Origin of the sequence: Mesorhizobium sp. L2C066B000, from assembly GCF_000502335.1 — a bacterium.
Lineage (GTDB): Bacteria > Pseudomonadota > Alphaproteobacteria > Rhizobiales > Rhizobiaceae > Mesorhizobium.
On sequence record NZ_AYWZ01000004.1, the window covers coordinates 400,558 to 458,228 of the forward strand.

At 60.6% G+C, this 57,671-nt stretch carries 42 protein-coding genes and 3 pseudogenes (1 of these 45 running past the window's edge); 13 read left to right on the forward strand and 32 right to left on the reverse strand.

The genetic code is table 11. From position 1 onward, the window contains the following. From X733_RS152050 to X733_RS01000000166200, 9 genes and pseudogenes are all read right to left on the reverse strand, one after another. A protein-coding gene (locus tag X733_RS152050) for a type II toxin-antitoxin system HipA family toxin (RefSeq protein WP_050588651.1) crosses the window boundary here: on the reverse strand, positions 1-676 show its 5' portion. Its footprint begins 647 nt before the window's first position; the window shows 676 of its 1,323 coding nt (coding positions 1-676); it begins with the start codon at positions 674-676; its stop codon lies off the left edge, out of view. Next, entirely contained in the window at positions 677-970 is a 294-nt protein-coding gene (locus X733_RS0134650; protein ID WP_023818694.1) for a helix-turn-helix domain-containing protein, read from the reverse strand. Between the two features lie 804 nt (positions 971-1,774). After that, positions 1,775-3,307 (reverse strand): phosphotransferase, encoded by a 1,533-nt coding sequence (locus X733_RS152045; RefSeq protein WP_023818696.1) that lies wholly within the window; start codon positions 3,305-3,307, stop codon positions 1,775-1,777. After that, a complete protein-coding gene (locus X733_RS152040) occupies positions 3,280-4,620 on the reverse strand; it encodes a ThiF family adenylyltransferase (protein WP_023818697.1) in 1,341 nt (446 codons plus the stop codon). Before X733_RS152040 ends, X733_RS152045 begins: the two co-directional genes overlap by 28 nt. A gap of 373 nt (positions 4,621-4,993) precedes the next feature. Continuing rightward, positions 4,994-5,230, reverse strand: a complete 237-nt coding sequence (locus tag X733_RS152035) for a multiubiquitin domain-containing protein (protein WP_023818698.1) — start codon at positions 5,228-5,230, stop codon at positions 4,994-4,996. 371 nt (positions 5,231-5,601) lie between these two features. Continuing rightward, positions 5,602-5,997, reverse strand: coding sequence for a hypothetical protein (locus X733_RS1000000170765; protein WP_023818699.1), 396 nt, complete (start codon positions 5,995-5,997; stop codon positions 5,602-5,604). Beyond that, positions 5,994-8,861, reverse strand: a complete 2,868-nt coding sequence (locus X733_RS01000000166195) for an AAA family ATPase (RefSeq protein WP_023818700.1) — start codon at positions 8,859-8,861, stop codon at positions 5,994-5,996. Before X733_RS01000000166195 ends, X733_RS1000000170765 begins: the two co-directional genes overlap by 4 nt. Before the next feature lie 101 nt (positions 8,862-8,962). Continuing rightward, positions 8,963-9,070, reverse strand: a pseudogene (locus X733_RS1000000170770) (AAA family ATPase); the annotation flags it as partial. Beyond that, positions 9,067-10,286, reverse strand: a pseudogene (locus X733_RS01000000166200) (exonuclease SbcCD subunit D). The pseudogenes X733_RS01000000166200 and X733_RS1000000170770, both read right to left, overlap by 4 nt. Positions 10,287-10,735: 449 nt before the next feature. Between X733_RS01000000166200 and X733_RS152030 the strand changes: the two are divergent. Then, entirely contained in the window at positions 10,736-13,345 is a 2,610-nt protein-coding gene (locus X733_RS152030) for an AAA family ATPase (RefSeq protein ID WP_031193258.1), read from the forward strand. A 273-nt stretch (positions 13,346-13,618) separates the two neighbouring features. Here X733_RS152030 and X733_RS0134675 read toward each other — a convergent pair whose 3' ends face one another. The 17 genes from X733_RS0134675 to X733_RS15640 form a co-directional block, all read right to left on the reverse strand. Further along, positions 13,619-13,831, reverse strand: a complete 213-nt coding sequence (locus X733_RS0134675; RefSeq protein WP_023818703.1) for a hypothetical protein — start codon at positions 13,829-13,831, stop codon at positions 13,619-13,621. Positions 13,832-14,241: 410 nt separating this feature from the next. Next, positions 14,242-14,520, reverse strand: coding sequence for a DUF2274 domain-containing protein (locus tag X733_RS152025; RefSeq protein ID WP_023708012.1), 279 nt, complete (start codon positions 14,518-14,520; stop codon positions 14,242-14,244). A 13-nt stretch (positions 14,521-14,533) separates the two neighbouring features. Continuing rightward, on the reverse strand, positions 14,534-15,751 hold the full coding sequence (locus X733_RS152020) for a TrbI/VirB10 family protein (protein ID WP_023818704.1): 1,218 nt from the start codon (positions 15,749-15,751) through the stop codon (positions 14,534-14,536). Positions 15,752-15,761: 10 nt separating this feature from the next. Beyond that, entirely contained in the window at positions 15,762-16,790 is a 1,029-nt protein-coding gene (gene trbG / locus X733_RS152015; RefSeq protein ID WP_031193260.1) for a P-type conjugative transfer protein TrbG, read from the reverse strand. Beyond that, positions 16,780-17,511 (reverse strand): conjugal transfer protein TrbF, encoded by a 732-nt coding sequence (gene trbF, locus X733_RS152010; protein WP_023818706.1) that lies wholly within the window; start codon positions 17,509-17,511, stop codon positions 16,780-16,782. The genes trbG and trbF overlap by 11 nt, the downstream gene beginning before the upstream one ends. Beyond that, entirely contained in the window at positions 17,512-18,834 is a 1,323-nt protein-coding gene (trbL, locus tag X733_RS152005) for a P-type conjugative transfer protein TrbL (RefSeq protein WP_023818707.1), read from the reverse strand. A 36-nt stretch (positions 18,835-18,870) separates the two neighbouring features. Beyond that, entirely contained in the window at positions 18,871-19,596 is a 726-nt protein-coding gene (trbJ, locus tag X733_RS152000; protein ID WP_023818708.1) for a P-type conjugative transfer protein TrbJ, read from the reverse strand. Continuing rightward, entirely contained in the window at positions 19,593-22,043 is a 2,451-nt protein-coding gene (gene trbE / locus X733_RS151995; RefSeq protein ID WP_023669262.1) for a conjugal transfer protein TrbE, read from the reverse strand. Before trbE ends, trbJ begins: the two co-directional genes overlap by 4 nt. Continuing rightward, positions 22,037-22,309, reverse strand: coding sequence for a VirB3 family type IV secretion system protein (locus X733_RS151990; protein ID WP_023689361.1), 273 nt, complete (start codon positions 22,307-22,309; stop codon positions 22,037-22,039). Before X733_RS151990 ends, trbE begins: the two co-directional genes overlap by 7 nt. Further along, positions 22,309-22,617 (reverse strand): TrbC/VirB2 family protein, encoded by a 309-nt coding sequence (locus tag X733_RS151985; RefSeq protein WP_023818709.1) that lies wholly within the window; start codon positions 22,615-22,617, stop codon positions 22,309-22,311. Before X733_RS151985 ends, X733_RS151990 begins: the two co-directional genes overlap by 1 nt. Positions 22,618-22,628: 11 nt before the next feature. Next, on the reverse strand, positions 22,629-23,597 hold the full coding sequence (gene trbB, locus X733_RS151980; RefSeq protein ID WP_023669259.1) for a P-type conjugative transfer ATPase TrbB: 969 nt from the start codon (positions 23,595-23,597) through the stop codon (positions 22,629-22,631). Then, a complete protein-coding gene (locus X733_RS151975) occupies positions 23,594-24,007 on the reverse strand; it encodes a CopG family transcriptional regulator (RefSeq protein ID WP_023669258.1) in 414 nt (137 codons plus the stop codon). The genes trbB and X733_RS151975 overlap by 4 nt, the downstream gene beginning before the upstream one ends. 117 nt (positions 24,008-24,124) lie before the next feature. Then, positions 24,125-26,155 (reverse strand): conjugal transfer protein TraG, encoded by a 2,031-nt coding sequence (locus tag X733_RS151970; RefSeq protein WP_023818710.1) that lies wholly within the window; start codon positions 26,153-26,155, stop codon positions 24,125-24,127. Between the two features lie 756 nt (positions 26,156-26,911). Continuing rightward, complete coding sequence (locus X733_RS151965) at positions 26,912-27,280, reverse strand: DUF6527 family protein (RefSeq protein WP_023818711.1); 369 nt, start codon at positions 27,278-27,280, stop codon at positions 26,912-26,914. Beyond that, positions 27,277-28,671, reverse strand: coding sequence for a ThiF family adenylyltransferase (locus X733_RS151960; protein ID WP_023818712.1), 1,395 nt, complete (start codon positions 28,669-28,671; stop codon positions 27,277-27,279). Before X733_RS151960 ends, X733_RS151965 begins: the two co-directional genes overlap by 4 nt. After that, positions 28,668-29,063, reverse strand: a complete 396-nt coding sequence (locus X733_RS15645; RefSeq protein WP_023818713.1) for an E2/UBC family protein — start codon at positions 29,061-29,063, stop codon at positions 28,668-28,670. Before X733_RS15645 ends, X733_RS151960 begins: the two co-directional genes overlap by 4 nt. Position 29,064: 1 nt before the next feature. After that, positions 29,065-29,433 carry a multiubiquitin domain-containing protein gene (locus tag X733_RS15640; protein ID WP_023818714.1) on the reverse strand — a complete coding sequence of 123 codons (369 nt, stop codon included), beginning with the start codon at positions 29,431-29,433 and terminating at the stop codon, positions 29,065-29,067. 163 nt (positions 29,434-29,596) lie between these two features. Here X733_RS15640 and X733_RS151955 point away from each other — a divergent pair, with 163 nt between their 5' ends. Continuing rightward, positions 29,597-30,730 (forward strand): AAA family ATPase, encoded by a 1,134-nt coding sequence (locus tag X733_RS151955; RefSeq protein ID WP_023818715.1) that lies wholly within the window; start codon positions 29,597-29,599, stop codon positions 30,728-30,730. A 1,035-nt stretch (positions 30,731-31,765) separates the two neighbouring features. After that, entirely contained in the window at positions 31,766-33,037 is a 1,272-nt protein-coding gene (locus X733_RS15625; RefSeq protein WP_155924194.1) for a S8 family serine peptidase, read from the forward strand. A 452-nt stretch (positions 33,038-33,489) separates the two neighbouring features. Here the strand turns inward: X733_RS15625 and X733_RS1000000168020 are convergent. From X733_RS1000000168020 to X733_RS151935, 6 genes and pseudogenes are all read right to left on the reverse strand, one after another. After that, a pseudogene (locus tag X733_RS1000000168020) lies at positions 33,490-33,793 on the reverse strand (ATP-binding protein); the annotation flags it as partial. A gap of 195 nt (positions 33,794-33,988) precedes the next feature. Beyond that, the gene (locus tag X733_RS151945) at positions 33,989-34,618 is read right to left on the reverse strand and encodes a hypothetical protein (RefSeq protein ID WP_155922515.1); all 630 of its coding nucleotides are present in this window, start codon (positions 34,616-34,618) and stop codon (positions 33,989-33,991) included. Between the two features lie 100 nt (positions 34,619-34,718). After that, positions 34,719-35,750, reverse strand: coding sequence for a hypothetical protein (locus X733_RS0134695; protein ID WP_023818718.1), 1,032 nt, complete (start codon positions 35,748-35,750; stop codon positions 34,719-34,721). A gap of 178 nt (positions 35,751-35,928) precedes the next feature. Further along, a complete protein-coding gene (locus X733_RS151940) occupies positions 35,929-37,278 on the reverse strand; it encodes a hypothetical protein (protein ID WP_023818719.1) in 1,350 nt (449 codons plus the stop codon). A 241-nt stretch (positions 37,279-37,519) separates the two neighbouring features. Further along, complete coding sequence (locus X733_RS1000000167130; protein WP_023827285.1) at positions 37,520-38,842, reverse strand: DegT/DnrJ/EryC1/StrS family aminotransferase; 1,323 nt, start codon at positions 38,840-38,842, stop codon at positions 37,520-37,522. A gap of 230 nt (positions 38,843-39,072) precedes the next feature. Next, the gene (locus X733_RS151935) at positions 39,073-40,701 is read right to left on the reverse strand and encodes a hypothetical protein (protein WP_155924195.1); all 1,629 of its coding nucleotides are present in this window, start codon (positions 40,699-40,701) and stop codon (positions 39,073-39,075) included. Between X733_RS151935 and X733_RS1000000169540 the strand changes: the two genes are divergently transcribed. The 10 genes from X733_RS1000000169540 (at position 40,700) to X733_RS151910 (ending at position 57,516) form a co-directional block, all read left to right on the forward strand. Further along, a complete protein-coding gene (locus X733_RS1000000169540) occupies positions 40,700-40,897 on the forward strand; it encodes a hypothetical protein (protein WP_155924196.1) in 198 nt (65 codons plus the stop codon). The genes X733_RS151935 and X733_RS1000000169540 overlap by 2 nt on opposite strands. Positions 40,898-41,062: 165 nt before the next feature. Beyond that, a complete protein-coding gene (locus X733_RS1000000170205; RefSeq protein ID WP_050588652.1) occupies positions 41,063-43,135 on the forward strand; it encodes an N-acetylmuramoyl-L-alanine amidase in 2,073 nt (690 codons plus the stop codon). A gap of 36 nt (positions 43,136-43,171) precedes the next feature. Continuing rightward, complete coding sequence (locus tag X733_RS1000000167140; protein WP_023818722.1) at positions 43,172-44,089, forward strand: DUF3616 domain-containing protein; 918 nt, start codon at positions 43,172-43,174, stop codon at positions 44,087-44,089. 179 nt (positions 44,090-44,268) lie between these two features. Further along, the gene (locus tag X733_RS151930) at positions 44,269-45,204 is read left to right on the forward strand and encodes a hypothetical protein (RefSeq protein WP_196813724.1); all 936 of its coding nucleotides are present in this window, start codon (positions 44,269-44,271) and stop codon (positions 45,202-45,204) included. Between the two features lie 268 nt (positions 45,205-45,472). Beyond that, entirely contained in the window at positions 45,473-46,315 is an 843-nt protein-coding gene (locus tag X733_RS0134710) for a matrixin family metalloprotease (protein WP_031214812.1), read from the forward strand. 118 nt (positions 46,316-46,433) lie between these two features. After that, positions 46,434-50,276: a DNA/RNA non-specific endonuclease gene (locus X733_RS1000000167145; protein WP_050588653.1), complete on the forward strand. Its 3,843-nt coding sequence runs from the start codon at positions 46,434-46,436 to the stop codon at positions 50,274-50,276. Beyond that, positions 50,273-51,451, forward strand: a complete 1,179-nt coding sequence (locus X733_RS151925; protein ID WP_023672411.1) for a serine protease — start codon at positions 50,273-50,275, stop codon at positions 51,449-51,451. Before X733_RS1000000167145 ends, X733_RS151925 begins: the two co-directional genes overlap by 4 nt. A gap of 31 nt (positions 51,452-51,482) precedes the next feature. Further along, positions 51,483-53,642 carry a serine protease gene (locus X733_RS151920; protein WP_023672410.1) on the forward strand — a complete coding sequence of 720 codons (2,160 nt, stop codon included), beginning with the start codon at positions 51,483-51,485 and terminating at the stop codon, positions 53,640-53,642. Beyond that, positions 53,639-57,013: an ATP-binding protein gene (locus tag X733_RS151915; RefSeq protein WP_023818724.1), complete on the forward strand. Its 3,375-nt coding sequence runs from the start codon at positions 53,639-53,641 to the stop codon at positions 57,011-57,013. Before X733_RS151920 ends, X733_RS151915 begins: the two co-directional genes overlap by 4 nt. A gap of 311 nt (positions 57,014-57,324) precedes the next feature. Beyond that, positions 57,325-57,516: a hypothetical protein gene (locus X733_RS151910; RefSeq protein WP_023672407.1), complete on the forward strand. Its 192-nt coding sequence runs from the start codon at positions 57,325-57,327 to the stop codon at positions 57,514-57,516. Positions 57,517-57,671 lie beyond the last annotated feature (155 nt).

Below are 57,671 nucleotides of genomic sequence, written 5' to 3' on the forward strand. Positions count from 1 at the left end.
CTGCGAAGTCGAGAACCTGGCTATGTGCAGCGTCCATGCCGAGCTTGGATGCAAGCTGCAGGCAGAAATGCTCGTTCTCGGTATGCCCGTGCAAGTGCGGCAAAGGCGGCTTGAAGATGTGTGTCGTGGGCGTGTCGCCTAGAGGGATCCCCCAGCGATTGCTGCCCTTATCGAAATGGAACGCCGTCTTTGCCTGCGCACCAGCGAGACTGAACTGACCAGGATCGCCGATGCGCCGGGTCGCTGCACCATCCTTGCGCAGATCGCGCAGGCGGTCGCCGATCTGCGCCTCGGTGAGCAACTCCACGTTCTCGCCGCGGGAAATCTGGTCGCCACGCGAAAGGAACTGGACGGCGCCGGCGCAGTCGCGGCCGACATTCTTGAGCAGGGCAAACGGGTTTCGGGCGGAGACCTGGAACCTCTGCGCCCATCTGGCGAGGGTCTGCTCATTATCCGGCAGTAGGCCCCAGAGGAATGCCTCGACGACCTTGCCCTCGTAGGTCCTGGTGATCGTCGGCATGGACAGGGAGAGCGGGATCGCCACCCGGCCTTTCATCCATGCCTCGTGATAGGAGAACGAAAGCTTGCCGCCCTGCAGGTGGTGGAGCCCCCCAACCGGTCTGCCAGCGATATAGACGTCGAGGGTGTCGATCGGGTTCATCATGATCATCGTCATCTAGAGCTTGTAGGGAATCTCGTCGTCGTCATCGTCGACATGCCGTTCATCGGCATTATCATGATGATCAGCCGACGTCGGCGCCGGCGGGATCTGAAAGTCCATCTCCACACCAAGCGTGGTCAGCGCCAGCAGCACGTTGCCGATCTCGGCGCTGGGCTTGCCGTTCTCGATCCACGACACCCACGTCTGCGTCGTGGTGATCATTTTGGCCAAGGCAGCCTGTGACAGGCCGCGCCGGGTGCGGGCCTCCTTGATCAGGATTCCAATGTCGCGAGCTGTTCTGATCTTCATGGCGTATACGGTTTCTGTATGATCTAGCTTGATATAGACTCGTATATTACAGGTGTCAATATGCGCTCCTATATCGATGTTCGCTATATATGTTCCCATATGGGCGATCTCCATATACTAACTTATATAACTCATTGCGCCACGCAAACATTATCGGCATGTGCGATCAAACCTTCGACAGGGTAGCTATTACCAGCCGCACTACGCTCGGCCTACTGCGAGCCGAACAACCTCGGCCCTTCTGAAGCAGAGAGCCGCCCGAGCGCTGCCAACTTAGAAGGGGAATGTCTGATGTGCAGACCGGAAGAGCCCTTGCTGGTCATCTCGTCCTTCGAGTGCTCGCCCCTCTAGTACGAGGCGGCGGCACTCCACGAGGACGGACCAAGGTATCTCATTGAGCTCGTCGGCGATCTCCGCAAAGCTGCGGAAATGATCGGATAGACGCTCGGCAACGCGCGCTCGAAGCTCCACACGTTCGTGCGAATGCCATGGCTCGCCAATCCAAAAGACCACATCATCCCACAAAATGAAGTGCGCCCTACACCCTGTATCGCGCCAAACCGAGGGAAATAGGGTGATCGCCCCGTCCTTCTGATAAAGGCGCCACGCGGGGCCGGCGCGCGGGTCGAGGTTAACTGTGAGAATGTCGCCGCAGCCGTCTGGGCAGCGCATCACGAGGGAGCGAGGCACCCCCCGCGCTACCACAACAACGTCACCCGCATCCCTTGCGAGCGCAAGTGCATCGGCTTGATGCGCGACCGTTCCTCGGAGCTGCGCCTTTCGGCGCAAACTGCGTGCCATCGGCTACATTTCTTCAACAAGCGCCGAGACGCAGCGATAGGCGCACTTGCCGAGATCGTCGGGCATCCTTGCATAGAACAGAATGGAGGCGCAGACAGCGAGGTTGTACTCCGCGCGAATGTCGACATTATGGAGCTTTGCTGAGGCGAGAGCCTGCATTCTCACCGCTTCGAGCGCTGCCACGCGATGCCGCGCGCTCTCGGAAAGCCCAAGCCGATTTCCTAGGTTCATCGAAAACAGGTCTCCACTATACAAAGACAGCAAGAGTTCGGCGGGGAGAAAGTTCGGGCCAGCATAGCTTTCGTCGAATCCAAACCCCACGTCGAGCCGCGCGCAGTCGTATGAAAGTGGGAAGTGCACGTCGGATGTGAAGTCAATGAGCACCGGCATTGAGGTCCCATCATACACGAACACGTTTCGGATGTTGAGATCACCATGAGCTCGAACTACGGGCCAAGATTGCGGCGGCAGCCCGTACAGCTTCGCTCTGAGTTCCTCAGGCTGCAGGACCCTATGACCATCTGCAGTAACGGCCCCATAGGTGATTGGCAGCTGTTTTGCAAAGTCACGCGGTTCCCACCCGGCCTCTGGCAGGAAGGTCTCGAAACTCCCCGAAGAGGTCACGGCATGGCTCCGCAGGTGCGCAAGCAGATCCGTATAGATCGAGGTGACCGCGCCAGTCGCATCTCGCCCAAGAAGGGCGGTATCAAGACGTGTTGCGCTTTCAATGAAACGGAAGACCGCGAAGCGGCGCGTGCTGCCGCGCACGCAACGCTCGGGGCATAGTGGAGCGCATCCGCGAAAGGGTACGTGGTCGGCGACCTCCGCGTGGGTGTTAATTGCGATGCCGATGCTTGCTGCTGGCCCACACTTAACGGCGAACGGGCGTCGGATGGTTCCATCGTACAAGGTGGGAAGCACGCTCCACACACCGTCGATCCGGGAGCGGCCACCGTCTTCTCTCTTGATCTCAATCTTCGCGAAATCAGCGAAGGCGCGCCGAAAGAGCAACTCGATCTCAGGATCCAGATCGGGAACGCCGCCACCCTGAATCGTGATCGCTAAGGCGCTGTTCTGAGCAGGGCCGCAGTCGCATCGTGCTATCTCCTCTGCCACCATGGGCAGGGCCAACCGTGTGCGTACGACCACTTGTGTAATCACGGATGACGGAGGCTCCGTTTCGCGCGTTGGACGTGCGAACTGCGCTAGCGAAGACGCAACTGAACTCAGGGTGTGTTGAACGAGGGCCTCTTCGCCTGGATTGCATAGCACGACGACAAGGGTCTGGGATTGCGCCGCCGTAATCAGGTTACGGGCCAGGCGCTTCGCGAGCTTCTGTTCCTCTTGTGGTGTCCTCAGGTTACCGGCCTGGATCAGCAGGGCCCGCGGACCCGGGCCAGCCAGCTCGTCTACGGTCTTGTAAGGTTCAAGCGCTAAGCGCCGGTTGACGAACTCCGCTGCATCTGGAAGATCACCAATCACATAGACCTTGGTTCGACCTCCCGCCGTCATGACTGTCGCCAGATCATCGGCCATGTGTCACCCTTTGCGAGCGCGTACAGCGTTCCGCACACGACGCATGAAGGATTAGGGCTCGACTTCACCGGACGTACGATCCCTTCGATCGGCCTGCCTACCACGTGTCGGGCATCGCCTGGGAAGCCGACCATGGCAGAGAGAAACATGGAAACGGCCATTGACGATGTGGCCGCATTGATCGAGATGACAGCAGGTTGTGGTTCGAACGTGCCAACGATGTACGGATCGGTCGATGGGTCAACCATCAGGTCCCGTCGAATGGCATTCGGATCGAGCAGTGGATAGCAATTGAGGCACGCAAGGCGCTCCGCGAGCATCTGCACCCGCGTAGACATCGCTGCCACCACGCCACTCTTGGCGTCGATCCGGACCCCTACATCAATCATGGGCAGGCGGTATTGGTAGGAAAGCTGGTTGAGAACCGCGCGGCTGCCGTGGGAGTCGGTGCAGCAAAACACAAATGCGCAATCGAGAAGAGAGCGCCCAACATCCTCTTCGAGTATAGACCCGCAAATACCCTTTGCCACTATAGTGCTTCGCGCACGCGACGCGGCTCTGGCCGCGACGGTGACCTTTGGTTGACCGACGTCCTCCCCGGTGGCACCGATCAGTCGATTCAGGTTGGTCTCCTCAACGATCTCTGGATCGATCAAGAGTATTCGTCCAACGCCAAGGCGCGACAATTCCTCAACGACGATGGAGCCGGTCCCGCCGACTCCGACCACACCGATCCGCAGCTGCGACAGCAGCAGCTGCCCGTCACGCCCGAATGCCCGAACGTTTCGGTCAAAAAACGGCTCCAGTGGCTCCGCGTCAGGCAGGCGGCGGCCGATGTAGTTCACAACGCGGCCGATTTCTTGGATAGCGTCGACTTCGAAGAGGGTCTTCCCCTCTTCATCGAACAGTCGGGCTTCAAAACCGCCGGGGCCCACGACCAGAAAGCCGTGGGGCCCCGGTGTGCGGGCGAAAAGCGAAGGGGCAAGCGTCTTCTGCGCCAGGTCATCGACCGATGAAAAATGAACGTCCTGCTGGGCTGGATGGCTGTGCGCGAGAACGAGACCGCCTCCGAGCAGACGCGCGCGTTTCAACGCCCGGGCTACGAAACTCGGACTCAGCGATGCGATGCTGCCACTTCTCTCAAGGTAATCGTCAGCCTCCGCCACCTCGATGTCGCGCACAACAACACGGACGCCCCCATCATAGTTGCCGCCAACGACTACGAGGGCGGCCGCCGTCTCCCTATTCGCATCCGCCAATAGAGCGGTGCGCAGATTGCTCCACTGTTCTGGGGCGAAAACGAAGGACGTCATCGAACCTCTCTGAGGCGCTGCCTGACAACGTTCACGTATGTTCCAAGATTGTCGCTATTGGGATCCCACCTGACCGGATGCCAAGAAAACCAAACGGACCCAGGCGCGATACCGGGTACGTCCTGGATACCGGTGTTTTGCGGGGGCGTGCCGTTCTCCAAACGAAGGTCAGGAGACGTCCAAAAGCAATCTGGCGCCGCCTGAGGATAGCCTGCGGGCACTACGAGGGAGAGGTCGACCTCGGCGACATTCCAACCGGCCGGCACGGGCACCGCCGGAATAGTAACGACCTGCGTTCCATTAGCTTGTTTCGCGATTGTCGCATTCGGAAAACGCGCCCTCAATGCCGCGAATTGTTCTTCGATAATCGACATCAGCCAAACGTCGCCGGAGGGACAGTGTAAAAGTGCATCCCATTTTTGATAGATACAGCAGAGGTATCCCCGACAACTTCATCCGGATCGTTGCCATGCCCCTCTAGGAAGAGCTGGTACTGCTGGTCCTTCTGAGCGAGCTCTTTGAGCTGGGCGCCGGTCATGGTTGTCTGCTCAACCTCGAAGTGCTGGCCATCAATGTGGATCGAGAAACGCGGGTGATCTTCCTTGGCCATCTCAGCTCTCCGTCCAGTTCATGCTCTGGTCCGCTAGCAGAATTTTGTCTAACCGTGAAGTGGCGCGTTCCGAGAGATCGGCGGCGGCGCTCCTCTTCTTGACAAGCGTACCGTGCGGCCAGCCCGGGCATTTCCGAGCCCTTGTTGGGGCTAACAACTCCCCGGGCCTCAGTCACGGATGTCCACTTTTGGCGGACAGATGCCCTCACGCAGAAAGCAATGTGGTGTCTGCTTTCGGGCAGCGGCAACGGCTGACTCTAAGAACGACATTGGGCGCAAAGCGGACCGGCGCTTGGAATGTCGATTAGACTAGCTAAGGCCAAACATCGAACGGCACGGTATGTCAGCAACGCATCAAGTAAAGTCCAATCTCATCCGAGATTATGAATCGCTACGCCCGGCACAACAGTCTTGGCGATCTCGCACAGGTGCTGATGATGCGTGAGGTAGATTACCTGACCGGCACTCGCCATCTCTCCAAACAACCGGAAAACCTCCTCTGACCGGAAATGGTCGAAGGTTTCCATGATGTCGTCGGCAATGAAGGGCACGGATGGCCGACACTGTGCGAACTCGTAATATCCTGCAAGCCGCAGGGCTAGATAAAGCTGAAAACGCGCGCCCTTCGACAGAGCGTCCGCGACCTTGGACTGCCCGTCCCGCTGTAATGCGATCAGCACTTCGCCACCCTTGACCGGTTGGGTTGTCAGGCCTGAGTACTGGCCACGCGTCATAAGCGCGAAAGCGTCGGATGCCCGCGCCATCATTCCGGATCGATGGCGCTCCCGATAGACGCGCAGAGCGTTCCCGGCGAACATGAACCCAATTTCAGCTCGATGTAGCGGATCGCCTTTTCTTCGATCTCCAGAAGGACCGTGCGCCGCTCGGCATCTATGCGGGCAACAGCGCTGTCGCCGCCGATATCGTCCAGCTTGTCGGCCGCTCGCGTCTGCCGAATGAGTTGTTGCTGTATCGCCTCGTCAGAAGCGCGAAGCCGTTGCTCGGCCTCAGCCTTCTCGATTGCGAGACTGTCGAGATCGACAGCATCCAATATCGAACGCGCCTGCTCGAACCCTTCCACTGCGAGTTCGGACGATACCTGCTCCTCAAGTTCGGCGACGGCTGTGCGCAGGCGATCCCTGTTGCGCAGGAGTTCGTCGCGTTGCACGACGTCCGCCAGCGTGGCCACGCCAAAGACGCTTAGAACCTCGCTCTTGCGGCGCTCATGTGCCGAAATCTCGCCATCGAGGATCTCACGCGCTTCCTGCAGGCGCTGCAGGTCATTGACGAGATTTGCCTTCGCCTCGCGCGTGCGTTCGGCGCGCTCCAGGCGCTCGGCAAGTCGGATCGCTAGCTGTTCCGGTTCTTCGTTGTCCGCCACCTCGCCCGCCTCGGCTGCAACGGCGGTAACCTCAACCAGGAAACTGTCCCTGTCCGCCTCCATCTTTTCGATGCGGAGCTGCATGGCGTCCCGGTCTTGAAGACTCTTGGACAGTTCAGCCAATTGATCGAGGACGCTGCCGACGCCGGCCGCCGATATGCCGCTCTCGAGCCAGGTGCCCTTGAGCGCTTCGGCAACGCCGGCCAGCCATTCGCCCTCACGTCGCTCTGCCACGTCGACGGCTCGCCGCCTAGCTGCCAGATCCTCTTGCCGTGTACCAACGGTGTTGAGCGTCTCGGTACGCTCGGCGTCCACCTTGAATTGCCTGTCAAGGAACAACTCTGCCACGGCGATGACCGTCTCAAGGCTGTCGGCGGGATCTGACCCGACGCCGACACTCGCCAGGGCCCCGCTCAGCTCCAGGCGTATTTGGTCTCTCTCATTAGCCGCCCGCTCGGTTCTCTTGCGGGCAAGTTCGATTTCATCCCAGGCCGCGAGCGCTTCGGTCCGGGCAGCAATGCGATTCTCGATCAGCTCAATCAGCCGTTCGGAGGAAATTTCCAGGCACTCTCCGAATAGCTCTCTTGCCGCTGCGCGAATTTCCGAGAGTACGGCCTCCCGGTCCGAGCTGTTGCGCGCAAGTTGGTCCCGCGCATGCGCGATGGTGGCAGCAGTTTCGGCGAGGCTGCGGCTTGCCGTCCGAATCTCAACGAGCTCCCGTGCGTTGGCCAGACGGCCTGCTCCGACACTGTCATCTCGAGCCAGTGCTGCGGCGAACTCGTCCGCCGTGTCCCCAGTGAGGTCATCGCGATGCCGTGCCCAGGCCTCATGCCGGGCGCGACGAATGACGGCGGCGGATTCATCATCGCTGACATTGACCGAGGGGCGAAGGGCATCCAGCCGCACCGAAAGCAAATCGTGATTGCCCTGGTGCTCGGCAAGACGTTCGGAAAGTACGCCCCTGCTCTTACCGAGCTCTGAGGCCAGCGCCTTCCATGCGCCAAGCCGCCCAGCATTCGGAATAGCGATCCTGGCCAATGCCTGCGCATCTCCCGACCAGGGATGCAAGGGCGCGCTCGCGGCCTCCCATCGAATTGCACCTGCATCTGCGGCCTGACGTGCCGCCTTGGTCTCCCTCATGTGCCCGCTGGCCCTTGCCGTAGACAAAGCCGAAACCAGCCTCGCCCTGGCAGGCTCGGGCACGGCCCGTTCTTCGCCGACCCGCTCGCGTGCCGCCTGATGCGCATCAGCAGCTGCCGCGGCCTCCTCGCGCGCAACGGGCACGCTGGTAACGATCCCGGATCGCTGCTCGACCATGGTGCGCACAGCGCCAATGGTTGCAGCAGGCAAAAGCAGTTTGGCAGGGTCTGGCTCGGAGGATTTCCCCAAGGCGGCGAGGCAGGTCGTCACGGCATTGTTGAGGATCTGCAACTCCGTCCTGCGACTTGGCAGGTCCAGGCCGGCCGACACGTGGCGCACCTTGCGGTCCGCCAAGCCGCGGACCCATTCGGAAATCGCAAGGATCGTGGCGTCCACATCGATCGAGGCGATTTTCGTCGTCACCCGCTCGAGCTCGCCCGCACTCGCGGATAGCCGCGTTCTCAGGCTGGCGTCGATCTCGATCATGTCGGCGACGCTGCCCGTCCAGGTCCGTGACGGTGAAGCGATCTCAGGCAACTCGGCTAGCTGGGCTTCCTTACGTCGGATATCGGCAAGGATCGGGGTCGCGCGAAGATACTTCGCGATCGCATCGAGCCGAGCCGACAACACCGACCGTTCGGCGATGCTGCGGTCGTATTTTTCTGTCGCGTCCAGGCGCTCTGTCTCGAGAGTTTCGATCGTCGACGCCAAGGTGTCGATCGACTCCCTCCCAGACTTCAGTTCCGTAAGCCGCTTCTTGAGCAGCGCAAGCTCGGTTCCGTGTGCCTGCTTGCGATAGAGCCTGTCCGCTTCGGCCTCCAGCACGCTCAATGTATCGCTTGCGTGCCCAAGGCCGGCGCTGGCCGTGAATAGCAGCTTGCCCAGGTCGCCGCGCGATTCCAGGATTGATTTTCCACCTGCTTCCAGCGTTTCGTCGTCCAACGAGAACATGGTCTCGTATGCGTCGCGAGACAGCCCGACGAGATGTGCTGAAATCGCCATTTCGCTGACCGGTTGGCCAGTCTCGTTAAGCAATGAGTTGTTGCGCTGTTTCGTGCGTGTGAACGAGTGCTCCGCACCGCCAAGTTCGAGCACACCGCCGATGCGCATCGCGCTGTACTCGTGCAGGAAATTGTAGCGGCTGCGTTCCTCGATGCGAACAGCAGATCGAGATAGCCGGAAAGCGCGGTCGACTTGCCGGCTTCGTTCAGGCCGAAGACGATATGCAGGTCGGGACCGGATTTCGGTTTTGGCCCGAAGTCGATCGTCCTGTCGGTGAACTTGCCATAACGGATGAGATCAAGTCGCCTGAGCCTCATTGTGACCCACTGGCCTTGAGGCGGGCGGTGACCAGGTCGGCGCCGTTGGCAAGCACCCTGTCGAGGAATAACTCCAGCCCAGCCTCGTCCTTGCCGGCGAAATCGCGCCCGTCAGGCGGAAGGTCCGAGATCATCTTCTGGACCAACGCCCTCGCCTCGGCACGGAAAGCTTCCGAGCTGGCATCAGCGCGCATAGATTGAGCGAGTTCGAAAATCGGATCAGCGACGCCCTCGGATGTTTCGGCTGCGGATGGAGAAACGTTAAGCTCGAGCTTCTCCACCCAGGTGTCTCCCGTCTGTTCAGCGACCTGCTCAGCTTCTGCGAGCAGCAGGTCGCGGTCACGGATCAGCGCCCAGGACAAAGGTGACGCCCCGGTCAGGCCGAGACGGACGACAACATGACGGGATCTGACGAAGGCGCGAATATCCTCGAGCGCGGAGCGGACTCGCCCGACGACTTCGGACCATTCCACCGTTTCGGTCAAGTCGACGTTCACACGCTCGAATTGGGCGATACCGGTTAGCCTTTCCTCGATCTCAATGGTGCGGTCGTCTCGTATGGTCACCAGGGTCACGGACTTCTCTCCGGCCTCGTTGATGTCCCTGCCCTGCGGAATTCCTGGCATCACCACGGTGCTCGCCCCAGGATGGACTTGGCGGACGTGGATGTGCCCAAGCGCCCAGTAGTCGAAGCCATGGCTATGCAGGTCAGCCACGCTGCAGGGAGCGTAGACGTCGTGGCCGGGCGATCCGGCCAGACTGGTGTGCATGATGCCGACATTGACCGCGCCTTCACTCGGAGCTGAATACTTGGGAAGCAGACTGTCCGGCGCTTTGGGGCTCGCGAAGCTCAAGCCATGGAACATGACGTCCAGCCCGCCGGCTGTTTGCAGCACCGATTGGGAACGGCCGCTGAAGATCGTTACCGCGTCCGGGAATACCAGCTGTTTCGATATCCGCGACATTGCGTCATGATTGCCACGGATCTTGAAAACTTTGATGCCGGCCTGGTGAAGTCGTGTCATTTGCGATGCCAGAAACCGCGCCGTTTTCATGGATGTTTGGTCGCCATCATAGAGATCGCCGGCAATGACCAGTGCATCGACACGTTCCGTAAGGCAGAGGTCAACTGTGGAAATGAATGCCTGGCGGCTGGCGTCTCCGACAAGTTCGAGTCGAGATGGATGTCGGCCGTGTGTACGAATCGAAATGCCATTGAGCGGTCTCCGGCTGCGAACATACCGGTGTTCGATCGTGGTCCGATAGAAGAATTTCAAGCCGCTGTATTGGCTTTCTATCGCGCTGGATGGAGTTGAAACTGGCCGAGCTTGGCGTCCGGCCACAACGGGTGACGGTATCGTTGCCAGCTCCACCACATCATTGCGGAGCATGGGTTCACGCCGCTCGGCTTTCGTTGATCGTCAGTCATGCTTTCGACCGCTCGACCGAAGCCGTTCTTGCATGCCTGCGAGCGACGCCAATTCGAGCACGATGTGCCAAGGGAGAAACCTGAGGCTTAGGTTCATGGCGTCACAAAAACCACAGTCGGCATGTACTGGACCTTCAAGTGTTGGATACAAGAAAAATAGTATCGCCTGATCCGGTTGGAGATTGACTTTATGTCCCGATTACTTATCGGAGTGACGGCTGATCGGGGGAGACAAATTGACAGTTCAGGACGTGCAGGCGGCCCCGCCCTCTCAGGTGACGGTTTGGGATGAGCTGGAGATTTGGGCGAAGGATTTCTCGCCCTGGCAAAAGCTGACACTTGCTTGGGCGGTGCGCTATGGCGTTCTTGCTGCTGAGCAGATCGGGCAGGTCTATAGTGTCTTCCTGCATGGATTCGGACTGGCGGACGAACCAAGTCCAAAGCTCGAGATTCCGGCAACAATAACCGGCAAAGCGAGCGGGCTCGCCTCCCAAAAACCCCGGCTCTTGCGAATTCATGACGTCAGCGGCGTAAATGCGCTGACCCCATCTGCCGAGCTGGCTTTTTCGCCCCAACTGACGCTCATCTATGGTGGAAATGGTGCTGGAAAAAGCGGCTTTGCGCGCATCCTGACGAATGTGTGTTTCAGCAGAACTCGGCACGCGATCATTCCCGACATTTATGATGATACCGCTCCAAGAAAAGCCTCGGCCACCATTGTCTTGGTCGATCACGCTGGCAACGAAATCCCACTCGTCTTCGATGGAACGACGGAGCATGCCGAGCTGAAGAGGTCTTTTGCAGTTTTCGACAGTTCGGTGGCGGGAAAGCATTTGTCCGACTCGGGACCTCTTGGCTTCAAGCCGGCAGGTTTTGACGTATTTCCCGAGATGGCGAGGGTGTATGGTCTGTTGGCTCAGAAGCTGGCCGCCGCCATCGATGTGCGACCAAAGCAAAATCGCTTCGTAAACGCTTTCATCGGAAACGTAACGGCCGCTTCGGCGGCGGTTGCTGCACTGGGGCCAAAGACCGACCTGGTGGCTCTACGGAAGCTAGCCGAGTACGGTAAGGACGAAGATGCCCGACTTGAGGAAATCCAGCGTTTGACGTTGGAATTGCAGTCCACCTCGCCGGAGGAGAGCATTCGACGGCTCACGGAAGCGCGTATGCCGGTCGAGGTTCTGCGTGACACGTTAAAGCAGGTACGCGCAGGTCTTTCGAAGACTGAGCGGGATGGGGCAAAAAGCCTACTTAGGGAATTCAACGACACTGCCAAGAAAGTAGCGGCAACCGGTACGGCATCGTTCAAATCGGAAAAGCTGAAGGGTGCCGGTGGGCCGGAATGGGAAAAACTCATTACAGCCGCTTACAAGTCGGCTGCCGTTGAACACGATCATTATCCAAACGACGGTGACAGTTGTTTGCTTTGCCAGCAACCGTTAGGCGACCAGGCCATTGAACTCTTCGGGCGATACTGGGAATTCCTCACCAGTACGGACCGAACGGCGCTGATGGCCTTGGACACCAAGATCAAGGCCAAGATCAAAGGTTTCGAGAGCCTAACCCTCGATATTTTCGGCGAAGACACGGTTGCGCGAACATATCTCAAGGCTGCGCATCCCTCACTCGATGAGCAGATTATTCAGCTCCTTGCCATCCTGAAGCTTGACCGAGATGCCATCGTTGTAGCCTTGCAAAAGGCAGGAGAGACATTTCCAGGCGACGGCACCATGGATTTGACGCCAGCATTTGAGGCTGTGATTACAAAGATTGACGCGGATATAGCAGATTTGAAGCTTCTCAGTGTCGCGGATGCCATCGCCAAGCTCGACGCAGAGAGGGTGGAGCTTCGTCATCGCGAAGTTCTAAGCAAGAATCTCGATGACATCGAAAAATACGTATCGGATCTCAAATGGTGTGAGGTCGCTGACTCTAAGGCCAAGCCGGCTTTGAGCCCCCGCCGCCTCACCGAGAAAGAGGGGGAACTGTTTTCAAGGGTCATTGCAGAAACCTACAGATCGCGACTCGGACAAGAGTGCTCCGGACTCGAATGTGCCATCCCGGTTGAGTTTCGCACCAAGGGCCAAAAGGGGCAAACGATCCGCTCGCTTGCCATCAAGGAATTCGCTTTGGATCAAATCCTGAGTGAGGGTGAGCAAAGGGCCGTTGCCTTGGCGGACTTTCTGACTGAGGCCGCTCTCAATGAGCTCAATGCCGGGCTGATTTTTGATGATCCGGTAAATTCCCAGGACCATCAGCGCAAGGAACGTATCGCTAGCCGGCTGGTTGAGGAGGCAAAGAGCCGGCAGGTCATAATATTCACACACGATCTCTTATTTTTCACCAAGGTTTGCGGCGCAGCGGAAAGAGCCCAGATCGAACCAATGATGCACTGGGTTCAAAGAGGCGCCAACGATAAACCTGGATTCGTCAGCCTTAACGACGCCCCAATTTCCACGCCCCAGTATCTCAAAACCAAGCTGGCGGAAGAAACGTTGGCCCAAGCGCAACAGCTCCTCGGCTCGGCTCGGGTAGATCTGGTGCGCAAGGGCGCCGGGCAGCTACGGCGCACAATCGAGGAAGTGGTGCCGCACCTGTTGCTCAAGCAAGTTGTGAGACGTTGGGACGACCGCATCATGGTGACAGCACTTCGTCGCGTCATGTGGGATCAGATCCTGATCGAAGAAATCATCGAAGTATTCGAGATGTGTTCGGCCATGATGGAAGGCCATAGCCATACGGAGGCCGGCACAGAAGCTCCTCCGACCATCGAAAAGCTGGGGCAGCTTGTCGAGCGCGCCAAAGCGATCATCACCAAGGCGAAACCGGATAAGCCTAAGAACTAGAAATTACAACGGAATGGGCGCGAACGGGTTCGCGCCTGGTGTCGAGCCGCTGACTGGCGAGAGCGGATGGACCATGCGCTCGGACGACCAGACGAGAGCCTCCTTTCGACCAAACGGCCAGTTGCTCCTGCTTGTGCTCCGGCAAATGATCAATGCTGGTTTTCATTTGATCAAGTCTGGTGAGCGCAGGTGCGAGTCGACGTGCCCGTTATAACAGGCTCGGACATGTGCGAAAGGCTGCCAGAGGCGAGTGCGGGCAACCGGTCCCCGCGGTCATGCGACTTCATGCGTCGTATGATTTCCCAGCGCGTTGGCCGCGATCAGGGGCAAGTCCTTGGCGCTGATTCTTTCCACCATTGTGACCAATGTCATCAAGTGATCGCTCAGGAACGTGTCGAACTTGGCCAATGCGGGCTGTGCTAGTCGTGCAGCAAGTTCTTGCCCGTCTGGTGCCGGCGAGCCAGCTATATCCTGCAGTGCTTCCATAACCTTCGCTGCCTCGCATTCCTGAAGCTCAATGGCATGCCCGCAATGCGATGCTTTGAACTCGCGGGCCAGCAATGCCAGGGTTTAGGGTCTGCAGCTTCCTGGTTCCGACCCAAGGGAAAATCAGGACCCCCTCTCCATGCGAAATGGTTGAACTGGCCTGCTGCCGGTTTCGTGGACACCGAGATAAGGTGCCTGGCGAAGGACTATCCCATGGTCGCTCCGAACATTCGGCCGCCCGATCAGCGCTGGCAAAATCGTTAGGTTTGGGAAGGAAGGCTGCTCCGGCCAAGAAACCTTCCTAAAGCGTAAAGCGAAAGCCTGATCTCAAATTGTGCGAAACGCTCGCTGGGACCGGCGGCAACGCGGTCAGGATCAAGAGCCTAGCTGCTCCAAAACGACACTAAGCGCTAACCTTTGTCCAGTGTGGAAGATGATTGCCTTCGTGGTTTCTCAGACGCGCCGGCGCCCGGCAGACCTTCCTTTCTGGCCTTGGCAAACGCCCGGTCGCCTTCCAGGAACCCGACCAGCATAAAGGGGATCAGTTCCGCCACCGTTTCGGACTCGCCATAGGTCTCACGGTAAAGTGCGGCATAGTCGTTGAGTGCTTGGCTCAAGTCGGCGGCAACGGTGATGGTGATCTTCGAAGGTGTCCGGTCCGGAAGTTTTCCGAGTTTCAGGTTAGCCATGAAGTCCTCCTGTTTACCCCGTGTATGGCCGCAACACGAGGTCCTTGTGCACGATGACGCGCAACGGCCAACCAGGGCGGACGGTGATCGTGGGTTGGACGTTCAGGTTCTTTTCAGTGATCCGTTGGCCGGCTTGACTGACGTTCTGCTGGGTGGATTCACGAATCGCCTTGACTAAGTCGCTTTCGTTTTCCCCAAAGGTCAACTCGGTACCAACCCCCAGCAATGTGGCCACGGCGATGCCCTTGATCAGCTGCCAAGTATGGAAATCCACCTTGTCCTCGAGCCCGGCATACCCGGCCGCGTCGGTCACGGGCAGATTGTCGATTTCGATCGATGAGCCGTCCGGCATCACAATGCGTTGCCACACCAACAGAGCGCGCCTTTGGCCAAAGGCTACAACGCTGTCGTAGGTGCCGATCAGCCGTGAGCCCTGCGGGATGAGCAGGATGCTGCCGGTGACGCTGTCGCGCACATTCTCGGTAACCTGCGCGACGACGAGGCCGGGCAAGTCGGAATTGATGCCGGTGATCAGGCTTGCCGCAATCACGCTGCCGGCCATGATCTGATAGGGCGAAGCCGGCGTCTGCAGCGCATGCGGATTGTAGATCCCGCTGGTGTTCCGTTGATCGATAAAATCGAGCTTGCGCTGTTGGTTGTTCTGGTCGCCCTCGGCCGGGGCGACGGAAGCTCGCGTGCCTTCGGTATCTGGCTGCTGAGGCGCCGTCTCGAAAGGTGAACGTCCGCCCTGCCCATTGCTAAGAGCTTCCGTTTGCTGGAGTCGGTTTTCGATGCGGAACAGGACTTGCGACTCGCGCGCTTCAATGGCTTGTTGTGCAAGCCGCTGCGCCTCGGCGGAAACGTCTTGCCCGGGCGCGATGCCAAGCTGGCGCTGGTGCTCGAGAATAGGACGGCCGAGATCCCCGGGCAGCGGCGGTCCAAGCACCGGAGCCTTTGGCTTAATCCCGGAATAGTCTTTAGGCAGCGCTTCGAGTCCCTCGGCGGTCGGCTTGCGGTCGGTGCTGTAAAGCTCTTCGGCCTGCTGCTTCAGGCGCAACGCAGGCCCCTGCAGCGCCATCAACGTGACGCCAAAAACGGCGCCGGAACCAACAGCAGCGATCGCGACGATTATGCCGCGCCTGAACCGCACCGCTCCGCGGGGCGAGGCTCGCAGCTGCAGCTGTTCGGGATTGAGCTTCGGCGGTGCATTCGGATGGGAAGTATCGGTCATGAGCCTCCCCTCACCTGCCAAAACGCGAAAACAGCGAAACCCGCAGCGGCGGTTGCCGACCGTCGGTTCTCGTAATGCGCACCACCTGCTGCTGTTTGGTGCCCAGCCTTAGCTCGGCCGCAGCAAAGAGGCGATCGACGATGTAGTAGTTGCCGTGCATCCGATAGTTGACGAGCTGGTTGTCCCCGTCAGCACCGACGATGAAGAGCGGTGGCGCCTCGCCCTGATCGATGCGCTTCGGGAACTCTATGTAGACCTTGCTGCCATCATCGAAGGCGCGCGTCGGTCTCCACGGCGGCGTGTCGCCGGTGATCGAATAGCGGAAGCGGATGTTTTCGAGTGCTACGTTCGAGGCCGCGGGCATTTCAGCCTCTGCCTGAGCGTTGCGCCGCCGAAGCGCCACGAGTTGGTCTTCGCTGTAAATCCAGGAGAGCGCCGCCATGGCAGTTTTCTCAGTGCTTTGAAGCTGCAGGTGATAGGATCGCCTGTCCGTCGTGATGACCAGATTGGTGGCAAGCCCCGGCGCGAATGGCTTCACCAGCACATGAGTGCGCTGGTCATCGCCTGAGCCACTAACGGTGTCACCGATCACCCAACGGACCGTATCGCCGGCTGAGACCGAGGTCAGCTTCTCGCCCCGCTGCAATGAGATATCGGTGACGCGCTCCGGCGCGGCGTAGAGCTGGTAGAGCGCGCCGTCGGCAAAGGGGTAAACCTGCACCGCATTGACATAGCCAAACTTGGTGGGTTGTTGCGTCGCCGCCTTGTTGGCATCGGCGACCTGTTCTTCCGGCGAGCGCTTATCCGGGGCGGGCTTGCCGGGTGCGGGCATCAACTGACCAGGCAACGGTAACGGTTTCGGCACTTCCACGACCTTGACCGGCTTCTCCGGCGCCTTCTCGATCGCGGCTGGTTTGAAGTCCTCGTGGTCATAGGAAATCTGAGGCGGCGGCACTGGCTTCGAGGCACAGGCCGAAAGAACCGCAGCAGACGCCGACAGGATCAAGGCAGCACGAAGCAATGGGGCTCTATTTGTCATTGGCGGGCTCCTTAGGGGAAACGGGGGTTGGCGCGGCGCTGTCGAGCTCGCGCGACCAGTCGATGCCGTTGATGAAGACGCCGAGCGGGTTCTTGCGCAGCTGCTCGGTTGTCCTAGGCGGGCGGATGAGGATGGTGAGGATCCCGATCCAGCGCGTCGTGCTGGCGAGGCTGCCGCGCTCGAACACCTGCTCGGTCCATTTGACCTGGAACGAGCTGTCGGAAGCCCTGACCACGCTGGTCACCTGTACTGACACGCTGCGCGTGCCGATTTGGCCGAAAGGGTCGTTCGCCTTGGCATGTTCGTTGAGGAAGAGCGCCGCTCGGTCGGTGGCAAAGTCGTAGGCCGACAGCCAATTCTGCCGCACCAGAACCGCATCGGTGGAAACCGAACGAACATTCTGGATGAAGCGGCTGAGATGCCAGGCGATCTGGGCATCGTCGGGCTGGTAGTTTTGGACTGCCGGCCCGACCGCGTGCGCCTCGCCAAAGCGGTCGACCTCGACGACATAAGGCACGACGCGGCCCTGCATCGACTGCCACAGAAGCCCACCGGAAAGCCCCGTCGTCAGAGCCAGGCAGCCAAAGGCCATGAAGCGCCAGTTCTTGGCCTGCACGCGCGCCGCGCCGATGCGCTCATCCCAGAGTTGGCTGGCCTTCTGGTAGGGTGTTACGGGTTCGGGCGTCTTTCCATAACGCTGAACGGGTCGCTTGAAGAGCATCTAGTCTTCCTTGTCATTGAGGGAGGGATTGGCGCCGCTTCCGCCCCGATCTCCATCGCGCACCGCCTGCGTGGCAGCATTGCGATGGGCGCGTGCGGTCTGTTCGGAACGCAGACGCCTTGCCCAGGCAGGCGCGGCCGCGGGAGCTATAACTGGAGAGCTTCCGCTCATCGAGCTGGTCGGCATGCCGCCGGTCGCGGTCCAGTCGGCATCGCGACCGGCGTCGGCACTACGGCGGAATGGTTCTGCTGCGGATCGCATTCCCCGCACCGCGGCGCCGCTAGCGGCACTCGCAACCCCCTGCAGCCCAGCAGCTACCCCGGACAGCCCGGACTCGGGCGATGTCGCGCGCCCCGTCTGCCAAGCGACGGTGGCAGCGGACCCCATGGCGGCGCCGGCACGGACTGCGGCGAGGCCGCCGCCTGTTGCCATGCGCGCGCCGGCAAACGCTGCGCCTCCGGCAACGAGCGTTGATCCAGTTGCGGCCGCCGTTGTTCCAAGTGCCGCGCCGGCGCCAAGCTGCGGCGCGCCGGAAACAAGACCCGAGGCAATCCCGGGGCCGAAAATGCCGAGCCCAAGCAGCGCCAGCGCACCCAGCACCTGAGACATGGCCGCCGCCAGGTCCGGCTCCTGGCCCTGCAGGGCGGAAGCGAACTCGCCAAAGAGCGTGGAGCCGATGCCGACGATGACGGCAAGCACCATCACCTTGATGCCCGACGAAATCACATTGCCGAGCACGCGCTCGGCCAGGAACGCCGAGCGGTTCCAGAGCGCGAAGGGCACCAGGACGAAGCCGGCCAGCGTGGTGAGCTTGAACTCGAGGATGGTGATGAAGAGCTGGATGGAAAGAATGAAGAAGGCGATGAGGACCAGGAACCAGGCCAGAAGCAGCACGAAGATGGTGAGCGCGTTACCGAAAATCTCGGGGAAGCCTACTAGCTGGCTCGCTTGATTGAGGAGCGGCCAGGCGCCCTCGAAGCCGGCCGCGGCAATGCGGCCTGGCCGCAGGAGACTGTCGGCGGACAGGTTGCCGGCCGATGCGTTGATGCCGAGACCGGCAAAGGAGTGGTAAATTATGTCGGCGAGGTTCTTGAAATTGTTCAGGACGAAGGCGAAGGCGCCGACATAGAGCACTTTGCGAACAAGCCGGCCGAGAATGTTGGGCTCGCCGCCGAACGCCCAGACCAAGCCCGCGAGCGTGACGTCAATGCCGATCAGAATGGTGGTGAGAAAGGCGACGTCGCCCGAAAGCAGACCGAACCCACTGTCAATGTAGCGGGTAAAGGTCTCCATGAAGCGATCGATGACTCCGAGGTCGTTCATGTCGCCGCCTTCCTCGTTGTCTTGAAGAACTGCCGCTCAGTTGCCGGGATAAGCCGTGCCGGTGCCCAGGAAACGCTTCGTCGTCTCGCGAGCGGCTTCCTCAGACTGCGCCTTGCGCGCCGCATCCTCGGCTTCGGCCCGGAACTGGGTCGCAAGCAGCGTCTGGATCTGCATCTGCTGCTTGGTCGAAAGCGCGATCAGCTGATTGGTAGCCTGGCTTGCCTCGAGGACACCTGCCGCGCCCTGACTGCGATTGACGAGATCGGCAAGCAGGTCGCCATCGGCCTGCACGTTCTCGACGATCTGCGACTGCGCGCTCATGGTCTGGCGGAACGCCTGCATGGCGCTCTGCCAGCGCTCGCGCGCGGCGCTCGCCACATTGCTGACCTTGATGGTGGCGTCGTAGCTTTCCGGATATTGCTGGCGCCACTGGTCCTGCAGCTTGTCGAGATCGAAGCTCAGGCCGCTCGCCTGGGTCATCAGACCGTCAATCCGTTGGAGCGAGCCGGTAAGCTGGCCCACGGAAGAGAAATCCAGGCGCTGAAGGTTGCGCGCCATGTTCTGCAGCATGGTCGCCTGGTTCTGAAGCGACTGGATTTGGTTGTTGATCTGCTCCAATGCGCGTGCTGCCGACAGCACATTCTGCGTATAGTTGGACGGGTCAAACACGATGAGCGCATAGGCCGGCTGGACGTAGTCAGCCATCGGTTTGGCAATCAGGGAAACGGTGACCAGGCTAGTAAAAAGGCGGCGTCCGATCATGACGATTGCTCCTTGTTAGGTTGAGGAAATTGCTGGAGAAGCTCGGCAGCCCAATCCAGGCCGCGCGCACTGAAGAAACGGGCGGCAAAGCTGCCCTGCCCTTCTTCGGAAAGAATATTGTCGATCAGGGTCTGCGCGGCCGGGTCGGAGGCGCCGCAAAGCGCAAGAGCGATCGGGCCTAGCCCGAGCTCGAAGAGGCGATTGCCGCGGCGCGACTGCAGATAGTAGTGGCGCTTCGGCGTGGCGCGGGCGACCAATTCGATCTGTCGCTCATTAAGACCGAAGCGCTCATAGGCTGCCCGTGCCTGCGGCTCCACCGCACGATCATTGGGGAGAAAAATGCGCTGCGGGCAGCTCTCGATGATTGCGGGTGCGATAGAAGAGCCGGCGATGTCGGCAAGCGACTGCGTCGCGAAGATGACGGAGACGTTTTTCTTACGCAGCACCTTAAGCCATTCGCGGATGCGGGCGGCAAAGAGCGGGTTGTCGAGATAGACCCAGGCCTCGTCGAGCATGAGCAGCGTCGGCCGCCCGTCAAACCGGTCCTCAAGACGATGGAACAGATAGGTGAGCACAGGCAGCACAGCGCCTTGGCTGTGCATCAGCTCCTGGGTTTCGAAACACTGCACATCCGAGATGGCCAGCCGGTCGTCATCGGCATCGAGCAGGCGGCCGAATGGTCCGTCGAGCGTGTAGGGCATCAATGCCGATTTGAGCGCATTGGACTGAAGCAGGACCGACAGGCCAGTCAGCGTGCGTTCCTGCGCCGGCGCGGTGGCGAGGCTGGTGAGCGCCGACCAGATTGCCTCCTTCACCTCCGGGGTGACGGTGACATTCTCGTGGGCAATGAGGCCGGCGATCCATTCGGCCGCCCAGCTCTGTGTGGCCGGGTCGTCGATGTGGCGCAGCGGCTGGAAACCAAGCGCACCATTCGCACCCAACGCATGGTGGTCGCCGCCCATGGCAAGCGCGGCGGCGCGGGCCGAATTGCCTTTGTCGAAGACATAGATTTGCGCGCCAGCGTAGCGCCGGAACTGCAAAGCGATCAGGGCAAGCAGAACCGACTTGCCGGCACCGGTCGGCCCGACAATCAGCATGTGGCCGACATCGCCGATATGGGTCGAAAGCCGAAACGGCGTCGAGCCGCTGGTTTCGGCGAAAAGAAGCGGCGGAGCGTAATCGCCGGTGACCTCGGCAAGGTGCTCGTTCTCCGCTGGACCTGCCCACACGGACGACAGCGGCACGAGATGGGCAAGGTTAAGCGTGTGAACGAGCGGCTGGCGAACGTTGGCGTAGACATGACCCGGCAATGAACCAAGCCACGCTTCGACGGCATTGATGCTTTCGCGAATGGTGGTGAAGCCGAGCCCGTTGACGATCCGCTCGACGGCGCGAAGCTTTTCCGCGGCGGCTTTACGGTTCTGATCCCACACCGTCACCGTTGTGGTGAGATAGCCGAAGCCGACATGATCGCCGCCCAATGCCTGCAGTGCTGCATCGGCATCGAGCGCCTTGTTGTCGGCGTCGCTGTCGACGAGAGGCACCGGTTCGTTGGTCACCACCTCGCGCAGAATAGCCGCGATCGATTTGCGCTTGGCAAACCACTGCCGCCGGAGCCGAGTCAGCGTCTTCGTGGCTTCCGCCTTGTCGAGTGGAATGAAGCGCGTCACCCAGCGATAGGCGAAATCCTGGTTATTGAGCGCATCAAGGATTCCTGGCCGGGTGACGTTCGGAAAGCCGAGAACTGTGAGCGTGCGCAGATGCTGCTCGCCCAGCATCGGCTCTAGGCCGCCGGTCAGCGGCGCGTCAACCAGGACGCCGTCGAGATACATTGGCGTTTCCGGCACGGCAACCGGATGACGGCGTGTCGAGATCGTGCCGTGCAGGTACGTCAGGGTCTCGGCATCGTCGAGCGCGCGCACCTCGGGCACGAAGCCCGAAAGAAGATCGAGAACGCGGTCAGTCTCGTCTCGGAACCGGGCAAGCTCCTGGCGCCAGTCTCTTTCCCCTCCCAAGTCATGCGAGTCGACGAGAGCACTTTCCGCGCGCGCTTGGCCATCGGGCCCAGGCATGAAGACCAAGGTCAGATGATAGATGCTCTCGAAATGCGCGACCTTGCCCTCGAAGGCCGCGCGCCGTTCCTCATCGATCAGCCATGAGGCAGCATCGGGAAGGGCCGAGCTCGCATAGCCCAGCGCTTCGATGCGCTCGGCCTCGAAGAATAATGCCCAGCCAGAGCCGAGCCTTCTCAGCGCATTGTTTGCCCGCGCGCATATGCCGATGAGTTCGGCCTCCGTCGCGCTTTCAAGGTCGGGGCCACGAAACCGCAATGTCCGTTGGAAGCTGCCATCCTTATTGAGCACGATGCCGGGCGCGACGAGTGCTGCCCAGGGCAGATGGTCGGCAAGCCGGTCGGCTTTGCCGCGGTATTCGGAAAGCTTCAGCATGCAAGCCAGCCCTTTTGACGAAGATGACGGACAAGCACGCTGGCAAAATCCGGATCACGCCGTGCGGCAAAGACCGCGAGCGTGTGGCCGGCGATCCAGAGGATCAGACCGGCAATCCACTGCTGCAGGCCTAGGCCGATGGCCGCGGCCACCGTGCCATTGAGGATCGCCACCGCCCGCGGCGCGCCGCCGAGCAGGATCGGCTCGGTGAGCGCCCGATGGACCAGAACCTCGAAGCCTTCGATATGCTGCTCTCCGGTGCTCATCAGACGACTGCCCCGCCGCCAAAGGAGAAGAAGGAAAGAAAGAAGCTCGAGGCCGCGAAGGCGATCGACAGGCCGAAGACGATCTGGATCAGCCGGCGGAAACCGCCCGCCGTGTCGCCGAAGGCAAGGGTCAGACCGGTGGTGATGATGATGATCACCGCGAGGATCTTGGCGACCGGCCCCTGCACCGATTCCAGAATCTGCTGCAGCGGCTGTTCCCACGGCATGCCGGAGCCGGCAGCGTGGGCCTGGGCCGTGAGAAGAAGCGCGACGGCGGCGAACGAAAGAAAGCGAAGCTTATTGCGCATGAGGTGACCTTTCAGAGCTGCTGGAGTTGCGGAAGTGTGAGCGGGGTGACGGCGTAATCGCCGCTGCCGTCGAGACCCGTGACCTCGGCGATCGCGTCAACGCGGCGCGCGGGTCCTCTTCCGGCAATAAAGATGACCAAGTCGACGGCATCGGCGATCAGCCGGCGGGGAACGGTGACAACCGCTTCCTGGGCGAGCTGCTCAATACGATAGAGTGCGGAGCGTGCCGAATTGGCGTGAACCGTGGCAATGCCGCCGGGATGTCCGGTGTTCCATGCCTTCAGCATATCGAGCGCTTCCGCGCCTCTGACTTCGCCGACGATGATGCGGTCGGGCCTCAGCCGTAAGGTCGAGCGTACGAGATCGGCGAGTGTGATGGAGCCCCGCCTCGTCCTCATGGCAACGCAGTCCTTGGCCGCGCATTGCAGCTCGCGGGTGTCCTCAATCAGGATCACCCGCTCATCGCATTCGGCGACTTCTGCCAGTAGAGCATTGGTAAGTGTCGTTTTGCCCGACGATGTGCCGCCGGCGACCAGGATGTTGCGCCGCTCGCGCACTGCCTTCCTCAGGGCATCAGCCTGCAGCGGGAGCATGACGCGATCGGCGACGTAGTTGGCCAGCGTGTAGAGTTTTGCCGCCGGTTTGCGGATGGCGAAGCATGGCGCCAGCACGACCGGCGGTAGCAGACCCTCGAAGCGCTCGCCTGATGGCAATTCGGCACTGACAATCGGACTATCTGCATGCGCCTCGGCGCGTACATGGGAGGCGACGAGCCGGATGATGCGTTCCGCCTCGGCAGGATGCATATGCACGCCTGTATCGACCCGGCCTTCTCCCAACCGGTCGAGCCTCAGCGCGCCGTCGGGGTTGACCATCACCTCGATGACGGTCGGATCGGCAAGGGCCTCGGTGATCGCGGCGCCCATGGCTGTGCGCAGCATGGCTCGGCGGCGGTGGTCCGCTGCGGGATGAGAGTTCATCCTTCGCCTCCGTTGCCATTGCCGTAACCAAGCGAGCGCTTCCCGGAGGCTATCTGGCGACCGACCTGCTCGACGAATTTGTCAAAGCGCTCTTGGGCGATCGCCTGTGTCGCCCGATCCGGAATTGGCGTGTGCGCATGAAGCGTGATTGAAAAGCGGATTAAGAGCGCGAGGCTCTCCAGAGTTATTTCGGCGTCGCGCCTGACATGGTCGAGATCGCGGGAAAGACGGTCCAGCCGCTTGCCGTAGCGCTGGTCGAGCTCGTTTTCACCACGCCGTTCGATGAAGGCCTCGACCGCTTTCGCGACGATTGCCGATTTCGTGGTCGACGGGTTGCGGCTGAGGGTTTCCAGCTTCTCGCTCAATTCGGGTTCGAGCAGAAACTGGTGGCGAATGCGACGGGGCTTCATACGTCTCGTTCCGACTGGCCGGCGCTGATGCGCCGGTGCGAACGAACATCGCCGAGATCCGCAAAATCGGTTATGGGCGTTATCTACGCCGAGATACGCCTCAGTTGCGGAAAGCGTTCAGAAGCCGGGGATGATGTCCTTGTCGTCGCCCCTTCCCTCGTTGAGGCCGTAGGCGCTCGCCGCGGTAGAAACCCGGTCCATGACGCGCTTGTCTGCGAGTGCCTCGGCGTCATCGTCCGACAGATTGAAGAGGTCATCCTGATCAGGCTCCCGAGAGACGACGACGTGGTCTTCAGGCAGGCCGGGATGACGCTGCTGTTGCACGCCGCTCCCTTCTTCGATTGCCGCGCCGGCGTGTTCGTCATCGGCAGCGAGACGGCGGTCAACACTGCGGACTTGTCCGCTCCAATCGTCGGGGCGCGACGCAGGACAGTCCGCGTACAGACCGTCGCGCAACACCGGCGCCGGCAGCACCCGTTCGGTGAAATTCGGATCCTGGTAATAGCGCAACTTCTGGGCGCGGATCGGCGGCAACCCGGAAACAAGGATTAATTCGTCAGCTTGCGGCAACTGCATCACTTCGCCAGGCGTCAGCAGCGGGCGAGCGGTCTCCTGGCGACTGACCATGACGTGCGAAAGCCAGGGCGCCAGCCGGTGGCCGGCGTAGTTGCGCATGGACCTGAGTTCCGTCGCCGTACCGAGCGCATCCGATATGCGTTTGGCCGTGCGCTCGTCGTTGGAGGAAAAGGCAATGCGCACATGGCAATTGTCGAGAATGGCGTTGTTCTCGCCATAGGCTTTGGAGATCTGGTTCAAGGATTGCGCGATCAGATAGGCGCGGATGCCGTAACCCGCCATGAAGGCGAGCGCGGTCTCGAAGAAGTCGAGGCGACCAAGAGCCGGAAATTCGTCCAGCATCATGAGCAGTTGGTACTTGCGGCTTTTCTTCGGGTCACCTTCCAGCCGCTCCGTCAGTCGCCTGCCGATCTGATTGAGCACCAGTCGCACCAGTGGCTTGGTGCGCGAAATATCCGATGGCGGCACCACTAGATAGAGCGACATCGGTCGTTCCGCATCCATGAGGTCGGCAATGCGCCAGTCGCAGGCCGATGTTGCCGAGGCAACCGTCGGATCACGATAGAGCCCGAGAAACGACATTGCGGTCGAGAGAACGCCAGAACGCTCGTTCTCTGACTTGTTCAGCACCTCGCGAGCCGCCGAGGCCACGACGGGATGGACCCGAGGTGTGTCCGCCGTGCCGAGGTGGTTGGTGGTCATCATCCGCAGCAGTGTCGCGGCAAACGAGCGTTGCGGATCCGACAGGAAAGTGGCGACGCGCGCGAGCGTCTTTTCTTCTTCCGCGTAGAGCACGTGCAAGATGGCCCCGACCAAGAGTGAATGACTAGTCTTCTCCCAATGATTCCGCCGCTCCAGCGCGCCTTCCGGATCGACGAGAATGTCCGCGATGTTCTGAACGTCGCGGACCTCATCTGAACCCCTGCGCACTTCCAGCAGCGGGTTATAGCGCGCCGATCTCGAGTCGGTCGGATTGAACAGGAGGCAGAAAGAGAACTTCGACCGCCAGCCGGAAGTCAGCTGCCAGTTCTCGCCTTTGATGTCGTGAATGACGGCCGAGCCGGTCCAGGAAAGAAGCGTTGGAACGACCAATCCCACGCCCTTGCCCGAACGTGTCGGCGCAAAGGCCATGACATGTTCCGGCCCGTCATGTCGCAGATAGTGATCCTTCAGTTTGCCAAGGAAAACGCCGGCCGGCTCAAACAGGCCTGCCTTCTCGATTTCCCGAGCCGCGGCCCATCGTGAGGAACCGTAGGTGGTGACCAACCCCCTCTGCCGCGCGCGCCAGAGGGAGCCAGCTATTGCGGCCGCACACCCCAAGAATCCGCTGGCTCCGGCAAGCATGCCGGCCTTGTCGAAGACCTCAGGCGCATAGGCGTCGAAGTGAAACCACCATTCGAACAGTTTCCACGGCTTGTAGATCGGCCGGGCCGCCGCGGCAAACCATGGCGCGCCAAGCTGCGGCTGAAAGTCCAGCATGTGGGCGCACCATTGCGTTGCCGCCCATACGCCAACGACGACGATGGCGAACACAACTACGATCTGGCCGACAAGGAGCTTCGTCGGTGTCACGGGCACAGCCTCCACTGTTTGGTAGTAGATGGAAGCAGCATGACGTGACGTTTCAGAAAATCGAAGATACCCAATATACGCGCCCGTGCGATGCAGTGAACGTTGCAGGCTTGGAAGATTGGGCGCCAAGAAGTGTCATCGCGAAGGCGACGAGCGAATGACTTGTTTGGGGCCGGTGGCAGACGGTACGCTATCGGGAAGGTCCAGCGAGAAGCGGACATGCTAACGACGAAAGAACAGGTCCGGAATTGGCCCTAAGCTGACATCATCAGCTTTCCAAGCTTACGACAAGGGTTCGATTCCGTTCACCCGCTCGAGCACTTAGTTGATCTCGTGCGCTGGCAATAACTTGGCACGAGAGTCCGACCACGCGCTCTTTTCGCCAGGCGCGCATTGAACTGCGTTAGGGCTGGGGTTGGGAGGCGTAGGTGGTGCGCTCACAACGCCTATCCGTTACAATTGCATGCTCCTCGGAAAGATTACCGGCGGTGATGACGGCCCGCAGTACAGCTCTACCACTACTGCTGGTGGTGTATCCGTGTTCGGTGGCTCGGGCGGCGCCGGAAATGCGATACTAGGAACACAGCCTAGTGGCTGGCGGGGCGGCGGCTATGGCAAGAGCGGGCGGTGCGGTGGTCAGGCCAATGCCGCGTCATGACACTATAGACGCCCTTTATGCCTGACTGTCCGGCTGATGCAGACAGAGTGATAATGTAACTTACGGACAGTGGGTGCGGTGGACAGATGGGCCCGCCTTCAACACCAGACGATCTGCCCCTTCCGGACGATGAAATGACTTTTGCAGCCGCTGCGCCGCCAGACCGAAGGCATGAGCGTTGCCGGGCCGCTCGCTGCGGACGGCACGGACCACCGTGGCCGGACCTGGGGCAGAAGATTGAGTTCGATCGTCTCGCCGCAACCACATGGGCACGTCATCGCGGCGCCCCAGAACTCGCCGGCATCGCCGGCAAGGTACACGCGGCCGGGGGCGGGCTCGTCGGGGAAATCCTCCACGTGCTCAAAGAGCCAGATAACCTGCCGGCGGAACAGGCGGTGAAACAGCCGCGAGGGCGCTGAAACGAACCAGGCCCAAGCGGCGAGCAGCAAGGTCAGGATGGGGTTCACGACTCCTCCTCGCTCAACGCCGGCATGTTCAGCAGCGGCGTTGCGTCGCCCCGCCCAACCCATTTTGAGAACATGCCTGACGGTTCGCCTTCCGCGCTGCGGATCACTTCGGAGCCAACGAAGTTGACGCGGACAATGGCGGTCGAGGCGTTGTCGTCTAGCCGGTACGGATGGAGGCGCGCCAGAAACTCGTTCACAGCGATGCTCGCAACCTGCATGTTGATGCTGATCACGGCGGGACGATCCTCCGAGACGCCGCGAATGTAACCGCGGGCGACTTGGTCGCGATAGGCGGCGGGATCGGTCCGCCTCAGGCCCTCGGCCATCAGCTGCTTCTGGGTAAAGACGCGGCGGTCCATCAAGGTGTCGCCATCGGGACGCAGATAGTGGATAGCCCCAACGGCTTCATCGACGCCGCCCTTCCCGTCAGCTTCGAGCTTCACGCCAAGGTCGAAGTACGGAATGGTGTAGAAGGCAGCGACGCGGTTCAGGATCGCACGGCCTTCGACGCCGTCCATGCAGCCGAACAGGACATCGCATTGGGCGACGGCCTCGATGCCGGCTGGCGTGCTGAGGTCGGCGCGGATGATCTTCAGCTCGGTGCCGAAGCCCATGGCGGCAATCGATCGCGCCATCACTTCGACCTTCGGGCGCTCAAGGTAGCTGTCTTCGCGCGTGCTGTTGAGGATGCGATTGAGGTTCTTCTCCTCAACGACGTCGGGATCGATCAGCACGAGTCGACCAAACCCGAGGCGTGCGAGCTGCTCGATCAGCGGGCTGCCGGTTCCCGAGCAGCCGACGACGGCGGCCGACATCAACCTGAGACGGCTCACGGTGCCGGCCCCGAACATCTGGGCGTGCCGCCGCGCGAAGCCGGGCGTCGCAGCCGAGGTCACCGGGGTGAAAATCTTGATGTCGTCGCCGACGACCGAGATAGCGTCGAGCGGCTGCATGCTGCCATCGGGGAGAATAGCCCGCCCAAACATTTCGCCGTCGGGCAGCATCACCGCACTTACATGCGGAAAGGCGCTGTCGGTCCAGCCATAGACCGAATTGAAAATGTCAGCGTCGGACTCGTCGTCTACGGACGAAAAAGCCCGATAGCCGCCGGGGTGGCTGTGAATCTTCAGGACTGCGAGATCGTATTTGGCCGCACGCTCAAGCAAGGGGATCATCCGCCGGGTCGACCAGGTCACCCGATCAGGCCGCCGTACGCTGCATTCGTCGTAGGGGATGGGGAGGATCTCGAGGACACTCACCGCGTGCACCGCATCGCCGCGCCTGCGCCCGCAAAGGGCCACAGCGACGGCCTCAAGGCCGTCGCCGGGCAGAAGGTGCGCCTTGAGGGCCTGCTGCTGGCACCCGGTCATGCGCAGCTTGATCACCCTCATTTCGCAAGCTCTCGCTGAAGCCATGTGTCCACCTGCAGCAGGTGCGTGCAGACATTGTCGATGCCCGGCCGCCACGGGTTTTCCGCCGTGCGATGGCGTGACCATTGCTGGTACTGCCTGCCGTCGAGCGCCAGCGGGGACAGGTTGGCGATCATGCGGTCGCTTTTGAGGGAGATCGGCGGGTCAAAATAGACCATATCGATCTGCTCATCCGGGTAGTTCGGCGGAATGCGGAGCGCGGCCGTGGCCGTGCTCACGTTGTAGCCGTCCGGGATCTGGTGACCGGGAAGGATCAGCCACTTGGCATCACCTTCCCGGATGGCTTCCCAGACACGGCCGCCCTGCGCGAGGCACTCCTCGTCTTCTTCCGAAAGCTGAAATGCCTTGCGCATATCAACCTTCCGAGGGATCGAGGGCGAGAGTCTGGAAGCGCTCCACGTGGTCGACGTGGAAAACCACCACCTGATCGGGAGCCACCGGCTGGAAGCCGGCGCCGTGCACCTTCATCGACAGCAGGTACTTGTCGGGCGCCTTGTTCACCAGGGCCAGGATCTGCGTCCCGGTCATCTGGTGTACCTCGACGACCTTCTTCTCCTTGTCGATCCGCAGACGGTACTTCTTTGCCTTCTTGGGCTTCTGGCCCGCCTTGGCCTGCTCTTCGAGGTCGATAAGCTCTTCAAGCTCCTCGATGTCGCGCTCCAGCTCAGCCGCGTCATGCTTCAGTTCCGCGATCTCGCGGCGTTCATCTTCGGTGTCAGTCATCTTCGCGTTCCTAGGTCTTTGTGTTCGGCGGGCGATGCCGCGCCGGAGGTCGATCTCCGACCCTTGATCAATCCTTAGCATATGAGTTTACGTTTTGGCAAGATACGTTTACACAGGAGAAAAAAGTGTTGACTAAGTGGCTGAAAAGGATGACACTTTGAGCATGGAAATCAGCACAAAAACACTCATCACCCTCCTCCAGGCCGCGATGTCGGCGGACTACACCCAGGTCCGCAGGACTGCGAACGGGCTCTCCAAGCAGCTGCTCGACACGAAAGACGTCGACGGCGCACGCGCAGTGCAGGCCGTTGTCCGAAAAAAAGGCGTTCCGCTTCAAACGTCTGGCTATGTCGAGACTCTTCCGGTCGACGCCGGAACGCGACTTCCGCTCCTTGAGGAGGGCGTGGCGCCGACGACGCCTGTGATCCTTGATGAGGCGGCCGGGCATGTCGTAGGGCAGTTCATTGAAGACGCTCAGAATCACGACCAGCTGGAACAGGCTGGGGTGGACGCGCCCATCCGGCTGCTGATTTTCGGCGAGCCTGGGACCGGCAAGTCCTTGCTCGCCTCCCATATCGCGGCGCAGCTTGGCCGTCCCTTGTACGTGGCGAGGCTGGATGCGGTGATTTCGTCACGGCTAGGCGAGACCGCGAAAAACGTGCGCGGGATATTTGATTTCATTCCGGTCCGGAACGCCGTTCTGTTCCTCGATGAGATGGATGCGATCGCGAAGCTGCGCGACGACAGGCATGAGCTGGGCGAGCTCAAGCGCGTGGTCAATGCCGTCATTCAGGGCCTGGATACGCTGACAAACGACGTCATTGTCATTGGCGCGACCAATCATCCTCACCTTCTCGATCCTGCGATCTTCCGCCGGTTTCCGTACAAGCTTGAATTAGGCCTACCATCAACCGCCACGCGCGCGGAGATGTGGAAGGCGTTTCTACGACTTGATTCGCCAGAAGGCATAGCTGACGCGGAAACACTGGCGATCGTATCGGACGGCCTGACCGGAGCAGATATCCAGAATATTTCCTTAAGCGCACGTCGCCGAGCGGTTCTGGATAAGGCAGAAATAAACCTGCCAAATCTTCTCGTGGCGCTGCTTTCATCAAGGCGTGGAAGCCCTTCTCTTGCTGATACACGGAAACTCACAACCGATGATAAGAAGCAGCTTGCCCTGACGCTCCATGACCGTGCGAAACTTCCAGTAACGGAAATCGCGAGAATGGTCGGTGTGAGCCGTCAGATGGCACACAGATACCTGAAGGGAGAGGACGGGGAGGTAGATGGCTGACGAGCAACCACGGCGCCCGATCCTCAATCCGGTCCTGCGGTTCACCAAGGACCCGCGCCCGGAAGGCATAACTGGCCGGTCGAAGAGCCGCACGGGAATCCGCTTCGAGCGGCTGGACGATCAGCGAAACGCGCTCGGCGATGCGTTCGCTAACTTGAGCCGTCGTAGAGAAGCTTTGCCGTCTGCGGCGGGGCGGACGATGATCTATGCGTCGATGTTCAGCGACTCGCGGGCCACGACTTGGACCCCGACCGACATTTTCCACGCTAATCGCGGTGCTTCGATCATTGCACCTTATCGGTCGGGGTATCTCATAGAGATCGAGACGAAGCGGCTCGCGTTCTACTCTAACCTCATGATGGCGGCGGACGATGACCGCGACATGGTCGACATCTCTCGCGTTGAGGATGTCCGGGCGTATGATGTGAATGACGTCTCGCACGGCTATAGCGTTGACCAGCTGTGGGACTTGGCGCCGGAGACGCCCGAAGGCAGGGCTTTTACCCTGTGGTTCATGCCATATCGGAGCAATGACAGCGTCGAGGTTGTCCTGCAGGAGATAGCCCGTCTGCGCAATGAGCAGGTTCTGGGAAGCCTGCCGCAGGCGCCGCTTCTGCAACTGCCCGCCCTCCCCGTTGCTCCCGGCGATGAAGCCAATCAGCGTCAGAGGCTCGTCACGACTCTGACGGACCGTATAGCATTTGCCCTGCGCGACTACCGGGCCCGGCATCGCGCAAAGGTGGGCGTGACGGTGCGCGACAAGGACCATCTGGCCTCCATTCTGGGGTCTGCGGCAGTATTCCGCCTCGACCCGTTGCCGGTGATCACCTCGACCTCGCCCGGCCAAGGCACTGAACCGCCGCGGCCGCTCCCCTCCTCACTTGCCGCAATGCCGATCGTCGGCGTCGTCGATGGCGGCCTGACGGCTGCGTCGTATGGCGCGGCAGAGGCCTGGAANCGATCGTCGGCGTCGTCGATGGCGGCCTGACGGCTGCGTCGTATGGCGCGGCAGAGGCCTGGAAGGCGCAGCCGCTCGTGCCGGCTGGAGTTGCCGATGCGGCCCATGGCAATATGGTCAGCTCCCTGATCGTACAGGGGCATGACTGGAACAACAACCTGCAGCTGCCACCGCTGTATTGCCGGGTCGGCACCGTACAGGCGGTGCCACGTGCGAACGCGGGCTACCTTCTCGATCCGGACTCCCTCGTCCCCTATCTTGACATCGTCATGGGCGGGCATCCGGAAACCAAGGTCTGGAACCTGTCGCTCAATCAGCGGACGGACTGCGACCTGGACTCCGTGAGCGCGCTTGGGCACGACCTCGCCGTCCTTGCGCGCAAGCACAACGTCCTTCTCGTGATCTCGACGGGGAACCAGCCGAGCGGGCGCATTCAGCCGCCCGCGGATTGCGAGGCGGCGTTGACCGTGGGTGGACGCCTGCACAGGCCTGATGGTACGCCGGGCGCAAAATGCCCCGTGTCCCTGTCTGGTCCGGGGCCCGCCAGCATGCTCAAGCCGGAAACGGTCCACTATTCGCATGTGCGTACGATTGGCGGCTCCGTTTCGGCCGGGTCCAGCTTCTCGACGGCCCTTACTTCACCCCTTGCCGCCCACACGATGGCGGCGCTGCGTGAGCCCTCGCCGGACCTGGTGAAGGCGCTGATCCTGCACAATGCGGACAATCCCAAATACGATGTCGCGCTTGGCTTTGGGTCGCCTGGCGTTTCCATGCCGTGGAACAGCCCGCCGGGAGGGGTCACCCTGCAGTGGACGGCATCCCTCAAGACGGGCGCGGCCTATTACTGGGAGCTTCCCATCCCCGCCGCCCTCCTTACAGGCGGAAAGCTCAACGGGTACGGCAAGCTCACAGCCGTTCTGGATCCGCACCCCCTCGTCAGCGAAATCGCCGGGCCGAACTATTTCTCCGCCAGGCTTGCGACAGCGCTGCAGGTGGAGCGCGGCGGCAAGAACCACAATCTGCTCGGTTCGCTCGATACCAAGAAAATTACCGAGGAAGAGGCGCGCGAAATCGATCACAAGTGGAGCCCCATCCGGCATCACCACAAGCGCTTTTATGGTGTCAGCTTTGATGGCGATAACCTGCTGGTCTACGCCCGCATCTACACGCGCGACCTGTATCTGTATGGCTACGACAACCCGGACGAGACGCCTGAAATGAGCGTCAACTTCGTGCTGACTATCGGCACGGGCCAGGAGAATGACGCCGTCTTCAACCAGATGCATAGCTCTCTCGGAGCGTTTGTCGAAAACTCGACCATTGAGAGCGAAATCGAGGTTAACGCCTGAGCTGGATCCCGGCATGCGCCTGCCCAGACGCGACTGTCGTTTCGCCTCATCGCGGAGTCCCCATGAGGCGGAGCGTGGCAGGCCGGCACATCGCCCCTCTCTCCTGCAACGCCCGCTTTTGGCGCAAAGGAGCCAACGCGCGACGTTTGATGGATGTCCGCTTCTGGGCAGCGCCCGTCAACACGGCAATGACCGAGAGGAGGCGCAAAGCTGCCATTCACGTCGTGGAGAACTTATGAGAAGGCGACCTTGACTGCTGAGTGTACTGCATCAAAATCTCTAGTCCTTCCACTTATCAGATTTTGCTTTGGTGATAATTGCCTTGGCGCGTTCGACAAGCTGCCCCAATCTTTCGATGGTCGGGGGCGCTTCGGTGCCTGCCTCCGTATGACTATGGTGTTGATTTTCACTGAGAACTGACCCGGCGTTTCCACCGAGATTTGACCCGCCTTTCATGTATGTTTCGGTTCGGGATTGAGGGTCAAGGTTCTGGCTTTCTCCTTCGCTTTTTTAGGCTCGTGGGCAGAGCTGTTTTTGAATCGGAAGCTGTCGTTTCCGGTTTCGCGGATGTGGCAATGATGGGTCAGCCGGTCGAGTAGCGCGGTTGTTTGGCATCGCCGAAGACACTGGCCCACTCGCTGGGCTATTGGCGATCTGGCCCGATCGTCCCTGTGCCTTCTGCTGTTCCAGCGCATTGACCAGCTCGACCGTCGAGAAGAAGCGAACCCGCTTGTGATGATGCTTGGCATATCTTAGCGCTGATCCTTCTCGACGTCTCAGAGCAAACCCGACACTCCAGACCGTGCGCTCTTGCGCGTCGAGGCACTGACACTTAGGTGAGAAATGAGCCGCCTGCAGAACGACGGGCAGCAGCTGAATATCTCGGCAACACCGGGACGTCCTTCCTCGTCAGCATATTCTTGCGCAACGTCTGCGAAATCAGCACTGACATTATACCGGCACCTTCACTTGCAAGCGTTGAATGCGTGGCTCTGCGCCCGGTTTTGGGACATCGGATATGTCGACGAATTGTAAATCGCAGAGCTGATAGGTGATTTTGACATTCTGCTGGGAGCCTTCCGGGAGAGGAAGCCCGCCCTGGGAGTCAAAGCGGATGATCTTCGTGGATTGGCCGTCGACGGTCGTATTGTCTGCGGTCGTAATAAATATCTCTGGATATGATTGACCCGAGCTGTCCACTACCTGCTTGTCATCTTCGGTATAGGAATAACACGGGTACCGCTTGAAAACGATCGCCGACCTGAGCCCGTAGTTCACGAACAAGATTTCAACATACCCGGCCTCCCCCGGGCTGGACCCTCCGCCCACAAAGCTGGCAGCCACAATGGCACGATTTTCCGTCACTTGTTTGGTTAGTGCCGGAAGTCCGACGACCAGAAATGTGGCGATTGACGCCAAACCGGTGATTATAGCCAAGACCGTTGACGCGTTCCCAAGATTGCCCCACCAGCTCTTCTTTTGAGATGTGCCACAGTGAGGACACTTTTCGGCGCCGTGTTCGATTTTGAGCCGGCATGCCATGCAGCGGTCTTCTGAGAAATCTGCAGCTTGAAGTGTCACGGTTCCGTCTCCTTTAAGTTAGCAGGTGCAACACGCTGCGTTTTGGCGGGTGGCTGCGCGCCTTTTCCATGAGTGATTGCTCAGGATCCGCCAAAACCGTTTATGGGTCGTAGGTGGTCACGACTGCGAAGTGATCGGACCCGTGCAACTGACAAGCTTTCGCCGCCCAATCGGTCTGCGCCAGGTCGACGCCGGCGTTGCAACCAAGCGTCGGCGCTTTGAAATCGGCTTGATCGCCAGCCGGCACAGCCATGTGATCGATTGCAGCGTCGGCAAAAGCGGTGTCCTTGTAAGTGCGACCCAGCCCCTGTGTAAGCAACGCAAACGCGCTTGCACCGATGAGGGGTGTCGTCAGGATTGCGAAAGTATCGTCGAACCCGTCGCCGGCGACGCAGGCTGCGGCGGGAAAGGGCGCTTTCTTGCATTCAAACGGCTGGAGATTGCAGTCCGCGAAAGCGGACCCTGCTTTGCCCTGTTCAAGACTCGTATTGAAGTCGCCGGCGATGATCGTTGTGCGGCCTTCTGCGGTCGCTTTGTCGGCGACGACCTTCACCGCGGCGATCACGCGTTCTCGCTCGGCCGCGTTGCGTTTATCGGCATCTACTTGACGGGCAAAGCCTTGTGCTATCGCTGTGGTGAGCTTGGCTGGAACATCGATGGCCATATTTTCCAATGCCCGGTTTTCGTCCGTCGCGTCGGAGCATGCATTGTTGATATTGCTCTTCAGATGCACAGGAAAGATCGTAAGGCCGTTCGCCAGATCCACGCGCAGGGTACCGCGGTCGTTGCCTCCTGTTGGCTGGACCTGCGAAAGACCGCTCGAAGTTAGAAGTTCTTCCGCCACTTGCAGTCCGCCGAAGCTTCCAAAGACCTCATGCGTCCGCCCGTCGAGTTTCACATCGTACTCTGTGACGCGGATCATCGGAATCTTGGAGATAACCGCGACCTCCGGGCCCTCGTGGGCTGCTGTATTTGGAACCGATAGGTCGGATACCGCCACGTGATAGTTTGACCGCCCTAAGTGATTGGCAACGATTTCGGCGCCAGTTCGCCCGATCACCTCGACCATTACGACCACATCGGGTGACAATTCAGCATCCAGGCCCGCGAAGTCAGCTTGCCGGCCAAGCATGGACTCCTCCAACCCAGGACCTATGTTCCAGGATACAATTGTGGTCGACTGTGCAAGACAACAGCCCGTCCACGCACAAAGCCAAGCGAAAGTCACAATTGCACGCATCAACGTCGTTCCTCTAGGTGCTCACCCTGCGGTGGGAGACCTCACACCGGCAAGTTGCGGTAAGCGTTCTTCATGGTTCGTCGCGGGAAAACGGCGAAGGACCCACGTGGGACCTGTCTTGTGTCGGCGGCAGTATCCTGGACAGTGCTGCTTCGGCGTTGCCGCTCTTTTCTGCTTCAAAAATGTAAGGGGCAACATCGCGCGTTTCCGCGGCCTGGGATGAAAACTTTAGATCCACCCAACGGCGAAAATTGAAAATGCCACCCGCAAGCTGGAGTGAATAGTCGAGCGACTGGGTCTCGGCGACGAATGGTTCTGTGGGTGCGCGATTCTTGAAATAATGTCTCAGCGCCTGTTCATCGTAAGGATTGATGGTGAACGGCAAAAGGCCATTCATTTCATCAAAAACAGGGCCTTCAGGCGGAATTCCCCGACCCCAATCGAGGGCACGCGCATGGCAGGCAAGGCATGCAGACTTGAAGTTGTCGACGGGTCCATTGAGGCGCCCAAACAGTCCAAGATGGTGCCGAGGCAGCGAGAAAAACCGGGCAGCTACCGTGGGATTGACCCAGCTCTCCTGCACGGTGCCTCCATCTTCCTGATACTTCTTGGCAGTCAGTTCAGGGTCGTTTCCCCACATCAGTCCCACGGGAACGAGCTTTGACCAGACATCGTCACCAGGTGCATAGGCGTCGTACATGAACGTGCCAAAAACCCAACCTGTCAGGGCGCCAGCCGCTGGATCCTTCACCGCAACATCCACCTGCAAAAGGCGCATTTCCTGCACGGAGCCGCCTTCGCCAATGGCGGCGTTCCATATTTTCGACCCGGTTAGATATGGCACCCGCGAAACCGGCGCGGTGGTGAAGAGCAGCTTGATTGCAAATGTGTTGGGCGGGAACACCATGCCCTTGGTCTTCGGTCGCGCGGGGTCCCCCCAAACCTGACCGAGCCCATAGCATCCAACCCCGTTGTAGAACCCAATTGCCCAGTTTTCGGCGCGAGAGCGTTGATGCTCCGAGAGTTCGAAGAGGCGCGATCCTCGCTCGCGGGTCATACCGTGAATGCGCTCGCGAATATCCTGAAACCACGGCGCGTGGCACCAACTTTGCGATCCTTTCTCGATCCTCCAGTCAATAGAGACATTATCCTTCAGCCCATAGGCAAGAAGAGTGCGAAGGTAACGCTCAGGCTGTACTCGAAAGTCGATCCCACGCCATGGAGTCTCCACGGCTGGGAGGGTCCTCGGAAAGGAAAAATTGGCAACGAACTCCTTCTCCCCGGCAGGCAGACCAGCAAGAGCCATAGTGCTTGAGCAGTTGAAGAGGATACTCGCCGCCGTATCGAGCGAGGCGTTCTCCGCAACGTCGCAGGCGGCGTGAGCCGGCCGAGGCGCAATAGCAAAGATGCCGAGCAACATCCAAATCAGCGTTATAGCATTTGCACAGACACGCATCCGCGTCCCCCATTGGTGTAGTCACCGGTCTGCCAGATTATGTTATACCTGCAGTGATCGTTATTTTAATACCGCAATGTCCCTCAGTGTCGTCAAGCATAAGGTCTGGCAAACCGTTGCTTCGGGCGACGGTGTTCTACCTCAGGGGATCGCTCTCGCCTTCGACGATACCCCGTCCCACTGTCCATTTTCTGGGCGATCCGTGTTAGATAGACAGTACGGTCTCAATTGCATCAGCAACGATGTCGGCGTGATGTGGTTCATGGCCGTCGTGGAACACTATCTGCAACGAGCTTTCGATCCACCTTTCAGCTTCCGGGCAGTGTGTCTGCTTATAGTCAAAGACAGTCTCGGGGATATCCGGAAAGATTTGTCGCGCAACCAGCTCGGCCGGCCAGATTGGAGTTTCGTTGTTGGGTTGTCCGAAAGTGTCGAAAAAGTTTCGGTTCCTGAACACCCCAGTCCGATAAAGGGTCTCATCGCCGTAGGATTTACCGACGCCCATGCCGACCGAAGTCGCAGCGGCGCGCATTGCCTTCAGCACATCTTCCCGGCGCGCTACAAGATCCGGCTCCAAGCGAAACATTTGAAAGAAATAGCTGGAGATCGCTTTGCCGTGGTGTTGCTGCGGCCGCACACCGGGGATCTTTGACAGCCTCTCATCAAGCCGTTGGCCAACGGCTGTAAAGCGAGCCGCTACTTTAGCCAATTTGGGAAGCTGCGCCAGGAGCATGGCGAACTCCAGGTCGCTCATCCGGTAATTCACACCTGACCCGTTGTATATGTAGTGCTCGCTATTGGGATCCGTGACGCCGGTCCGGTTCCGGTGCTTGTCGGAGAAGTTGAGGCACCGCAGGAAATCATCCTCGCTCCTTACGAGGACAAAGCCGCCCTCGCCACACGTGATGTGTTTTTGGGAGTTGAGGCTGAAGCAGCCAGCATCGCCTCGCGTTCCCGCGGGACGTCCTTTATAGCTGGCCCCCTGAGCCTGCGCAGCATCTTCGATCACTTTGATATTGTGTTGCCGACAGAAATCAAGAATCGGATCCATATCTGCAGGCGAGCCCCCCAGGTGCACGACAATGACCGCCGAAGTGCGACTGGTAGCGACGCGCGCGATCGTTTCGGCCGTCAGCAATCCGGTATTCGGATCAAGATCGGCGAACACGGGAATCGCGTTCTGAAAGATCACCGGCATGACAGTTCCCATGTCGGTGATTGGTGGAACGATAACCTCCGTTCCGGCGGGAATTTGGAGGCCGCCAAGCGCGACGTGGATGGCGGCGGTGCCAGATCCCGCCGGGACGGCGCGGAGACGCTCGCCGCTCGTGTCGCTATAGTAGTTTTCCAAAGCCTCACGGGCCTCGTTCCAGAAATTCCGCTTTGGATCGCCGCTGCTGGTATAGGGCCATAGTTCCTGCCCTGCCAACGCGGCGTCAAGCAGTTGCCGCTCGGCACTGTCAAATCTGCGTCGCTCAGGTGCGGTCACAGGCTGTCCTTTCTGGTCGCGGGTTGTCGTGCGCGACATGCGTCGATTTCTTCACGCCCGAGGCGATCGCGACGTTCGGGCAGTTTGTTTGTCCACCCAGGCAACAAGGCCTCCTAGCTGAACGCGATTGAAGCTTTCTTCGAGTAAATGCGCTTCAGGAAAAAAAGGATAGTGGGCGCTGGGGCTCTTCAGGCCGTCGGGGACGAATTCACGACGATTTCACGCAACGGCGGTAGGACGCCAGACCGCGTCGCTAGCGGATGGGCCAGCTACGCTTCCAGCCAGTCATCGGCCCGGCCCGCAGCCTTCTTTTCTATTGCTGCCATGATCGGCAGCCGCCGCAGCGTGTTGACCGGATAGGCCGGATCAAGCAGCGCCGCTGGAGCAAAGTCGGGCTCCTGCTCTCGCAGAGCCTTAACAGCTTGGCGAAGCTGGGGCACTTCAACGCGGCGCAGCTGCAAGGCCACCTCATAACGCCGTGTCGAGACAAAATCCGGGCGGAAGCGAAGCGCCGTTCTGGCGTGCAGCAGCGCCTGATCGTAGTCAGCCAGAGCGGTTGCGGCCATGCAAGCGAAATGCTCGAAATAGAACTGATAGGGACTGTGCTTTGCAAGTTCCAGAGCACGCCGGGCTGTCTGGTATCCTTCTTCCAACTTGCCGTTTGTGCTCAGGGCGTTGGAGAGCAGCGCCCATCCCAACGGGTCCGTCGGATCGCGCTCGACGCCGCGCTGCGCCATCACGAGCGGGGTCCGCAGATTGCCTTGGTGAATATATTCAATCTGCGAACTGATTGTCTGGACAACGGCATCGTCGGGCGAGTGGCGGAGCGCCTCCGCAGCGAGCTCGGTGACCGGCGCAACGTTGTCCAGGAATGACATCGTTCGATGTTGAAAGAATGCGGCATTGCGCAAGAAGCCCCGCCACACCAGGTACCGGCCGCGCGGCTCTATCTCAAAGGCGCGCTTGAACAGGCTGTCAGCAGCAACGAGGCTTTTCTTGTCAAGACGAAAAAACAGGTTCCGCGCCTGGTGCGCCAGGACAGATGCGCAAGCATCCGCTCCATCAATCGATGCCGATTCGGCAAAAGCTTCGCAAACCCGTTCGACTGTGTTGAGCGCAAGCCTATCCAAGTCGACCGACTCGTGCATCGCGCCGATGGCGCCAGGTACGCTTGCATTGTCGGACCACAGCCGTCTTCCATTCTGAATTTCGCAGGACAGGAAAACGTCACCACCAACCGCAACGGAAAGCACCCGGATCAAGAGCATCGCCTGCGGTTGGCCTGCGGGTGCATCGAGATCATCCGCGCCGCCGTCCCCGTCCGCACTCATGATCTCCAAATCGTCCATCTGCCGCAATGCGCTCAGAATCCGATTCTGCAACAATCGTGCGCCGACATCGGCCGCTGGCGCTCCTCGTGCATCGCTACGCACCAGCACGATGCGTCTTCGGCGCGGCGCTGCCCTACGCTGCTGCATCCATCTCTCGAGGACATGGCTGCGCACGTCGCGGATAACATGTTCGAATTCATGGTCGTGCACGTCGACGTCTTCAAAGGCCTCGACCGTGCCTGCCCGCCTCATGTCGGCAGACGCTTCATACACGACCTTGAAGCTCGCTGGGTCTAGAGTCACGGCATGGCGCGAGGCCACCAGCAGTTGGCCGTGCGGCCCCAACGCGCGGCGTATCTCACTAAGGGCCGCCCGCAAACTGCCTGCCGCTTGTTCCGCGGCCCGGTCGCTCCACAGGCGCTGCTGCAGCCATGCCCGCGTGCGGGTGTGACCAGGCGCGACGGCCAAAAGAGCAATCGCGCCGCGCGCCTTGCCACCTTGTGGCGCGAAATCACGCCCCCCCTCATCGGTGAGGGTAAGCCTGCCGAGAGCATTTAGCTTTAGCATGTCCGCCCTGCAGAAGTATTCTGTGCCCCATATTTACTTACTGCAATTTTCTGCGTCCCGCTATCCATTAGAAGAAGCAAATGTTCATGCGTCCTTGCTGATCCTCGTGGGGAAAAGCAAAATCCTGCTGCTGAAGGGAGCGAAGTCCGTTCGTCAAGAGTTGCTGGGTAAGCGTGAGCTGACACACGCACAATAGCGGCTCCATTCACCCCTTAAGCTCGCATCGATGTATTTCACGGTGTTTTCACGCCCGCGATTTTTTTCCTGATCTAGGATTGCGAGCATCTCGAACGAACAATTTTGCAAAGCCGATTTGGTGAGATCGTTCGAACGATTGAATTGCCCATCGAAGGAGGATGCGTTGGATACCCAGGCACCGAAAACAAAGGTCAGATCGAATACCGGCTCGCACCGGGCAACCAGCGCGGCATCCGCCGATCCGCTGGGCATCATTGTCGACCTCTTGCCACCGGGTTTCCCGACGCGGCCTGGCACACGGATACGGCCGACCACTATTACCATTCACAACACCGACAACCCCGGTCCGGGCGCCGATGCCGACGCGCACAATCGATACATTCGCGGCAGCGACGCAGTCGCGCGCAAGGTATCGTGGCACTTCACGGTGGACGACAACGAGATCTACCAGCATCTCCCGGTCAACGAGATGGGCTGGCACGCCCATGCTGCCGCCAATGCATCCAGCATTGGCATCGAGATCTGCATGCATCGCGGCATGAATGAAGCAGCCGCATACGACCGGGCGGCACGGCTTTGCGTGTTTCTGGGCATGCAGCTCGGCATCACCGTGCCCGAGGGCCTGCGCCAGCATCATGACTGGACCGGCAAAAACTGCCCCAGCGTCCTGCGCGGGCGGCCAAATGGCTGGCAAACGTTCCTCGACCGCGTCGCCTTCTACAGCAGGGGATCGCGCAGGCGCGCAATGCCCGACGTCACCTTTGTCGCAGCGGCAAAGGCGGGAGCCGCGAGCAAGCTAGCTCCAGAGGCCATGGACGACGCGCTCAGGTCCATCGATCATCACTTTGCAGCGCATGCCGACGCCGGCACCGCTGCCGAGCAGGCCCTGCCGATCCCGACCGGGGACCCGATTGCGTTCGCCGCGTCCACAGCAAGCACAGTCTATTGGCCTGTTGTGACGCGCCATCCGCGCGCCTTGGAAGTCAACACGCGACTGGTCGGCGGAGGCGCTTCGGGTGCCAACGCCTCACGTCGCTTCCTTGCCGATCGAAGCGGCGGCGCCCGCTATCACTGCGCGATCGATCTCTATTGTTCCGAAGGAGACGCGATCGTCGCCGTTGAAGACGGCAGAATCGCAAATTTCTACCCCTTCTATGAAAACACCAACGCGCTCCTGGTGCAGCACGATGGATATGTGGTCAACTACGGCGAAGTCTCGCCCAACTCGCTCGCATCGCTCGGCCTGAGCGTCGGCGACCGGGTGAACGCCGGGCAGCGGATCGGCACTGTCGGCCGATTGAACATGCTGCATTTTGAAACTTATTCGAGCGGCACGACCAAAAACTATTCCTGGCCGAAGGCCAACCCCCGCCCGAGCCGGCTGCGCAATCCAAGCCAGCTTCTTCTTGACCTCGCTGTATCTGCCGTGCGGCTCGATGCCGATCACGCCACGACTGCCCTCAATGTTGCAAGATCGGACCGCATGCAGACTGTCAGCGCGCCCTCGATTGCTTTCGCGCCGACGGCCGTCCCGCCAATGGATGAGAAGGATTGGCATCCTTTCGGCAACGGAACAAGGGAATGGCGGTACGACGCGCGTGGCCTTGCCACCCGCGAGAACGGCACCGTCGAGCAACAGCGTTCGGAGCAAAGTCTCGATACGATAAGGAAGATCATGCAATACATGGGCTCGGAGCTGCTTGCCGCGAGCGCCAAACACGGCATACCGCCGGCGCTGCTCTTGATGACGGTGGCGACCGAGACGCACATCTACAAAGCCGACAAGTTCACAGGCCCGAAGACATTTCGCTGGGAGGCGCATGTCGAGAACGATGACGTCAATCCGCCGACGCTTGGGGACTATTCGGCGGGCCCCGTGCAATCGCTCGGCACGACGGCGCGCTGGGTCATCCGCTCGAAAGGCACGGCGTTCGGCCTCAACTACGATCCTTTTGCGGTCGCACCGGTGTATCCGGCCAAACCCCACCCCAAACCGGACAGTCATCCGCTGTATGACTTTGCGACCAATCTTGATCTTGGCGCTGCAGAAATACGGATCCGGCTCGACAAGAGCGGCATTGATCCGATCTTCGTGGCAGCCGCGTTCAACGCCGGCGGACTTTACAGCAGCGCGCATAGTCCGTGGGGTCTGCGCACTTATGGCGATCATCTCGACCGGGCGGCAAAATGGTACGGCGATGCCTGCGCGCTTTTGATTGAAATCGGGATTGTCTAGCCGGCGGGTTCGACAGACGGCAGCAAGGAGGCAGCTATGAACAGGAGCGTCGGCATCGCTATCGTTTTCTTTTGCGGAGCCGCAGCGGCCGGATCGACGGCCGACCTGCAGCGATACAGTGGGATTTGCGAGCCCTCCGGCGGAGCGTTTATCGGCCCATCAAGGTTCGCCGTCGCAAGCGACGAGTCGAATGTGATCCGGATTTATGAGCGCGGATCACCCACCATCTCTGCTTCCGTGGATCTTACGACATTCACCGGGTACGAGAAGTCTGATCTCGAGGGCGCCACTGCGAGAGGCGACACGGTCTATTGGACTGCCTCCCAGTCCAATAGCTCGGGCGGTAGCGACAAAAAGAGAAAGGTGATCTTCGCGACCCGGATTGTGCAGGGCAACGGCGGCACGACGCTCGAACCGACGGGGGTCTTGCGCGAGGATCTGAAGCCGCAGCTGGTGAAGCTTTCAGGATCATCCGACGGTCGCATCAACATCGAGGGTCTCGCCGCCGCACCCGATGGAGGCTTGCTGTTCGGGTTTCGTAATCTCGTCGACGGCAAGGCGGCGGTTGTGAAGCTGAAGAACGCCGACCTGGTGCTCGCCGCGAAAGACAGTCTGGCTGAATTCGGCGATACGGCGATGCTCGACCTGGATGGGCGCGGCATTCGCAGCCTGGAACGGGTTGGGGATCACTATTTGATCGTTGCTGGCAAGGCCAGTGACGCGGCAGCCGTCGATTACGCGCTCTACTGGTGGGATGGGGAGCCCGAGCACAAAGCGGTGGCTTGGGAGACACAACCGAATCTCTCCGGTCTTGATCCGGAAGTTGCCATGGTGCTCCAGGACGGACGCGCGCTCCAGATTATCAGTGACGATGGAGACCGTTGTGCGGAAGTCGAGGAGGAGGATCCCCCTTCAGATCAGCGCGGCTTCTCCAGCATTGACGTTCCCCTCTGAGCGGCAGCGAGAACTACGAACTCGGATCGAGGCGATCAACTAGATGCGACTGCGGGGCCTAGCCGCCGAGTACCGTGAGCTGACAGCAAATGAAAAGCGGCAGGTGTGTCGTCAGCGTCTCACCGCCAATCGCAGAAACACTTACGATGTAACCTGGAGCTAAGGGTATGAACTCTCCGATGACTGCATTCTTCGGCAGTGTTATCGCAGTACTTCTTCTATGCCTGTTTTCGTTTTCGACGTTTTATGTGATTTCGTTGGTCGTCGAGAATTGTCGGTCCATGCCGGTATGCGAGCCGGCATCTCCGTTATTTGGAGACGGCTTCAAGTATGTCGTCACCACCGTAGGCGGCTTGGTCTCTGCATTGGTCATTGCCCACCTGACGGTTACCGAACCAGGAAATGCGCCCACCCTTGGTTCCTTCGCGCCGGAATCCAAAGCCGCCGTCTACGCGACCAACACCGTTGTTGTGCTCTACCTTCTGGCATGGATCGCAACTGGCTTGGCCGCACTCGTTGTCGGCGTCATGCTCTACCCAAAGGCCAGTTCGACCCTTTCCGATATCGGCTCCACCTGGCTTGGCCTGGCAGTATCAGCGGCGTACGCATATTTCGGCATCAGGCCTTCATCCGATAGACGGGTAGGCGGCGGTCCTGCGACATTTACCACTGGCGACCTATCGCAGGGTCAAAAGGTCCCCAACGCATCGGAGTTGGTGACCTGCGGCCCGATCACTAAAAAAATTACACGCACCGATCCCGAATTCGCCGGTCTCGTCACGAATACAAACGCCAAGATCGTATTCAAGGACGAGGAAAACACCGGCGCGGATCGCATGATGACGCCCCGCCTCAAGAGCAAACTGGATTCCCTTGCCAATGTGGTTGCGTCGGAATGGCCCGGCGCCAAGCTGCGGGTTACGGAGGCTTGGGATGAGGACAATGAACATGCCGACGCCTCGCTCCATTACGAAGGCAGGGCCGCCGACCTCACGACCAATCCGGTCGACGGTGCAAAGCTCGGCAGGCTAGCTCGCCTGGCGGTGGATGCGGGTTGCGACTGGGTTTTCTTTGAGGACTCGTCCCACATACACGTCTCGGTGAAAGCTGGATAGGCAAACAAGAAGGTCAACTGCAGCGGCAGGTGTTTCTCGTCACCGCGACACACGTAAGTTATTTCTGGCAGCACAGATCAGCTTGATCGAACTGCCAAAGGTCTTGTGTTGAGTCGCATAGATACTGTTTTTATCATAATATACTGTTGTATCATGCAAACAAGTATGACATATATTATAATTTCTAACTGCTGTAATGTGTAAGATGCGTAAAACTGACGTCAGCGCAAACAATGCGCATGCACCGAACGTATTGGAGGATAGGTCGATGGCACGTTCACACGCGAAGACTACGGCGTCCAAACAAGCTGGTAACGCCAATCCGTTCAAACTGACGAGAACGAAAAAGGCGCAAGTCAAAGACGCCCACATTATTAGAGAGGGTGTGCGTTGCGACACGGAAAAGAGGGGGCACACAACGCCACACGGACGCACGCCGCTAGAAATTGTGGTCGATGCGTCCGAGGGCTTTATTCCGCTGTGGGCCAAGGGCACCACACTGCGCTGGCGTTTCCGTGACAATTCCTTCGCAGTGTTTGAAAATCAGGCCGCGGCGAAAGCGGCTGTAGAAGAACTGCTCGGCCAAGCCATCTTAAAGTGGGGCGACTCGGCTCCCGTCAAATTTGCCAAGCGCGACGATTCCTGGGACTTCGAAGTCGTCATGAGATCGACGGACGATTGCGATGACAATGGGTGCGTGCTGGCCAGTGCGTTTTTCCCAGACGCAGGGCGTCACAAGCTAACGCTTTATCCGCGTATGTTCGAACAGCCTTCGGAAGAACAGGTCGAAACGCTTATCCATGAGATCGGCCACATATTTGGCTTGAGACATTTTTTTGCATTGATCAGCGAAACCGACTGGCCTGCCGAGATTTTCGGGGAGCATAAGAAATTCAGCATAATGAATTACGGCAACGACAGTAAGCTAACCTCCCAGGACACATTCGATCTCAAGCGCCTTTATCAGATGGTGTGGAACGGCCTGTTGACGGAGATCAATGGGACACCGATCAGAATTGTAAAGCCATTTCATGCGAGCGGCGCGGCCACCGAAAGCGCGCTGGCGCTTGCGGCAACGCGGACCGTTGTCGCGCCATTGCCCGGGGCTTGAGATTCGCGACAGCGGAGCGGGTTTCGCCAGTGCAGACCCAAACCGTCGGCAAACCACCCATATTCTGAACTCAGATAGTTCTGCACTGGAAATTGACGCAAGAGGCATCGAATCGGTCATGACTTCCTTTGCATCGCAAAATCAGCTGCGCGAATTCCTCACGAAGACGACGGCGTCCAAAACGATCGAAGAAATGATGCCCGGTGCTTCTGGGCCGGAAAGCGCGGGGGCGGCTGAAACTCTGACCCGCACCACACTTCAGAAGCTGGACCGTGGCGAAATGCTCGATCCCCGTGAACGCTACCATCTTGAAGCGGTCATCTTGCCGGCGAAGCGACCCGCCATTGACATTGTGGGCGGCGACTTCAGCACACGACACCCCGATTGGCTGCATCTGAACAAGCCGGAACTCCGCGACCGACTGAAGGCGAAGTTCCCCGGCATCGGCCGGATTGAACTGCCAAATCACCCCACGCTGCCTTATGGCGGCACCGGCTTCGTGGTCGGACCCCGACTGCTCATGACCAACCGGCATGTCGCGGAGACATTCGCGGAGGGCCTCGGGACGTCGGGTCTGAATTTCATTCAGGGGCTCGAAGCAGGCATCGATTTCCTGAAGGAGCGCGGTCTCCCAGCGACGGCCTATCTGCAGGTGTTGCGGGTTGCTATGATCCACCCCCATTGGGACATGGCCCTCCTTGAGGTCGAAGGTCTACCCGCGATCCGCCAGCATCTGCGTCTCTCAACCCTCGATCCCGGCGCGATGACGGGCAAGGAAGTCGCCGTGATCGGCTATCCGACCTTCGACATTCGCAACCCCGCCGACATCCAGAACGATGTGTTCGCGGGGGTCTACGGCATCAAGCGCCTTCAACCCGGAAAGATACGCGAGATCGCAGCCGTCGACACCTACTACAACCGCGTCGTCGACGCTGCCCTCCATGACAGTTCCACGCTCGGCGGCAATTCGGGGTCGTGCGTGCTCGATCTTGAGACCGGCGATGTGCTCGGTCTCCACTTCGGTGGGCGTTACGCCGTCGCAAACTATTGCGTTCCCGCGGGCGCCCTGGCCGCCGACGGGCGCGTCATCGACACGGGCGTGACCTTCGCAGGCCCGGTCACGCGCAGGGCGACCGCATGGGACGACGCCTGGCGCCAAGTGTCCACCGGCTCGGCTCGGCCCGAGCCCGTCGACATCACGACTGGGCCTATCGCCGCGGACGCATCCCCATCATCTGGCTCAGGAGGACGTGCAATGGCCGCGAATGGCGAAGAAACGCGCATCACCATACCGCTCGAAATCACGGTCCGCCTCGGCCAGGCGCAACTCGGTGCCGCGTCCGTGACCACGCAACAATCCAACGCTACCGCGACGGTTATCGTCGAGCGCGCCGTCGAGCCGGTGCACGAGACCGACTATTCGACACGCAAAGGCTATAATCCGACATTCCTTGGGGTCTCCGTCCCCATGCCGAAGCCGCGACGCCCGAACGAACTGGTCCGCATGGCGGATGGCAGCCACGAAATCTCCTACCATCACTTCTCAGTGGTTATGCACAAGGCGCGACGGCTGGCCCTTTTCGCGGCGGCAAATGTCAGCGCCGATCCCGCCAGGAAGAGGCCGGGCAATCGGCCACAAGCGGACTATGGCCGCAAGGGCCTCGGCGGCATGGGCAAGGACGATAGCGAGAAATGGTTCGGCGATGGGCGAATCCTCGACACCGAGCAATTGCCGGACAAGTTCTACAACAAGGACCGCAAGGCCTTCGACAAGGGTCATATCGTGCGGCGGGAGGACGTCGCCTGGGGCGACACCTACGCCGAGATGCAGAACGCCAATGGCGACACGTTTCATGTCACCAACTGCTCCCCGCAGACAGCCCGTTTCAATCGGCCCGACGAGGAGGGCGACAATTGGGGCGCGCTTGAGAACCTGGTGCTGAAGAGCGCGCGAACCGAGAACCTGGCGGTCTTCGGCGGACCTGTTCTCGCCGGGGACGATCCGATCTTTCGCGGCGTCGACACGGAGGGCGAGATCGCGATCAAGATCCCTCGAAAGTTCTGGAAGCTGATTGTCGCCAGCACCGAGGGCCGGCTGCAGAGCTACGGCTTCACACTGGAACAGGACCTGTCGGGCGTCGACACCGAGTTGGTGGTGCCCGACAAGTGGGTCAAGTACATGCGCCCGATCGCCGAAATCGAGCAACTCGCAGGCGTCGATTTCGCCCGCAAGATCCGTGATGCGGACCAGTTCACCACCGCCGAGGGCGCCGGCATCATGGCGTCGGCCGGGGTCGCCGCCGGGCTGGCGGCCGGCGAAGGTCCGGCCGCGCCGCCTCCGCCGGCCGGCGCCGACATCGCCGATATTGTGGCCTTCTGGGGCGACGTGCAGAAAAGCCAAAAGCCCTCCGCCGACGATATTCGGCTCGTCGTCACCCTGTCGACCCCGATGACCGACAGCACTATTCGCGCTGAGGTCAGCCGAGCGCTCAACCTCGATGTCGAGGTCGGGCCGCTGTTCGATGCCGATCCTCAGCTCGACCGTTTCCGTCTCATCACCATCCCAGGCGTGGTCGCCACTGATCGCTCGGACCTGTTCGACGTCGCTCGCCACCTCAACCATCTGCTCGGCAGCGAAACGGTGGAGCCGGACCTGTCGACCAACTATTTCGCCGTCGGCGCGGCGCCGCCGGCGGACGGCACCGCCGAGAGCGCGAATTTTGCCTTCTGGTGTTGGGTGGACGAGAAGGACGACGCTCCGCTGGACCCGGACTGGGCAATCAACAAGACCAATGTTCGCCAGGCCTGGGCATTCTCGCAGGCGCAGGGGCGCCCGCGCGGCGGCAAGGGCATCCTCGTGTTCCAGCCGGACACCGGTGTGGTGCCAACCCACACGGAAATGCCCACGAAAGTCGACAAGGACAAGCGCTCGGCCAATTTCATCGAGCCCGGCAAACCGCCCGTCGATCCGATGAAGGGCTCTGGCAACATTGGCCACGGCACCTCGACTGGCAGCGTGGTTGCCAGTCCCGAGGCTGGCGCGATGAGCGGCAGCGCGCCGGAGGCCACCCTGATACCGATCCGCGCCATCACCTCCGTCGTCGTTATCGACCAGAGCCGCGTGGCCCAGGCGATCAACCATGCCAGGCTGCAGGGCGCGCATGTGATCACCATGAGCCTGGGCGGGCTTTTTGGTTCGGCATTGCAAGCCGCGGTCCGTAAGGCGGTGGACGCCAACATCATCGTCCTCGCAGCAGCCGGCAACTGCGTCGGGACGGTCGTCTGGCCGGCGCGCTATGACGAGGTCGTGGCGGTTGGCGGCATCAATGAGAAGATGCTGCCCTGGAAAGGCTCGAGCCACGGCCAGGCCGTGGATATCTCCGGCCCAGCAGAACTTGTGCTGCGCGCTGACGCGCGCGATCCGACCAATGCCGGCAAGGTGGGCGGCGGCGAGGGAACATCGTACGCGGTCGCTCACCTGGCTGGCGTCGCCGCGTGCTGGCTTGCCCACCATGGGCGCAACCAGCTTGTTCAGAACCTCAGGCCCGGAACGAAGTTGCAGTCTGTGTTCAAGGCGACAGTGCAACGAAGCGCCCACGTACCACCCGGCTTCGACACGGACGAGTATGGGGCAGGGATCGTCAACGCCGAAGCGCTGCTGCGCCGCGCGCCCGACTTCGCGGGGGCACCCGAAGCGGCCGGTGCTCGCTCGACGACGGATCAGGTGCGGGATCTGCTGGCGGAGACCGGAGCCTTCAGCCAGCTCGAGGCGGTGGCCCCGCTGTTTAGCGACAATCAGGGCTTGCTGGAGCTTGCCTGCATGGGGCTCGACCGTGCCCGCATGGCGCGTGCCCGCGAGGGCAGTCTGGAAGCCATGCCACCGGCGCGGATCTCCAGGGGCTTGCGGACACAATTGGGGCCGTCTCTGACACGCACCACCGCCACGGGAGGGCGGCCATGAGCGATATCGACACGCTGCGGCTTGAGCATACAGCGAGCCGCGTACACAAGATCCTTGGGCGCGCCCCGGGCCAGCTTGAGGCAGGCGGTGTGGCGAAACCGATGGGTAGTCTCGAAAGCACTGGCGCGGAGTCGGGTGGCGCGTCCAGCGGCGGTCCCGCTGACCGCGACGTCCTAGCCATCGCCAGGCGACTGATGGCCTCGCGTGTCCAGGAAGGCCGACCTATCGGCCCCGCGGAGGCGGAAGGGATCGCCCGTACCATCGTCGCCAGCGCCAACCGGGCGCTTCTGAAACTCGACGTAGCGTCCAACGGAGCACTCAACCAAGCCGAGGCGATCGCTCTGGAGGCGGTGGTCCATGTGCGCGGCCGCCCTGCGGTCAGGGTGCTGTCGGAGGGGTTGGAGGACATTGGCGTCTACCCGGAGGCCGGTCTGTGGAAACTGCTCGCCGATGAGCACTTCAAGAACCTTTGGACGGTCACGTCGGCAACCGCTGCAGTGCGGGTCACCGACCGGCTCATTGCCAACCGGCCTCCCTGGGTCCAGGGAACGGCATTCCTGATCGGCCCTGATCTGGCACTGACCAACCGCCACGTCCTGTTCCCGCCTGACGGTGGCGTACGCATCGCGCGGCGTTTCCCTGGCACGAACAAGGCCCGCATGAAGGGTGACTACGAGGTGCTGCTCGACTTCGCCTTCGACAACGGTGCGGCAAGGCAGATCCTCTACCGGATAATGGACGTGCCGTTTGTGGCCTCCGATTCCGATCCTGTCGACGCCGCGCTGCTGCGCGTCGAATGTGTGCATGGCGCCGGCCCGTCTCCCCTTGCCGTATCACGCGCCGATGTGTTCGACATCGACCGACTATATATCGTCGGCCACCCCGGCTATCTGGAGAGCGTGCCCGACGACATCATGGCGGTATTCGGCCGCCCGGACGAGCGTAAGCGCGTGAGTTTCGGCGAGTTGATGGACCCGGTAGCCCCGGAACAGACGCACATCGTCCACGACGCCTCCACGGTCGGCGGCTATTCGGGGGCCGCCGTCGTCGGCTTTGCCGCGCCGGACGTCCGCGCGCTGCACTACTGGGGAGACTCCAAGTCCGGCAACCGCGCCATCCCGGCGGATGACATCGTGAACCACCCCGAACTGGGCAATCTGCTGCCGCGGCCATGAAAAGCCAGCGTCTTGCCCCGAGACTGCGAACATGAAGCTGACGCCAGCAGAACTGGACGTCTTTGCCACTGCGTGCGCGCGTGACGTCGCGCCGAGCCGTCTTGAACGGGAAGTGCGCGCCTTCGAGATTGTTCCCGACTACGAGGCGTTCGTGAAGGAGAAGTCCGCCGGGCAGGCTGACCCCGTGCTTGCCCTGTTTCGGGCGCTCCTTCATGAATTCAACGAAAGGGGACTTGCGTGCGATCTCGCCGAGAGGCTCTTCTTCGAAATCTCATGGTCGGGGGATCACCAGGAAAGGATAGCGGCATTGGCGCGATCGGTTCGAATGCCGGCCGCGCCGCCAAACGCCCTCCAGGCGCTGCTGAAAAAGCGCAGCCATTTCATCACCGACCGAGGACTTTCAGAGCTGTTTACCAAGGTCCGCCCACGGGTGGCCATTGTGGTGGGAACATTCCTCAACGCCCAAGGTCAAGCTGTCTCGACAAGCGGGACCGCCTTTCTCGTGGGTCCCGACCTGATCTTGACGGCTCTACACACCTTCGACCCACTGCTTTCATCAGGTCGGTCCGCCCAGGTGCCTCAATCGTTTAAGGTCGTTTTCGACTATTGGGCGGGTGATCCGATTCAGGGCACGGCCGACCTCGCCAATCTCCATGGCGTGCGCGTGGTTGGATTGCACCCAACCAACTGGTTGGTTGCACAAAGCTCGCCCGTTCCATGGGCGGGCACCGTGGCGGCGCTGAACGACGAAGAGCTCGCGCAGCTGGCAACCGATCTTGATTTCGGGCTTATCAGGCTGGACGAAGCTGTTGGAAACCTTCCCGTCAGCGGCGGCTTCAGGGCGCGACGTGGCTGGTTCGCCGTGGACATGCCTGCGCCGCCGGCCTACGCAGTCGAGAGCCAGGTCGTCATGCCGCAGCATCCGCAAGGCATGTCAATGCAGCACGCATTCGGCAGGATACTCGGCAACTGGGATCCCAACACCCGTGTGATCTATGAGTTGGAAACTGACGAGGGCTCTTCTGGCGCCCCCTGTCTCAACAGCCGGATGGAACTGATCGGCATCCACAGCGCTGCATACAGGCCTGCAGGGGTACTCAAGGGAAATCTGGCCGTCCGCATCGATGCAATCCATCCGAAAGTCCTCACACATCTTCCGATCAACTCCGTGCAGCGAGCGGCAAAATCGATCTGGCGCGTGACACGGCCCGGAAGTGCCTTGGTCCCGGTGCTGGGCAGGGATAAGCTTCAGACGTGGCTCGACAACGCGACAAGTCCATCGCCCCAGACAAGGAGCCGCAGCAACAGGGTTTATGTCGCCGATGCGCCACAGAAGGGTGCCGGAAAGTCGTTCACGGCGGACATCGTGAGGACCTTTCTGGCGGCCGATGGAACGCAGAATATTATCGTGTTGGGCGGCGACACCGAGCTCATTCCCGAAACTCTGGAGGACTTCGTGCTCGCGCTCGCAGCCGGATTCGGGATGTCGAAGGAAGACCTTGGCGCCTTCCCACCAAGGCCCAGCGTTGACTTGCCAAAAGACGCCAAGGACGGGGACAAGGTCGATCGCTGGGAATCCCAGGAGATGCCGGAGTGGTTTTCCAAGCGGCTCGCCGCGCACCGCACGACCACGGTCAACACGACCGAAGTCTTGAAACGAATTGTTCAGGACAACATCGCGCTCGGGCGTCCCAACACACAAGAGGATCTCGCCATCGCAAACGCGAATCCGCCGGTGATGGTGTCGTCCGTGAAATGGGCGAAAACTTGGATACTGTTGGACGACCTCGACCAGCGTCCGCTGTCATCTCAGGTCCGCAAGTTCACAGCCGGCCTTATCGGCGCCGACATTGATGAGGGTGCGGTGACGGACGTGCGCGCCGAGCTGCAGTGGTTATTCCTAGGAGCCGTTCCAGAGTTCCTGACCTCGCAAGACATGTCCGTCGAGACGTTTTCTCCGGCCGACGTGCAAGTCCAGCATATCTCGGCCACATTTCAGGCAGCTTTTGACGAGGCCGGCATCCTGCAGGATCCGCTCGCCCTTGCATCGGGCGTACTGCTGCTGGTGCCCGGCGTTCTGCAGGGCGAACACGCAAAGGGCAATCTTGACCACACGCCGTTGAGCGTTTGTCAGCAGATTCTGGCAAATCTCATTGCCGGCGCCTACCAGAGCAGCGGGCACAAGCTATGAAAAGCCTCTCCGCCGACTATCTGACCAATCTCCTCGCAAGGTCGGACATTCGCGACCAGTTGGAGAAAGCGGTCGGAAAGACTGCTCTGGAGACGATCGTTCGGTTCGACGCGGCGTGGACGGGCCCCAACCTACCATCGTTCGAGCCGGCACGACCAGGCTCGGACGTGTCGGAGTTCGGAGCGCAGAAAGGCGGTCCCGACTTGCCGGCGCTTGAGGCAGCGGGCCTGTCCACGCCTGCCGATGCCGCGACACCCCCGCTTGATATTTCTGGGGCGTTGCTGCGCGCGGCCATCAGCTACAATTACCACCTCGACGCACTAAACCCTGACGTCAGGACGCGAGCATGGCTGCTTCGCCAGTCGGTTCTTGTTTCTGCTTCGGGCGCCAAACACCTGCGTCTTTTGAATGCCGAGCGACAGCGATTGCTGAATTCGGTCGACGCGACACTCGCGCTGCCTAGCTTGCTTGGTGAGTACGAGGCCGACGACCGCGCCATGCTGTCGACCCCGAACGCCGAGCTCGAGAAACTCGCCGACACGTATCTGCGCGAATTCCTCCGCGGACGCAGCGTCTCGGATGCGCTCTTGGCCAATCACCGCCGTGCGATCACGGCCGCCCGCGAAGAACTCGAGGGCGTCATGAACATCTCGCCCTCCGTCCCCTCGCTGGCGGAATGCCGGCGACGTGCCGGCCTGGCGGAAATCCTGATCCCGCTCGGCATTCTGATCGGAGTAGATCCGGCCAAGGCGCCAAAGAGCGTGGGAGACCGGTTCGTCGGGCGGGCCGAGGAACTGCTCATTTTACGCAGCGTTGTCGATGAGCTGGCTTCGCACTCCGTCCTGGAATCGGCCAGCCGCGGCTTTCATCGCGTAATCCGCAGCAAGCCGAGGCTGCTTTCTCTTGTCGCGCGCGGCGGCCTAGGCAAGACGGCGCTGGTGGCGAAGTTCCTCTACGATCATGCGACGCTTTCCCGGCAGCAATTTCCGTTCGCGTATCTCGACTTCGACCGCTCGGATGTCCAGCCTCGCGGCCCCGGCTTGATGCTGCTGGAAATCTGCCGTCAACTGTCCTTCCAGTATCCGAACGCTGAGCAGGCTCTCCATCAATTGAGCGAACAAATGCGGCAGTCGCTCATGGGCCGGGCGACCGGCGACCTCAGGCAATGGTGCAAGACGTTTCGCAGCATCATCAGAACTGCGCTCAGGTTGAATGGCGCCGCGACGTTCCTGCTGGTGCTCGACACGCTGGAGATAGTGGAGTCCGACCTGGCAGCGACGGAGGGCGTCGTCATCTTGCTGCGTACCCTGGGCGCCGATTCCGAGGATCCATTTCTCGAATTCTGCGTTGTTGCCGCGGGAAGGTCTGGTGTCGACCAGCTTTCGGTCGGCGATGCGTTTGAGGTCACCCCGCTGAAGCTACAACCGCTCTCAGTAGACGACGCGCGGGGCATGGTCGAGCAGTTGGGCAAAGACCTGCTCCCCAATGAATGGGTTGAAAGCTGGTCGCGGCGGATTGCGGGGCGCAAGAAGGACCCCGACAGCCGCCGGGAGCCGCTCAGCCTGCGAGTAGCGGTCGAGATGGTGCGCGACACGAAGCCCGACATGCGAGCGACCGTCGTCGACGACATCGTCCGGCTGGGCGAAAGCGCCGACGACAAGTTCGTCGCCGCACTCTATGAGCGGCGCATCCTGGACCATGTCCGCGACGAACGCGCCCGCAAGCTTGCATGGCCCGGGCTGGTTGCGCGCAACGTCACGCGCCACATGGCGCGGGAGGTGCTGGCGCCGGTCTGCGGACTTGATGCGTCGGAAGCTGAGGTGGCTTTTGATCTCTTGTCCCGGGAGACATGGCTCGTCGAAGGACAGCCCGGCGGTGACAGCATTCGTCACCGCAGGGAACTCAGGGCGCGCACGCTCCCGCTGATGCGCCGCCGCGATCCGGAGAGGTTCAACCGGGTAGTCGAGGCGCTGATTGTTTACTACGCCGACCGGGACCCCGTCGAGCACGTATACTATGTCCTGCTGCGGGGCGACAAAGAGGAAATCTACTCGGATCGGAGCCTTCACGGTTACCTCCCCGAGTTCGTGGTCGACATCCAGGATTTCGAAACCGGTTCTCCAGCCTGGAATCTGATTCAAGCGAAGTTTGGCAAACGATCACTCGAATTCGACCATATGAGTCAGCTCCCGGATGATCTCTTGTGGGAGCATCTCGGTCGCACCGGCAGCGGTCTGCGCGGCATAAACGACCGCAGGATCGAGCCGCGTGTACAGCTTCTGGCCGAGCGCGACAGGCCGGCCTCGTCCGACGATGTTGGACAGCAGAGTGCTTGGCAGGCAATCCAGATCAAATGCGGATTCTGGTCGCGCCTCGACCCGGCCGCTCTGGTGATCCCCTCGGCCCAGTTCGATCTCACCCAATTCGCATTCTACGTAGCCCAGCTCTCGCTTGCCGGCGAACGCCCGCCAGCGTATTGGACCCAACGCTATCCTGCGTTGATCGATTCGCTGTACAGCAGCCGCGGCAACGACAACTGGCATGCGCTGACGCAGTCGTTGATCACCGCAGGACTCTACGACCCCACGCTTTTCGCCCACATCGAATGGCGCCTCGGCGATTCGCTCGCCGGCGCTTCCGGCCAGGGCCGTATGCGGGAATGCTCGCTACGATTCCTGCTGCAGGTCGGTTTCGAAACCCAAGGCACTGCACTGACGATCTGGGCAAAGGCGGAAAAGGATCGCATACTGGGCGGAATCTCATTTGCCGAATATGCCATTCTCGTCCACTGGGCGGGCGGCAGCGGTTCGCGCGGACGCGGAGCCTCCGACAAATTCCGCGCTCTTGCAACCGAGCATAGAGACGCTATCGAGCGCGGCTCGATGGCGGAGGTTCCAAGGCAGATACTCAAGGAGCGCGACGTCATCGCTGAGGCGACAACCCTTTTGAGCGCGATCGCGACCTGGGGTGACCGCAGCCGAATTCAGCGTTTCGCGCGACAGTACTGTTCCGTCAGGCAGCCTGAGTGGATCGTGCCGTTCGCCTATTTGCTCAACGCCTGCTTGCCCCAAACTTGGCAACAGGTGGTAGGGCAGGAGGTTTCATCAGATCGATACGACCCCGGGCGCCAGGGGTTCTTCGGCCAGATCACGTCGACGCTACGGCGCTCACGGATACCTGCGGACCTGATCGAATACTTGATGCTTGCTGATCGTGCGGGCGACTTTGATACTGTAGTTCGGCGCCTGTGCGAGTTGATCGATGCCAATCGAAATGTTGACATCCAGAGTTTGGACAAGATCCGACGGCAGGCACGCACGAAAATGGTAAATGTCGAGATGGTCGTTCCCGGGCATACTCGCAACGGGTGACAATGGCCCGATGCCCGAACAAATGTGGCGTTCGCGGTCTCAAGAACCGGCTGCGCATGATCCCGCCTCCGTCCATCGGCCCGGGCCGGCTCGGGCGCTTCCTGTGCCGACCAGGCGTTCCACCGGCGTTACGCTGTCAGCCCGAGAAGCGCCTGCGTTTCAGGGATGACATCTACACTTCTACGCAAGCGCCTGGGACAGGTCGTCGTGTTCGAACGCCGACGCCATGCGGTTGACTTCGGCCTTGCCGATGCCGGCTTCAGCAGCGACGCCGCGCCAGTTCTCGACGGCTTCACCTCGCCAAGCGGCTGATGAGCCAGACCTTCGCGATTTTCGAGATCTTCGCCATTGCCGGCGTGCTCTACCTCGTGATCAATCTGCTGCTGATCGCGATCATCCGCGCCATAGAGCGCTCTCTCATGCGCCACGAGACCTCCTCTGGCCGAGATCTGGCGGCGGCGCAACCAAATCGATCGACCGTGGGTTCGTGGCGCCCCTGCTAAGATAGAGCGATCCGAAGACAAACTTGTCCGCTCAAGCACACACTCGAACTGAATTTCGCTGTCGGGGACGTCCGCTTTCAGGCGGCGGCTACGAGGCCCTGGACGGCCGAGACGGGGGCGCAAAGCAGTGGTTGGCGAAGTAAAAAGATCGAGAA

Bases quoted from the DNA above. Each gene is read 5' to 3' on its own strand.
- X733_RS0134650 (WP_023818694.1), bottom strand. From the start codon at position 970: ATGAAGATCAGAACAGCTCGCGACATTGGAATCCTGATCAAGGAGGCC.
- X733_RS152045 (WP_023818696.1), bottom strand. From the start codon at position 3,307: ATGGCCGATGATCTGGCGACAGTCATGACGGCGGGAGGTCGAACCAAG.
- X733_RS152040 (WP_023818697.1), bottom strand. From the start codon at position 4,620: ATGACGTCCTTCGTTTTCGCCCCAGAACAGTGGAGCAATCTGCGCACC.
- X733_RS152035 (WP_023818698.1), bottom strand. From the start codon at position 5,230: ATGGCCAAGGAAGATCACCCGCGTTTCTCGATCCACATTGATGGCCAG.
- X733_RS1000000170765 (WP_023818699.1), bottom strand. From the start codon at position 5,997: ATGATGGCGCGGGCATCCGACGCTTTCGCGCTTATGACGCGTGGCCAG.
- X733_RS01000000166195 (WP_023818700.1), bottom strand. From the start codon at position 8,861: ATGCGCATCGGCGGTGTGCTCGAACTTGGCGGTGCGGAGCACTCGTTC.
- X733_RS0134675 (WP_023818703.1), bottom strand. From the start codon at position 13,831: ATGGAAGCACTGCAGGATATAGCTGGCTCGCCGGCACCAGACGGGCAA.
- X733_RS152025 (WP_023708012.1), bottom strand. From the start codon at position 14,520: ATGGCTAACCTGAAACTCGGAAAACTTCCGGACCGGACACCTTCGAAG.
- X733_RS152020 (WP_023818704.1), bottom strand. From the start codon at position 15,751: ATGACCGATACTTCCCATCCGAATGCACCGCCGAAGCTCAATCCCGAA.
- trbG (WP_031193260.1), bottom strand. From the start codon at position 16,790: ATGACAAATAGAGCCCCATTGCTTCGTGCTGCCTTGATCCTGTCGGCG.
- trbF (WP_023818706.1), bottom strand. From the start codon at position 17,511: ATGCTCTTCAAGCGACCCGTTCAGCGTTATGGAAAGACGCCCGAACCC.
- trbL (WP_023818707.1), bottom strand. From the start codon at position 18,834: ATGAACGACCTCGGAGTCATCGATCGCTTCATGGAGACCTTTACCCGC.
- trbJ (WP_023818708.1), bottom strand. From the start codon at position 19,596: ATGATCGGACGCCGCCTTTTTACTAGCCTGGTCACCGTTTCCCTGATT.
- trbE (WP_023669262.1), bottom strand. From the start codon at position 22,043: ATGCTGAAGCTTTCCGAATACCGCGGCAAAGCCGACCGGCTTGCCGAC.
- X733_RS151990 (WP_023689361.1), bottom strand. From the start codon at position 22,309: ATGAGCACCGGAGAGCAGCATATCGAAGGCTTCGAGGTTCTGGTCCAT.
- X733_RS151985 (WP_023818709.1), bottom strand. From the start codon at position 22,617: ATGCGCAATAAGCTTCGCTTTCTTTCGTTCGCCGCCGTCGCGCTTCTT.
- trbB (WP_023669259.1), bottom strand. From the start codon at position 23,597: ATGAACTCTCATCCCGCAGCGGACCACCGCCGCCGAGCCATGCTGCGC.
- X733_RS151975 (WP_023669258.1), bottom strand. From the start codon at position 24,007: ATGAAGCCCCGTCGCATTCGCCACCAGTTTCTGCTCGAACCCGAATTG.
- X733_RS151960 (WP_023818712.1), bottom strand. From the start codon at position 28,671: ATGAGGGTGATCAAGCTGCGCATGACCGGGTGCCAGCAGCAGGCCCTC.
- X733_RS15645 (WP_023818713.1), bottom strand. From the start codon at position 29,063: ATGCGCAAGGCATTTCAGCTTTCGGAAGAAGACGAGGAGTGCCTCGCG.
- X733_RS15640 (WP_023818714.1), bottom strand. From the start codon at position 29,433: ATGACTGACACCGAAGATGAACGCCGCGAGATCGCGGAACTGAAGCAT.
- X733_RS151955 (WP_023818715.1), top strand. From the start codon at position 29,597: ATGGAAATCAGCACAAAAACACTCATCACCCTCCTCCAGGCCGCGATG.
- X733_RS0134695 (WP_023818718.1), bottom strand. From the start codon at position 35,750: ATGCTTGGCCGGCAAGCTGACTTCGCGGGCCTGGATGCTGAATTGTCA.
- X733_RS151940 (WP_023818719.1), bottom strand. From the start codon at position 37,278: ATGTTGCTCGGCATCTTTGCTATTGCGCCTCGGCCGGCTCACGCCGCC.
- X733_RS1000000167130 (WP_023827285.1), bottom strand. From the start codon at position 38,842: ATGTCGCGCACGACAACCCGCGACCAGAAAGGACAGCCTGTGACCGCA.
- X733_RS1000000169540 (WP_155924196.1), top strand. From the start codon at position 40,700: ATGTCCGCCCTGCAGAAGTATTCTGTGCCCCATATTTACTTACTGCAA.
- X733_RS151935 (WP_155924195.1), bottom strand. From the start codon at position 40,701: ATGCTAAAGCTAAATGCTCTCGGCAGGCTTACCCTCACCGATGAGGGG.
- X733_RS1000000167140 (WP_023818722.1), top strand. From the start codon at position 43,172: ATGAACAGGAGCGTCGGCATCGCTATCGTTTTCTTTTGCGGAGCCGCA.
- X733_RS151930 (WP_196813724.1), top strand. From the start codon at position 44,269: ATGACTGCATTCTTCGGCAGTGTTATCGCAGTACTTCTTCTATGCCTG.
- X733_RS0134710 (WP_031214812.1), top strand. From the start codon at position 45,473: ATGGCACGTTCACACGCGAAGACTACGGCGTCCAAACAAGCTGGTAAC.
- X733_RS1000000167145 (WP_050588653.1), top strand. From the start codon at position 46,434: ATGACTTCCTTTGCATCGCAAAATCAGCTGCGCGAATTCCTCACGAAG.
- X733_RS151925 (WP_023672411.1), top strand. From the start codon at position 50,273: ATGAGCGATATCGACACGCTGCGGCTTGAGCATACAGCGAGCCGCGTA.
- X733_RS151920 (WP_023672410.1), top strand. From the start codon at position 51,483: ATGAAGCTGACGCCAGCAGAACTGGACGTCTTTGCCACTGCGTGCGCG.
- X733_RS151915 (WP_023818724.1), top strand. From the start codon at position 53,639: ATGAAAAGCCTCTCCGCCGACTATCTGACCAATCTCCTCGCAAGGTCG.
- X733_RS151910 (WP_023672407.1), top strand. From the start codon at position 57,325: ATGAGCCAGACCTTCGCGATTTTCGAGATCTTCGCCATTGCCGGCGTG.